Origin of the sequence: Pseudoalteromonas sp. SG43-6, assembly GCF_014164365.1 — a bacterium.
Lineage (GTDB): Bacteria > Pseudomonadota > Gammaproteobacteria > Enterobacterales > Alteromonadaceae > Pseudoalteromonas > Pseudoalteromonas rhizosphaerae.
The window spans coordinates 1-46,850 of record NZ_JACJEZ010000041.1 but is presented as its reverse complement, the minus strand read 5'-3'; the positions used below and the strand labels follow the sequence as shown (position 1 = coordinate 46,850).

Annotated in this window: 45 protein-coding genes and 1 tRNA gene; 33 read left to right on the top strand and 13 right to left on the bottom strand. The window is 41.1% G+C overall.

Annotated features, from left to right (window positions below; all coding sequences use genetic code 11):
* The first annotated feature begins 551 nt into the window (after window positions 1-551).
* The 8 genes from H5201_RS16445 (at window position 552) to H5201_RS16410 (ending at window position 10,022) form a co-directional block, all read left to right on the top strand.
* On the top strand, window positions 552-1,757 hold the full coding sequence (locus H5201_RS16445) for an aspartate aminotransferase family protein (protein ID WP_149980483.1): 1,206 nt from the start codon (window positions 552-554) through the stop codon (window positions 1,755-1,757).
* Window positions 1,758-1,845: 88 nt separating this feature from the next.
* Window positions 1,846-2,862 (top strand): arginine N-succinyltransferase, encoded by a 1,017-nt coding sequence (gene astA, locus H5201_RS16440; RefSeq protein ID WP_145238033.1) that lies wholly within the window; start codon window positions 1,846-1,848, stop codon window positions 2,860-2,862.
* Between the two features lie 15 nt (window positions 2,863-2,877).
* Window positions 2,878-4,347 (top strand): succinylglutamate-semialdehyde dehydrogenase, encoded by a 1,470-nt coding sequence (astD, locus tag H5201_RS16435; protein ID WP_145238036.1) that lies wholly within the window; start codon window positions 2,878-2,880, stop codon window positions 4,345-4,347.
* A gap of 140 nt (window positions 4,348-4,487) precedes the next feature.
* Window positions 4,488-4,835 carry a DUF3802 family protein gene (locus H5201_RS16430; RefSeq protein WP_149980484.1) on the top strand — a complete coding sequence of 116 codons (348 nt, stop codon included), beginning with the start codon at window positions 4,488-4,490 and terminating at the stop codon, window positions 4,833-4,835.
* Between the two features lie 81 nt (window positions 4,836-4,916).
* Window positions 4,917-5,330 carry an OsmC family protein gene (locus tag H5201_RS16425; RefSeq protein ID WP_145238042.1) on the top strand — a complete coding sequence of 138 codons (414 nt, stop codon included), beginning with the start codon at window positions 4,917-4,919 and terminating at the stop codon, window positions 5,328-5,330.
* 88 nt (window positions 5,331-5,418) lie between these two features.
* A complete protein-coding gene (gene speD / locus H5201_RS16420) occupies window positions 5,419-6,231 on the top strand; it encodes an adenosylmethionine decarboxylase (protein WP_145238045.1) in 813 nt (270 codons plus the stop codon).
* A gap of 220 nt (window positions 6,232-6,451) precedes the next feature.
* The gene (locus H5201_RS16415; protein WP_182718916.1) at window positions 6,452-7,942 is read left to right on the top strand and encodes an NAD(P)H-hydrate dehydratase; all 1,491 of its coding nucleotides are present in this window, start codon (window positions 6,452-6,454) and stop codon (window positions 7,940-7,942) included.
* 187 nt (window positions 7,943-8,129) lie between these two features.
* Window positions 8,130-10,022, top strand: a complete 1,893-nt coding sequence (locus H5201_RS16410; protein WP_259398528.1) for a methyl-accepting chemotaxis protein — start codon at window positions 8,130-8,132, stop codon at window positions 10,020-10,022.
* Window positions 10,023-10,067: 45 nt separating this feature from the next.
* On the opposite strand, the gene H5201_RS23255 is transcribed toward H5201_RS16410, so the two are convergent.
* The 7 genes from H5201_RS23255 to H5201_RS16380 form a co-directional block, all read right to left on the bottom strand.
* Window positions 10,068-10,202, bottom strand: a complete 135-nt coding sequence (locus H5201_RS23255) for a hypothetical protein (RefSeq protein ID WP_259398529.1) — start codon at window positions 10,200-10,202, stop codon at window positions 10,068-10,070.
* 282 nt (window positions 10,203-10,484) lie between these two features.
* Window positions 10,485-10,883 (bottom strand): VOC family protein, encoded by a 399-nt coding sequence (locus H5201_RS16405; protein WP_149980488.1) that lies wholly within the window; start codon window positions 10,881-10,883, stop codon window positions 10,485-10,487.
* 237 nt (window positions 10,884-11,120) lie between these two features.
* The gene (rnk, locus tag H5201_RS16400) at window positions 11,121-11,534 is read right to left on the bottom strand and encodes a nucleoside diphosphate kinase regulator (protein ID WP_182718918.1); all 414 of its coding nucleotides are present in this window, start codon (window positions 11,532-11,534) and stop codon (window positions 11,121-11,123) included.
* A 374-nt stretch (window positions 11,535-11,908) separates the two neighbouring features.
* The gene (locus tag H5201_RS16395) at window positions 11,909-12,199 is read right to left on the bottom strand and encodes a type II toxin-antitoxin system RelE/ParE family toxin (RefSeq protein ID WP_220497183.1); all 291 of its coding nucleotides are present in this window, start codon (window positions 12,197-12,199) and stop codon (window positions 11,909-11,911) included.
* Between the two features lie 242 nt (window positions 12,200-12,441).
* The gene (locus H5201_RS16390) at window positions 12,442-12,726 is read right to left on the bottom strand and encodes a type II toxin-antitoxin system ParD family antitoxin (RefSeq protein ID WP_259398530.1); all 285 of its coding nucleotides are present in this window, start codon (window positions 12,724-12,726) and stop codon (window positions 12,442-12,444) included.
* A gap of 478 nt (window positions 12,727-13,204) precedes the next feature.
* Window positions 13,205-14,530 carry a peptidase T gene (gene pepT / locus H5201_RS16385; RefSeq protein WP_182718920.1) on the bottom strand — a complete coding sequence of 442 codons (1,326 nt, stop codon included), beginning with the start codon at window positions 14,528-14,530 and terminating at the stop codon, window positions 13,205-13,207.
* Between the two features lie 37 nt (window positions 14,531-14,567).
* Window positions 14,568-15,590, bottom strand: coding sequence for an ornithine cyclodeaminase (locus H5201_RS16380; protein WP_182718921.1), 1,023 nt, complete (start codon window positions 15,588-15,590; stop codon window positions 14,568-14,570).
* A gap of 138 nt (window positions 15,591-15,728) precedes the next feature.
* On the opposite strand from H5201_RS16380, the gene H5201_RS23470 reads away from it, so the two are divergent.
* Together H5201_RS23470 and H5201_RS16370 are read left to right on the top strand one after the other, a co-directional pair.
* The gene (locus tag H5201_RS23470; RefSeq protein ID WP_182718922.1) at window positions 15,729-16,160 is read left to right on the top strand and encodes an Lrp/AsnC family transcriptional regulator; all 432 of its coding nucleotides are present in this window, start codon (window positions 15,729-15,731) and stop codon (window positions 16,158-16,160) included.
* A gap of 7 nt (window positions 16,161-16,167) precedes the next feature.
* The gene (locus H5201_RS16370) at window positions 16,168-16,479 is read left to right on the top strand and encodes a hypothetical protein (protein WP_182718923.1); all 312 of its coding nucleotides are present in this window, start codon (window positions 16,168-16,170) and stop codon (window positions 16,477-16,479) included.
* 603 nt (window positions 16,480-17,082) lie between these two features.
* Here the strand turns inward: H5201_RS16370 and groL are convergent.
* The 3 genes from groL to H5201_RS16355 form a co-directional block, all read right to left on the bottom strand.
* Complete coding sequence (gene groL, locus H5201_RS16365) at window positions 17,083-18,729, bottom strand: chaperonin GroEL (RefSeq protein WP_145238063.1); 1,647 nt, start codon at window positions 18,727-18,729, stop codon at window positions 17,083-17,085.
* 46 nt (window positions 18,730-18,775) lie between these two features.
* Window positions 18,776-19,063 (bottom strand): co-chaperone GroES, encoded by a 288-nt coding sequence (locus H5201_RS16360; RefSeq protein ID WP_054204533.1) that lies wholly within the window; start codon window positions 19,061-19,063, stop codon window positions 18,776-18,778.
* 153 nt (window positions 19,064-19,216) lie between these two features.
* Window positions 19,217-19,693, bottom strand: coding sequence for an FxsA family protein (locus H5201_RS16355; protein ID WP_182785082.1), 477 nt, complete (start codon window positions 19,691-19,693; stop codon window positions 19,217-19,219).
* 162 nt (window positions 19,694-19,855) lie between these two features.
* On the opposite strand from H5201_RS16355, the gene cutA reads away from it, so the two are divergent.
* From cutA to H5201_RS16280, 15 genes are all read left to right on the top strand, one after another.
* On the top strand, window positions 19,856-20,176 hold the full coding sequence (gene cutA / locus H5201_RS16350; RefSeq protein ID WP_064668227.1) for a divalent-cation tolerance protein CutA: 321 nt from the start codon (window positions 19,856-19,858) through the stop codon (window positions 20,174-20,176).
* Window positions 20,176-22,005: a protein-disulfide reductase DsbD gene (locus H5201_RS16345; protein ID WP_182785081.1), complete on the top strand. Its 1,830-nt coding sequence runs from the start codon at window positions 20,176-20,178 to the stop codon at window positions 22,003-22,005. Before cutA ends, H5201_RS16345 begins: the two co-directional genes overlap by 1 nt.
* 227 nt (window positions 22,006-22,232) lie before the next feature.
* Window positions 22,233-22,685, top strand: coding sequence for a type II 3-dehydroquinate dehydratase (aroQ, locus tag H5201_RS16340; protein ID WP_145238079.1), 453 nt, complete (start codon window positions 22,233-22,235; stop codon window positions 22,683-22,685).
* Window positions 22,686-22,718: 33 nt separating this feature from the next.
* Window positions 22,719-23,180 (top strand): acetyl-CoA carboxylase biotin carboxyl carrier protein, encoded by a 462-nt coding sequence (gene accB / locus H5201_RS16335; RefSeq protein ID WP_182718926.1) that lies wholly within the window; start codon window positions 22,719-22,721, stop codon window positions 23,178-23,180.
* A 26-nt stretch (window positions 23,181-23,206) separates the two neighbouring features.
* Complete coding sequence (gene accC / locus H5201_RS16330) at window positions 23,207-24,547, top strand: acetyl-CoA carboxylase biotin carboxylase subunit (RefSeq protein ID WP_145238085.1); 1,341 nt, start codon at window positions 23,207-23,209, stop codon at window positions 24,545-24,547.
* Window positions 24,548-24,675: 128 nt separating this feature from the next.
* Window positions 24,676-25,149, top strand: coding sequence for a tRNA (adenosine(37)-N6)-threonylcarbamoyltransferase complex ATPase subunit type 1 TsaE (gene tsaE / locus H5201_RS16325; RefSeq protein WP_145238089.1), 474 nt, complete (start codon window positions 24,676-24,678; stop codon window positions 25,147-25,149).
* Window positions 25,150-25,178: 29 nt separating this feature from the next.
* Complete coding sequence (locus H5201_RS16320; protein ID WP_182785080.1) at window positions 25,179-26,522, top strand: N-acetylmuramoyl-L-alanine amidase; 1,344 nt, start codon at window positions 25,179-25,181, stop codon at window positions 26,520-26,522.
* Between the two features lie 16 nt (window positions 26,523-26,538).
* The gene (gene mutL / locus H5201_RS16315; RefSeq protein ID WP_182732165.1) at window positions 26,539-28,386 is read left to right on the top strand and encodes a DNA mismatch repair endonuclease MutL; all 1,848 of its coding nucleotides are present in this window, start codon (window positions 26,539-26,541) and stop codon (window positions 28,384-28,386) included.
* Window positions 28,387-28,396: 10 nt separating this feature from the next.
* Complete coding sequence (gene miaA, locus H5201_RS16310; protein ID WP_149980497.1) at window positions 28,397-29,314, top strand: tRNA (adenosine(37)-N6)-dimethylallyltransferase MiaA; 918 nt, start codon at window positions 28,397-28,399, stop codon at window positions 29,312-29,314.
* Window positions 29,315-29,393: 79 nt separating this feature from the next.
* Window positions 29,394-29,657 (top strand): RNA chaperone Hfq, encoded by a 264-nt coding sequence (hfq, locus tag H5201_RS16305; protein WP_064668197.1) that lies wholly within the window; start codon window positions 29,394-29,396, stop codon window positions 29,655-29,657.
* Window positions 29,658-29,673: 16 nt separating this feature from the next.
* Window positions 29,674-30,957, top strand: coding sequence for a ribosome rescue GTPase HflX (gene hflX, locus H5201_RS16300; protein ID WP_149980498.1), 1,284 nt, complete (start codon window positions 29,674-29,676; stop codon window positions 30,955-30,957).
* A 106-nt stretch (window positions 30,958-31,063) separates the two neighbouring features.
* Complete coding sequence (hflK, locus tag H5201_RS16295; protein ID WP_182740566.1) at window positions 31,064-32,230, top strand: FtsH protease activity modulator HflK; 1,167 nt, start codon at window positions 31,064-31,066, stop codon at window positions 32,228-32,230.
* 5 nt (window positions 32,231-32,235) lie between these two features.
* The gene (gene hflC, locus H5201_RS16290) at window positions 32,236-33,114 is read left to right on the top strand and encodes a protease modulator HflC (protein ID WP_149980500.1); all 879 of its coding nucleotides are present in this window, start codon (window positions 32,236-32,238) and stop codon (window positions 33,112-33,114) included.
* A 217-nt stretch (window positions 33,115-33,331) separates the two neighbouring features.
* Window positions 33,332-34,645, top strand: coding sequence for an adenylosuccinate synthase (locus H5201_RS16285; RefSeq protein ID WP_182718929.1), 1,314 nt, complete (start codon window positions 33,332-33,334; stop codon window positions 34,643-34,645).
* Between the two features lie 148 nt (window positions 34,646-34,793).
* Complete coding sequence (locus H5201_RS16280; protein WP_149980501.1) at window positions 34,794-35,417, top strand: tetratricopeptide repeat protein; 624 nt, start codon at window positions 34,794-34,796, stop codon at window positions 35,415-35,417.
* Window positions 35,418-35,499: 82 nt separating this feature from the next.
* On the opposite strand, the gene H5201_RS16275 is transcribed toward H5201_RS16280, so the two are convergent.
* Window positions 35,500-37,362 carry a sodium:proton antiporter gene (locus H5201_RS16275; RefSeq protein WP_145238113.1) on the bottom strand — a complete coding sequence of 621 codons (1,863 nt, stop codon included), beginning with the start codon at window positions 37,360-37,362 and terminating at the stop codon, window positions 35,500-35,502.
* 920 nt (window positions 37,363-38,282) lie between these two features.
* Here H5201_RS16275 and proB point away from each other — a divergent pair.
* On the top strand, window positions 38,283-39,389 hold the full coding sequence (proB, locus tag H5201_RS16270) for a glutamate 5-kinase (protein WP_145238116.1): 1,107 nt from the start codon (window positions 38,283-38,285) through the stop codon (window positions 39,387-39,389).
* A complete protein-coding gene (locus H5201_RS16265) occupies window positions 39,386-40,633 on the top strand; it encodes a glutamate-5-semialdehyde dehydrogenase (protein WP_145238119.1) in 1,248 nt (415 codons plus the stop codon). Before proB ends, H5201_RS16265 begins: the two co-directional genes overlap by 4 nt.
* Before the next feature lie 193 nt (window positions 40,634-40,826).
* On the opposite strand, the gene H5201_RS16260 is transcribed toward H5201_RS16265, so the two are convergent.
* A tRNA-Ala gene (locus H5201_RS16260) sits at window positions 40,827-40,902 on the bottom strand.
* Between the two features lie 175 nt (window positions 40,903-41,077).
* Between H5201_RS16260 and H5201_RS16255 the strand changes: the two genes are divergently transcribed.
* Together H5201_RS16255 and H5201_RS16250 are read left to right on the top strand one after the other, a co-directional pair.
* The gene (locus tag H5201_RS16255) at window positions 41,078-41,467 is read left to right on the top strand and encodes a hypothetical protein (protein ID WP_145238122.1); all 390 of its coding nucleotides are present in this window, start codon (window positions 41,078-41,080) and stop codon (window positions 41,465-41,467) included.
* The gene (locus H5201_RS16250) at window positions 41,468-41,968 is read left to right on the top strand and encodes a prolyl-tRNA synthetase associated domain-containing protein (protein WP_145238125.1); all 501 of its coding nucleotides are present in this window, start codon (window positions 41,468-41,470) and stop codon (window positions 41,966-41,968) included.
* On the opposite strand, the gene H5201_RS16245 is transcribed toward H5201_RS16250, so the two are convergent.
* Window positions 41,935-43,077 carry an MFS transporter gene (locus H5201_RS16245; RefSeq protein WP_182785079.1) on the bottom strand — a complete coding sequence of 381 codons (1,143 nt, stop codon included), beginning with the start codon at window positions 43,075-43,077 and terminating at the stop codon, window positions 41,935-41,937. The genes H5201_RS16250 and H5201_RS16245 overlap by 34 nt on opposite strands.
* A 485-nt stretch (window positions 43,078-43,562) precedes the next feature.
* Between H5201_RS16245 and H5201_RS16240 the strand changes: the two genes are divergently transcribed.
* The 4 genes from H5201_RS16240 (at window position 43,563) to H5201_RS16225 (ending at window position 46,700) form a co-directional block, all read left to right on the top strand.
* Window positions 43,563-44,102 carry a DUF2058 domain-containing protein gene (locus H5201_RS16240; protein WP_149980503.1) on the top strand — a complete coding sequence of 180 codons (540 nt, stop codon included), beginning with the start codon at window positions 43,563-43,565 and terminating at the stop codon, window positions 44,100-44,102.
* 142 nt (window positions 44,103-44,244) lie between these two features.
* Window positions 44,245-44,568 (top strand): c-type cytochrome, encoded by a 324-nt coding sequence (locus H5201_RS16235; protein ID WP_145238134.1) that lies wholly within the window; start codon window positions 44,245-44,247, stop codon window positions 44,566-44,568.
* 160 nt (window positions 44,569-44,728) lie between these two features.
* The gene (locus H5201_RS16230; RefSeq protein WP_145238137.1) at window positions 44,729-45,496 is read left to right on the top strand and encodes a class II aldolase/adducin family protein; all 768 of its coding nucleotides are present in this window, start codon (window positions 44,729-44,731) and stop codon (window positions 45,494-45,496) included.
* A 28-nt stretch (window positions 45,497-45,524) separates the two neighbouring features.
* Window positions 45,525-46,700, top strand: coding sequence for a mandelate racemase/muconate lactonizing enzyme family protein (locus H5201_RS16225; RefSeq protein WP_064668182.1), 1,176 nt, complete (start codon window positions 45,525-45,527; stop codon window positions 46,698-46,700).
* Window positions 46,701-46,850 lie beyond the last annotated feature (150 nt).

The window sequence follows — 46,850 nt, the reverse complement described above, 5'->3', positions numbered from 1 at the left end:
GGGGCGATTAACTCTTTGTTACTTACATGGATGTAAGTAAGGGGCGTGAGCAGGACGCGGAAGCTTTGCTCAATTTTTACTTAGCCCACTAGGTTACAAATCTCGCGCCGTGATTAAATCGCCCCTAATTTGAACAAATTTTAATCCTGAAAGGTCAACACGCCCTTATTTCATAAATTTTTTGTTAATTTTTTTACGACTATTCATTCATCATTAATATCTACTCTTACCCATATTTTATCTTGCAAAGCTCTGCCTGGTGGGGGGTGGGGCAGCGATATAGAATAAACAACCCCATAATTCGTTATTCAGATAGTTATTCACTATCTCTGAAATTATATCTCAAAGCCTTTAATAACAAGGGCTACATGAAAGTTTTATAAGAGACAATAACGAAAAACTCTGAAATAATGATTATCTGAAAATTGAACCAGAGAGTATTTTTTGGCGATGTGAGCTATGCTGATTTACGCCAAAGGAGATGGTACAACAGTCTATCATCAAGCCTATTTTTTAAACTTTCTGTAGGATCACAATTAAGAGGATATAAAATGACAGTCAATCGCGAATTATTTGATCAAGTAATGGTTCCTAACTACGCACCTTCAAGCGTTATTCCTGTTCGTGGCGAAGGCTCACGTGTATGGGATCAGCAAGGTCGTGAATATATCGATTTTGCCGGTGGTATCGCTGTTAACTGTCTAGGTCATTGTCATCCAGCATTGGTTAAAGCATTAAAAGAGCAAGGCGAAAAAATCTGGCACCTATCAAATGTAATGACTAATGAGCCAGCACTTCGTTTAGCTAAAAAATTGGTAGATGCTACATTTGCTGAAAAAGTATATTTCGCCAACTCAGGCGCAGAAGCAAATGAAGGCGCACTAAAATTAGCGCGTCGTGTTGCGCTTGAAAATTTTGGTGAGCAAAAATCGCAAATCATCGCTTTCAATAAAGGTTTCCATGGCCGTACATTCTTTACTGTAACCGTGGGCGGTCAAGCTGCTTACTCTGATGGTTTTGGTCCTAAGCCGGGAGATATCGTACATTGTGACTATAACGATTTAGCCGCATTTGAAGCACTAATCTCTGATAACACATGTGCGGTAATGATGGAGCCATTACAAGGTGAAGGCGGCATTATCTCTGCTACTGACGAGTTTGCTCAAGGTGTACGCCAGTTATGTACTAAACATAACGCATTACTTATTTTTGATGAAGTACAAACTGGTGTCGGTCGTACTGGCGATCTTTATGCATACCAAGGGTTAAATGTAGTACCTGATATTTTAACTACTGCAAAAGCACTTGGCGGCGGTTTTCCAATTGGTGCAATGATCACCACGACAGAGATTGCTAAGCACCTTAAAGTCGGTACTCATGGTTCTACTTATGGCGGCAATCCGTTGGCATGTGCTGTTGGTGAAGCAGCCTTTGATACTGTGAATACACCAGAAGTATTAGCTGGCGTAAAAGCAAAGTCAGCATTGTTTAATGAATTACTAACTGCAATTAACGATAAGTACAACGTTTTCTCGGAAATTCGTGGTCAAGGTTTATTAATTGGTGCTGTGGTTAATGAGCAGTTTAAAGGTCGTGCTAAAGAGTTTTTAGTAGCAGGAACCGCTGAGGGTGTGATGTCGTTAGTCGCGGGTGCCGATGTGGTGCGTTTTACTCCATCTTTAGTGATCCCTGAAGCGGATATCCGTGAAGGGATGGCGCGCTTTGAAAAAGCCGTAGCCAACGTTGTGAACGGTTAATCAACACCTCTAATCATAATAAGGGCAAGTAGCAAGCTTGCCCTAATATTCTTAATTTACCGTTATTTATAAGGGAGCAAGCGGACTCATGATGATCCTTCGCCCAATCCAGCAATGTGATTACCCAGCTTTATTGAAAATTGCCCACGAATCAGGACATGGTTTTACCTCTTTACCTAATAACGAAGAGTTATTACAAAAGAAGATAGCTCATTCAATAAGCTCATTCGCAAAAAGTGCATCTCATCCGGGTGATGAAGGTTACTTGTTTGTTCTTGAAGATAGCGAAACAGGTGAAGTAGTCGGTACCTCAGCAATTGAAGCTGCGGTTGGTTTAGATGATGCGTTTTATCACTATCATTTAAGTAAAGCTATTCATTCATCTCGTACATTGAATGTTTATAAAGCGGTTGATATTTTAACCTTGTGTAATGATTACACTGGAGCAACTGAGCTTTGTACGCTGTTTTTAAAAGATGGTTACCGTAAAAATAATAACGGTAAGCTGCTTTCAAAAGCACGTTTTATGTTTATCAAGCAGCACCAAGAACGCTTTGCTGAAACCGTAATTGCAGAAATGCGCGGTGTTTCTAACGAACACGGCAGTAGTCCATTTTGGCAATGGTTAGAAGAACACTTTTTCTCGATGGATTTTCCAACAGCTGATTACTTAACCGGTATTGGCCAAAAAGTGTTTATTGCTGAACTAATGCCAAAGTACCCAATTTACGTCAACTTATTAAGTAAAGAGGCGCAAGCCGTGATCGGCAAGGTGCACAATAATACGCGCCCTGCGATTGAACTACTGAAAAAAGAAGGCTTCACCTTTAATGGCTACGTTGACATTTTTGATGCTGGCCCAACGGTAGAAGCAAAAGTAGATAATATTGCAACTATTCGTAATGCCAAAAACTTTACCGTAAAAATCGGTGAAAACAGCGGCGAGACGGCTATCATGCTAGCGAATGACAAACTCAATGATTTTAGAGCAACCGTTGCACAACTAAACCTTGATGAAACAAGCTCTGAGTTGACTTTGCCACAGGCAATGGCCGATGCACTGCACTTACAAGCTGGCGATATAGTTACCGCAACACGTATATAATTTAGGAGAAAGTACATGACTCATCCTGCACAATTTATTAATGGTCAATGGTCGCAAGGCCTAGGCGATGCATTTAATTCAGTAAACCCAGCCAATAACGAAATTATTTGGCAAGCAAACTCAGCCACCAGTGAGCAAGTAGACACTGCTGTTAACTCTGCGCGTGCAGCATTTTATAGCTGGGCTGATAAATCATTTGCAGAACGTTTAGCGATTGTAAAAACTTTTGCCGAAACCCTAAAAGAGCACAGCGAAGAGCTTGCTGTTGTAATAGCCCAAGAAACGGGTAAGCCGTTATGGGAAACTCGCACTGAAGCGGGTGCTATGGTCGGTAAAATAGCTATCTCTGAAAAAGCATTTTTAGAGCGCACTGGCGACGTAGAAAACCCAATGCCGCAAGGTCGTGCAATGATCCGCCATAAACCACATGGTGTAGTGGCGGTATTTGGCCCTTATAACTTCCCTGGTCATTTACCTAATGGCCATATTGTGCCTGCACTTTTGGCGGGCAATACCGTGGTGTTTAAACCATCGGAGCTAACTCCAGCTGTTGCTGAGCTAACGCTTAAGTTATGGGAAAAAGCAGGTTTACCAGCAGGGGTTATTAACCTAGTACAAGGCGAAGTAGCCACAGGTAAGGCTCTTGCTGCTCACAAAGGTATTGATGGCTTATTCTTTACCGGTTCATCACGCACAGGCCATATTCTGCATGAGCAGTTTGCCGGTCAACCAGGTAAAATCTTAGCATTAGAAATGGGTGGTAACAATCCACTGATTATTACTGATGTTGCTGATACTAAAGCCGTTATTCACGATATTATTCAATCAGCATTTATCTCAAGTGGCCAACGATGTACCTGTGCACGCAAGCTGTTTTTACCAGCAGGTGAGCAAGGCGATGCTATTTTAGCCGGTTTAATTACCGCGACTAAAGCCATCAAAGTGGGCAACTACGATGATGTAGAGCAACCGTTTATGGGCTCGATGATCTCATCAGCTGCGGCCGCTGGTATGGTAAAAGCACAGCAACAACTCGTTGAGCTTGGTGCTGAAGTATTGGTTGAGCTTAAGCATACTGAAAATACAGGTTTTGTAACGCCTGGTATTATTGAGTGTACAGATGTTGCTAACTTCCCAGATGAAGAGCACTTTGGTCCACTATTAAAAGTATTCCGCTTTACAGATTTTGATAGTGCGATTGATAAAGCCAACGATACCAGCTTTGGTTTGTCTGCGGGTTTACTCAGTGATAATGCGGCAGATTACGACCATTTTTTACGTCGTATCCGTGCTGGTATTGTTAACTGGAACCGCCCAATCACCGGTGCCTCAAGTGCAGCTCCTTTTGGTGGTATTGGTGCATCAGGTAATCATCGTGCAAGTGCTTACTATGCAGCTGATTATTGCGCATACCCAGTTGCCTCTGTTGAACTTGAAAAAGTAGCAATGCCAGCAACATTAAGCCCTGGCTTAAAAATCGATTAATCGATTTTGGTCAAATAGTAATAAATAACTAAAAAAGCAGCCAAGGCTGCTTTTTTTGTATTGGTTAATGCTCAAAGGTAGCAATTAAAAGCGCTTTCTGCTTAAATCAATACAGTCGTTTTAATTAGGTGTGGATAATTATGGTTTTAGATAGGCAAGGATATGATGACCTCATCATGTATCTTACTCAAAATTTAGCATTATTTGAGAAGTCCGGCGAAATAAAACCAGGCGCTCCTACTATTATGGAGCTAATAGAAGATGATATTGCTGAAAATGTTATGTTGTTATGCCAGCAACACACAGAGCTTTCTACTGAACAACGTAGTCAAATCGTGCGTGAAGTAGATGGCATTGTATACGACTTACAAGAAGTCCTCAGCAGCGTCACCAGTAATCAAGTGACAATAGAGCAACATGCATTTATCGATGAATTTGCCGCATTGGTAAAAAACCTCTTTGATAGCGCAGTTGTCGAAAGTGCCTGATCATTCCAATTATCGTTTTTAATTTGCAACTGCGTGTGACTTCCTTACAATCAAGGAAATAACTTCTTTGAGAGTAATAAAATGCAAGCGAATGTGAAATGGGTTGAAGGCGATACTTTTTTAGGGCGTTCTAATTCTGGTCACAATGTTGTGTTTGATGCTGGTAGCGATAGCGCCGCACCAAGCCCAATGGAAATGGTATTAATGTCAGTTGGCTGCTGTTCATCGGTTGATGTAGTCAGTATTCTAAAAAAAGCTAAACAACAGTTTTCAGATGTGCAAGTGCAATTGAGTGCTGAACGCGCAGAGTCCGCTCCGCGAGTATTCACTAAGATTAACTTACACTTTGTTGTGACTGGCGACAACGTTTCAGAAAAGCACCTTGCGCGTGCCGTTCAACTATCTGCAGAGAAGTATTGTTCAGTAGCATTAATGCTTGATAAAACAGTAGAAATTACCCACACACACGAAGTTATACAAGAACAGGGAAAATAACGCTTTTTCCTGAGGTGAAATTCGTATAAAATCCGCGAACTTTTCATTCTGCTCTGGCAGATTTCACTTGTTTATAGGTTGGTTTATCATGAACAAACCCTTCGATAAAATTAAACTTCATGGCTTTAATAACTTAACCAAAAGTTTAAGCTTTAGTATTTACGATATTTGCTATGCAAAGACTGAGCAACAACGTAAAGAATATATTGAATATATCGACGAACAGTACAGTGCTGATCGACTAACCGATATTTTAGGTGAAGTAGTAGACATTATCGGTGCGAATATTTTAAATGTTTCGCGTCAAGATTACGACCCTCAAGGTGCTAGTGTAACAATTCTGATCTCAGAAGAGCCAATTGAGCAGCAGCAAACTTATGAAGTTGATGAAGCACCAGGACCATTACCTGAAACAGTTGTTGCTCATTTAGATAAAAGCCACATCTGCGTTCATACCTATCCTGAAGCTCACCCTGATGATGGTATTTGTACTTTCCGTGCCGATATCGAAGTATCAACCTGTGGCATTATTTCGCCATTAAAAGCGTTAAACTTCCTAATTCATAGCTTAGAGTCAGATGTTGTAACAATTGACTACCGAGTGCGTGGTTTTACCCGTGACGTAGATGGTGTTAAGCACTATATCGATCACGCGATCAACTCAATTCAAAACTACATGACCGAAGATACCAAAGAAGCGTACCAAATGATGGACGTGAATGTGTATCAAGAAAACTTGTTCCACACTAAGATGATGCTAAAAGAAACAGACCTAAATACTTATTTATTTGGTGTTACTACGAGTGATTTATCTGAAGACGAAGAAGAAGCAATTCGTTCTAAATTAACACGTGAAATGCAAGAAATCTTTTACGGCCGTAACCTGCCGGAAGCAGAATAAACTCACTTAATTAGTAAGTTTTAAAAAACGGCGCGCAATGTAAATTGCGCGCCGTTTTTTATTAAAGTTGCTAAATGCAGCAACAAAAGCAAACGAAAAGACCATCCTTCCTAAGTATACCTCCTAAATTAGCCTGAAAATGTTGGTGACGACATTCCTTGACGCTAGCAGCTGTGGCTAATAGTCTAAGTAAACAGCCCGTCTTCTATTATGGATCAATATGCAGAATCAAGGCCTAGCACAGCAACTATTTTTGGCAAAGCAGGTGAGGGAGCACGAAGCAAAAGCAGCGACCTTGGCAGGCGTTAGCATGTTCACTTTGATGGAGCGCGCAGGGCATGCGGTATTCTCGCAGTGTATCGAGCATTTTCCGAATGCTCAGCGCTACTTTATTCTGGTCGGTTATGGTAATAATGCGGGCGATGGCTATATTGTGGCAAGCCTTGCCAAGCAAGCCGGTAAAGAAGTCATTGTACTTGCAGCCGATACCAGTAGACATCTCACCGGGGATGCGCTTACAGCTCAGCAACGTTGGCAAGCATTGGGGGGCGAAGTTGAAAGTTACACGCAAGGTCGCCTCAATAATGCCGATATTATTATTGATGGTTTGTTAGGTACCGGAATTAATAGTCAAGTTCGTCGGCCATTTTTAACGATGATTGAAGATGCCAACGCGCAACCTAGCGCAATAGTGGCAATTGATTTACCTTCAGGCATAGACGCCGACACCGGGCAGCCACTTGGCATCGCTATTCAGGCTACTATTACCGTTACTTTTGTGGGGATTAAACAAGGCTTAGTAACCGGTGCCGGGCGAAGTGCTGCAGGAAAAATCATTTTTAATGATTTAGGGATCGCAGAATCATTTACCAAGTTAGTGGATGCTAGCGCAACACTTATCAATATCACTAGTTTCAAACCACTTGCTGCACGAAGTCGCAATAGCCATAAAGGGAACCACGGCAAGCTGTTATGCGTCGGTGGGAATCAAGGTACTAGCGGGGCCATTCGTTTATCAAGTGAAGCAGCACTTCGTACAGGTGCTGCAATGGTGCGTGTTTATACTCATCAAAGCAGTGTACAAGTCGTTAGTAGTGGTCGCCCTGAATTAATGGTCAGTTGCGACAGTTTATCCGCAGCCCTTGCATGGGCAAATTGTGTCATTATTGGTCCAGGTCTTGGTCAGGATAGTTGGGCGCAAATCGCATTTGAGCAGGTTATACAATATTGCTTAGCAAATAATTTACCATTAGTTATTGATGCTGATGGCTTAAATTTGTTGGCTAAGCATGCTTTAGAGTATCGCCTTAAAAATTGCATAATAACCCCGCATGCTGGTGAAGCCTCACGGCTAATGAAAGTTTCAATTGCTGAGATTGAAGCAAATCGCTTTCAATCTGCTACGGATTTAGCTAAACGTTATACCAGTACCAGTGTGCTGAAAGGCGCGGGTAGCCTGATCGCCAACGGGCAGCAAACTTGGTTGTGCGAAAATGGTAATCCAGCGCTTGCCGTTGGTGGCAGTGGTGATGTGCTTACCGGCATCATAGGTGCGTTACTTGCTCAAGGTTTCGCTGTTGATCAAGCCGCATGTTACGGTGTGACATTGCACGCTAAAGCAGCCGATATTTTGGCAGAACGCGAAGGGGAGCGCGGCATGTTGCCAAGTGATTTATTTGCTATTGTCAGGCAGCTCATTAATGGTAAATAGCGGTTAAATATACTTTTTGGTCACTATTTTTAGGAACTCGTTTTGCTAAATACAGCACAGTCCCTATACTCTAATTTGCGCGGCTATTATTTACTACTGAGGTAAAAAGAAGATGTTGATACAAAAAAAAATGTACCTAGGGAGTTTTCTGCTGCTGTTGTTTGCTTTAATTATTCTGTCAGGAATAATGCAGCTAGTTGTTACGCCAATCATTAAAAATGACGCTATATCCAGCGCAAAATTACAAGCAAAGGTGATCGGCGAATCGTTAGCAAAAGATTTAGCTAAAAGTGCCACCTTAACGCAAAGCTTAGCCGTGGTAGCCGAGACTTTGCCATTGCAGCAAGCGGCCTTTATTGAAAATATTGCTCCTTTGATTGCAAGTGGCAAAGGTATTGCGGGTGGTGGTATTTGGCCTGAGCCGAATAAAATGCTGCCTTCAGCAGCAAAGGCATCTCTTTTCTGGGCGAAAACAGGTAATGGCCAATATAAACTTTTAGATGATTATAACCAGCCCGACAGCAGCGCGTATCAACAAGAAACCTGGTATAAAAATGCCATTAACGCTAATCGGGGTGAGTGCGTTTGGTCCGAAGCTTATGTAGACACGGTATCGAATGTACCGATGGTTACCTGTTCCGTGAAAATAATCCGTGATAACCAATTTTGGGGGGTTGCCACTTTAGACGTTGAACTGGCATCTATCGAAAGCTCATTGATCGCAGAGAACAATGCTACGGGCACCTATAACTTTATTTTAGATAGCGCCGAGCAACTGGTATCGATTCCATCGATACGCAATACTAATTTAGCAATGATGAGCCTTACTCAGGTTGCCAGTAAAGACAGTAGCTTAAAGCCGTTGGTCAGCGCCTTGCAAAACAGTAATACAACTGTTGCTGAATTTGCCAGTGGTGTGGTTAATAATGACCAATCTATTTTAGTAACTTACTCATTGGCAGAGCAAAATTGGCGCTCCGGGGTTATTATTCCTGCCGCAATTGCCAAGAAAACCGTTAACACCCTCACTTATTATTTATACAGTTCATTTATCGCCCTTATTCTCGCTTTTGTATCAGTATTACTGATTTTTGGTAATCGCCTGGTGCAGCAAATTAACACCACCACAGAGCAAGTTAGAATGTTGGTGCAAGGTCGCACGAATTCAAAACTGGCGGTGCGCGGAAGTGATGAAATGAGCCACTTATGCGAAGCGATTAATGATTATGGCGATCATCTGATTAAGATTTTAGAACAGATCCAAGCAGAAGCCGCTGCGGTTAAAAACAACGCTGAAGCGATGGATACCTTAAGTAATAACAGCCAAATTCGTACCCAAGAGTTGATGGAAGAAAACAACATGTTGGCTGAGGCAATTCATGAAATGTCGATAGCAGCCTCATCAGCCTCACAAGATGTTTTGAGCGTTGCAGATATTACTACGCAATCAGCTGATTTAGTGAATTCTGGTTTTGATGTTATTGAGAAGAATGCCGAATCAATCCAGTTATTATTTGATAAATTAACGGAATCATCAGATGCCATTTCACGGATTGCACAAGACTCAAAACAAGTGGGCTCGGTGCTTGATGTGATCATGAATATTTCAGAACAAACTAATCTACTTGCGCTTAATGCTGCCATTGAAGCCGCTCGAGCAGGTGAATCAGGACGTGGTTTCGCGGTAGTGGCTGATGAAGTTAGAACCTTGGCACATCGTACTCAGCAATCGGCTGGCGAGATTGAAACCATGATCAGCCAATTGCAAGAAGCCGCTAGTAGAGGGGTTAACGTTATTGGGCAATGCCGTGAATACTCTGAAGTAGTGAACGAGCGCTCAGCAACAACACGTGCACAGTATGAAAGTATTGTTACCGCGTTTAATGATATTAAAGAGCGTTCATCAAGCATTGCTGTAGCGACTGAAGAGCAATCACAAGTAACCGAAAATGTGAAAAACTTGGCAGAGCGAATTCGTGAGATCTCTGTGCAAAATGCCAGTGATGCTGAAGAATTTCGTAGCGTCAGCAAAGATTCAAATAGCCAAGCACAGCGTTTATATCAAATTAGTCAGCAATAATGTGATTCATTGATAGTGTTTTTCAAGCATCGTTAGCTGAGAATCTCAGCGCGATGCTTCACCTTCGTCCTCTTCTGGTGGATCGCCGGAGTCTTCTTTGCGTTTACGTTGCTCTTGTTTGGCTTTTTGTACATTCTCAAATTGCGGGGGGTGGAATAGGGAATAACGAAATAAGCGCAAAGAACGACAAAAATAAAAAAGCCCCTCGTGACATGGTTTTACCCCACACAACTATTTTTACCATTGACCACAATATCACCAGTAACAATAACGTCACTACACCAAGGTGAACTAATAATGTTTCAATGCTAACTTTGTTTAATAAATCCATTTGTTTTTAATATGGTTACTAATAGTTAGTTAATGAGGGTTAATTGAACAATATCAAGTCAACCAGAGGTTCCGTATTAAGCGCTAGTAGGTTGTGATTTATCGCGATAAGTGACCTCTCACAGACTGCTTTTAATTTAATTGTAGTAAGTCCCATTTATTACCATACAAATCTTCAAATACCACAACGGTGCCGTATTCTTCTACGCGGGGCTGTTCATTAAAGTTAACGCCATTTTTTTGCATTAATTCATAATCTCGCCAAAAGTCATTGGTATGTAAAAATAAAAACACTCGGCCCCCAGTTTGGTTGCCCACAGCCTCTAACTGCTGTTGAGTACTTGCTTGTGCGAGTAATAAATTAGTGCCATTAGAGTTAGGTGGTGATACTAATACCCAGCGTTTGCCATTACCCTGATCAGTATCTTCGATTAAATCAAACCCCAGTTTTTGAGTGTAAAATGCAATCGCATCATCATAATTCCCTACAACTAATGCCATGCTACCTATATGCTGTTTTATGTTTGTCATTGTCCTAACCTTGAAATAATGCAGTGCTTAAAGATGCTTTTTAGCATATAAGAAAATATAACCCGAGGACAAAAGACTGGTACGTTAAGTGCGGTGCTAGATTTATCCGTAGGTCTGACTTCAGTCAGAAAGCTTTTCCCGATAAATCTGAACTTACGTGTGGCTGGCGCTAGGTTTTAAACTTATTATCTTTAAAAACAAAACCCAGCTTTCACTGGGTTTTTAATAACATAAATATTATCGATGTAACTCACCGGCTCGTTCTGGCTGATAAGTGATTGCTTTTATTTTTACTTTTATGAGACCGCCACTTGGTTTTGGCCATTCAATTTCATCACCTTGCGATAGACCAAGTAAGGCGCTACCAACAGGGGCTAAAATTGATATTTTATCAGCACTTGCATCAGCATTTTTTGGATACACTAAGGTCTTAGTGAATTCTTCTTTAGTTGATTCAACAATAAAGTTTACCGTTGAGTTCATAGTAACCACTGTCGAAGGCACATCTTTTGGCTCAACGATTGTTGCGCGGCCAAGTTCGGCTTCAAGTTCTTTTTCGCCAGCAAAGCTTCCTGCTGGTAATGATTCCATTAAATCATACAATCTATCAGCATCGAGTGACGAGATGATCAGTTCAGGCTTTTTATTCATCTTACTATCCTTAATTATGGCTTATAAATAAAATTAACTCTGAGTATGGTTTTGGCATACAGTTAAAAAGCACTGCAATACGCTGGAGTCATTTTATTTGCAAGTTATATCCGCTATTTTATCTTTGCCCATAATGCTAAAAACCCAGCCGAAGCTGGTTTTTTAATTGAGCTAGATGGTTAGGAGATGAATTACATCATGCCGCCCATCGGATAAATATCTACTTGTTTTTATTGAAATAGTTACATGGGTATTGGTAGTGATACCCCACTTTATACCCCTGACATCTCATATATGTAAAAACGAATTAAAAATCAATTAACTATATGAGATTACATGACTTCAGCGATAAGAATAATTTTACCAAAATATGCTTAGAAATGTTTTGATGGATCCATACGTTGATGAAGAATACGAGCAACATCAATACCGTTATCACTGGCTTGATAGAACACGATATGCTTGTCTACAGGAAAGCTTTTGGCACCATTGTAAACTTCATTTCTTTCTCTACCGAAATCAGGGTATTGTGCAAGTTTTATTAAGGCAGCATCTATGCTTTGAGAATAAACTTTTGCCTGTGTACTTCCCCAAGACTCAATAGTTGTTGAAATTATTTTGAATAAATCCTCTTCGGCTAAAGGAGATAACCTATAGTTCGACATTGGTATTCTTACTTGTAGACTTACTATCTAACCTGAACTCTGGATAAGCTATATACGTCAATGCCACGATTTTTGCTCGTATCAGCGTTAAGTTTGCTACTAATAGCCAGCTATTAGGTACACAAACTTGCCTTGATTCATTCAAAACTTATGACATTGATAACGATAATATGTCAGTAATCGCAAGAATTGTTTTTATATATTTGAAAATTAAAGGATTATATGTTTTATTCGCATATCCGTTATCCAGAGTTCAGGTTATCTACTGCAAGGGAGGCTTGTTCAAAGATATCCATTATGCTGTGGTTTGATGATTCACCAGCAGCCAATTGTTCAAAACCTTTAGCTACTTCTTCTCGTAATATTTCGAGTTGCTTGTTTTTAGCAACATCTTTTTCAAATAACATTCTTAATCCATCACGGATCACTTCACTTGCTGAGGTATATAAACCATCAGATACCTTCTCAGTAATTCTTCGCTCGAATTCTTTACCTAAAGTAATATTCATTATCAACACTCTAATCATTCTATCTTCACATTATGCGCATGATACGCACACAGTTCAAGTTTAGTGATAAAAAAATTAATAAAAAAAAGCCCGAACATTGCTATTCGGGCTTTCGTTTAAGTGGTTAGAACTTTATCGTAATAGAATTTTAATTCTCTTACATCATGCCGCCCATATACAGTTTATCTATCTGTTTTTATTAAATTAGTTACACTGAAAAACAAGTACACACCACTTTATACCCCCGCCAACTCACGACTAAAATTAAGGTTAAAATTGCTGTTAAAAATCAACACATCAGTAGTTATTTGTTAACTGCGTTAGTTTTTAGGCTTTGATGCCTCGCCTTTTAAGTGCCTAGTTTCCAGAGGATTTGGTGCTGGTTTCTTTTCAGACATTTGAAATCCCTACATTTTTCTCTGACGTTGATCGTTTTCTTTCACGCGCCTTGATGTAATAGTTATAGTTACTCTTACTGATGCTGAGTTTAGGTCGCTTATTGAGTGAGAGTTTTTGCTTGTTGAACAAATACTTGACTTAATTGAAACAGAGTTTCAGCAGTGCTTTCTAATCCTTTACGGCTATTAAACTCTAATTTGCTATGAAAATTATGGCCGCCGGTGAAAATATCTGGACAGGGTAATCCCATAAATGACAAACTTGACCCGTCAGTACCCCAACGCGCTGCGGTTTTTTGTGCTGTCACGCCAGCGCGCTTTGCCGCAAGTATGGCGTTATCAATTAAATATGGGTGTTGTTTAATAACCTCATACATATTTTGGTAATTGTCAGTGATCTTCACTTTTATCTGTGTATCAGGAAATTCAATTTTTGTTTGTGCTACTAAATCATGGATTAGAGCCGATTTTTTATCTAACTCAGTGAGGCTAAAATCGCGTAATAAGATTTCTAAAGTTGCCTTTGGGACCCTGAGTTCAGCTTTATCTAAGTGAATGAATCCAGTGCTCCCTTCGGTTTGTTCAGCGTGCTGCGTTTTGGGTAAACGAGTAATAAAACTACTTGCGGCATATCCTGCGTTGATCATGCTTCCTTTTGCTTTCCCTGTATGAGCATTTTGGCCTAAAAACTCAATTTGTACCTCTCTGGCGTTCCATGTTTCATTAGTGATATTACCAATGGCACCACCATCGACCGTATAGGCTACGCTTGCACCAAAGTTGGCGACATCAAACTTTGCAATTCCCATGCTGGTTTCTTCATCTGGCGTGAAGGCAATTGCAATATCACCATGTTTTATATCAGGATTTTTCTGTAAGCGTGCGACTAAAGTCATGATTGCAGCAATGCCTGATTTATCATCGGAGCCCAACAATGTTGTGCCATCAGCAGTAATAATATCGTCACCGATTAAAGTATTGAGTACAGGATTGGCAGCCACGGTAATGATTTGGCTCGGATCTGCAGGTAAAATTAAATCCTCTCCTTGATAATTTCGATGCACAATGGGTGTTACATTTTTGCCTGAAATGCCGGGCGAAGTATCTAAATGGGCGATCAAACCAAAGGGCTGAACGTCTATGTTGTTTGGTGTATTAGCGGGTAATATTGCATAAACAAAACCAAATTCATTCAAGCGGACATTTTTTACCCCCAGTTGTGTGAGCTCTTGGGATAATTGGGAGGCAAAAACTAACTGATTGGTTGAAGTTGGCACTGTTGTGCTGGTATCGTCAGATTCGGTATCTATTTTTACATAACGAATGAAACGATCCATCACTGTTTCGTTATCTATTTGCGCGGCAAAAAGGTGAGTTGCATGTAGTGCTAAAATAAGTAGTGCTAACGCGTTTAATTTCATCATAAATCTCTATATTAAGCGAAAATTCGCTCGTTGTAAGTTAATGCTCTTGGGTTGTTAATGCAAATAAATCTTTCGGATCCGCTAATGTGGGTACGAGTTCTATGTATTGACCTAGCTGCTGTTTCTTCGCTAAATCATAAAGGTAGCGAAGCATTGAAAAATCTTCGAGGGCAAAGCCAACCGAATCAAAAATAGTTATTTGCGCAGCGCTTTCGCGCCCAGATGCTTTTCCTGTAATCACTTGCCATAATGGATGAACCGGATGATCGGCGGGGAGTTGTTGAATATCGCCTTCAACGCGCGTTTGTGGTTCGTGCTCTACAAATATTTTACCCGCATAAAGTACATCGGCGCTGATTTCGGTTTTACCTGGGCAGTCACCACCTACACCATTGATGTGTATACCAGCTTGGATCATGTCGAGGGTTAGAATTGTTGCAAGGTGTTTGTCAGCAGTGACGGTTGTTATAATATCAACATCTTGGGTACATTCTTGGCTGCTGTTACACCGAGTGACAGTTAAGTTCGGATACTGTTTTAAGTGTTGCTCCACTTTGTTCATTGCCATGTCATCAATATCGAAAATTCGCACTTCGTCTATGCCCATCAAACAATGAAAAGCGATAGCTTGAAATTCACTTTGCGCACCACAACCTATCATCGCCATTTTACGGGACTGAGGATTGGCGAGTGCTTTTGCGGCCATTACTGATGTTACCGCTGTGCGCACTGCCGTCGCTAAGGTTAATTCGCTCAGTAGGATTGGGTAACCTGTTGCAACATCAGATAACGCACCAAACGCCATCACGGTTGAATGACCAGTGAGTGGGTTATTAGGATGACCGTTGACGTATTTAAAGCCAAATTGATGATTATTGGCAATAGGCATCAGCTCTATCACGCCAACATCGCTGTGCGCTGCGGTACGTGCTGATTTATCAAATTGGGGCCATTGTTTAAAGTCTGCTTGCATATAGCCAAGCAAATTTTGCATAAAGTGAGATAAACCTACTTGGTTGATTAATTTTGCTAAGGTGTTCACATCTAAAAATAAAGTCATGTATTTCTCGTTTCTCTTGCTATCAATATCACTAATTTAGCACTTGGTTTAGCCAATTAATAGCCAATAAGCTGTACAATTAGAATGCATTAATGTACATATTGTTAGGTTTTATTTTCTTTTTGTAAGGTTAGTGATGTGGACAGTAAGTTAGATGATAAAGATAAACGGTTGATTTCCTTACTTAGGCACAACGCACGTACCTCGGTTGTTACCTTGGCAAAAGAATTGAATGTATCTCGGGCTACTGTCCAAAACCGGCTCGATAGGCTCGAACAAGTGGGGGTGATTTTAGGTTATACCATTAAGTTAAAACCTGAGGTTGAGTTAGAACCAATTCGCTTGTTAATGAATATTTCGTTAGAAGCAAAAGATGAAGCTAAAGTGATTAAAAAACTGCATGCTTATCCGCAAGTGGTGGTGATACACCATACTAGTGGCCATTGGGATCTTATTGCTGAAATCCGCACTGATACTTTGCCATCATTGAACCGGTTGCTGGGTGAAATACGATTAATTCAGGGTATTATTAAAACAGAAACCAATTTATTGCTCGACAGCACTTTGTAAGTGCAGGGTGAAAAATGCTAGTGACTCATTTGAAGTCCTTGAAATGTATATCGATGACCAAAATAACCCCATACTCACGGCAACATATCAGCTTGATAAAAAGATGGGCAATTCAACTGTCAGAGAATTCACAGAACGATATAAGGAAAGGCTAAATGTCTTAGATGACAAAATGACCAATGAACTACTTGGTGTATGGATTGGAGTAGCAGATTTTCGAGGTACAAAGCAGCTAGTAGTGTTCGATTACAAATTAGGTGAACAGTCTGAATTTGTATTAATGATTAATGAAAGCTCTCTGATTAATAAACACATTTAAACCAGTTACCTATTGACGTCAATTGGTCGTGTTGAATTAACTGTGAGATAGATTCACGTTTGTTTTTCGTCATTTCAAACTTTACCGGTTGCCCGGTCTTTTGTTGAACTACCATAGCTCTGGATTGCACACTTAGTCCATGAGCAATGTCAAGTAGCCTCAGATAAACTAGGTCACAACCTCTTAACTTGCTGTCAATAGCTAGGTTAAATAGCGCTACGTCTCTAACATTACTCGCTAGCTGTAGGCGAATACGAATAGCCCAGATTTACTGAAGTTTAAATGGGATCTTTTGACCAACAAGCTTATTTTTATTCCAAGATTCCTTTTTCCTATAAATTGTAGTTTGATACATAGTGTCACCTCTTTCATATTGAGTTGATGTGGATGGATGTCCACACTATTTAAAGATGGGCTATGTAACGTGTTAAAGAGGCTTAAAGCAGACATTAGGTTTGGATGAAAGATAGCTTTTGCTTAGCCCACAATTAAGGCATATTAAAAGTATTAGATATTAATAAGGAGTAATAAAAAAGCCCGAATATTGCTATTCGGGCTTTCGTTTAAATGGTTAGAGCTACATTAATAGAGTTAAAACTCTATTTACATCATCCCGCCCATACCACCCATGCCGCCCATGCCTCCCATATCAGCGCCGCCAGCTTCATCCTTTGGGATTTCAGCTACCATTGCTTCAGTGGTGATCATAAGGCCAGCAATCGAGCCTGCAAATTGTAGTGCAGAGCGCGTTACTTTTGTTGGATCTAGGATACCCATTTCAATCATGTCGTTGTATTCGCCAGTTGCTGCGTTGTAACCGAAGTTACCCGTGCCGCCTTTAACTGCGTTAATAACAACAGACGCTTCGTCACCTGCGTTGGTAACGATTTGACGAAGTGGTGCTTCCATAGCACGTAGTGCTACTTTGATACCGTGGCTTTGATCTTCGTTGTCACCAACTAAATCAACAAGTTTGCTTGCTGCACGTACTAGTGCAACACCACCACCAGGCACTACGCCTTCTTCAACCGCAGCGCGAGTTGCATGAAGTGCATCTTCAACGCGGTCTTTTTTCTCTTTCATTTCGATTTCAGTAGCAGCACCTACTTTGATTACCGCAACACCGCCGGCAAGTTTAGCCATGCGCTCTTGTAGTTTCTCTTTATCGTAGTCTGATGTTGCTTCTTCGATTTGTGCTTTGATTTGCGCAACGCGACCGTTGATGCCAGCTTCTTCGCCTGCACCATCGATGATAGTTGTATCATCTTTAGTGATAACTACGCGCTTTGCAGTACCTAAATCTTCAACTGTTGCTTTTTCAAGTTCCAGGCCGATTTCTTCAGAGATAACCGTACCACCAGTTAATACTGCGATATCTTGTAGCATTGCTTTACGACGGTCGCCAAAACCAGGTGCTTTAACTGCTGATACTTTAACGATACCGCGCATGTTGTTAACAACTAGAGTAGCTAGTGCTTCGCCTTCAAGGTCTTCAGCAATGATAAGTAATGGTTTGCTTGCTTTAGCAACGGCTTCTAATGTAGGTAGCAACTCACGAATATTAGAGATTTTTTTATCTACAAGTAGAATAAATGGGTTATCTAATTCAACAGCGCCTTTTTCTGCGTTGTTGATGAAGTATGGAGATAAGTAACCACGGTCAAACTGCATGCCTTCAACAACATCTAGTTCGTTTTCAAGTGATTGACCTTCTTCAACAGTGATTACACCTGAATTACGGCCTACTTTTTCCATTGCTTCTGCAATGATGTCGCCAATTTCTTTATCAGAGTTAGCTGAAATAGTACCCACTTGAGCGATTGCTTTTGCATCGGCACATGGTACTGAAAGTTCTTTTAGCTCAGCAACAGCTGCGATGATTGCTTTATCAATACCGCGCTTAAGGTCCATTGGGTTCATGCCCGCAGCAACCGCTTTTAAGCCTTCGTTTACAATTGACTGTGCTAATACTGTTGCAGTAGTTGTACCGTCACCGGCTGCATCGTTTGCTTTAGATGCAACTTCTTTAACCATTTGTGCGCCCATGTTTTCAAACTTGTCTTCAAGTTCGATCTCTTTTGCCACTGATACACCATCTTTAGTGATCACTGGAGAGCCAAATGATTTGTCTAGAATTACGTTACGGCCTTTAGGACCTAAAGTTACGCGAACTGCGTTTGCTAAGATGTTTACGCCAGCTAGCATTTTAGCGCGTGCGTCACCTGCAAAAAGTACTTCTTTTGCTGCCATGATTAGTTTCCTTTAAATTCTTGAATGTGTTAAACGAAAAGTAGCTTTAGCCTACAATGCCTAAAATATTGTCTTCACGCATGATCAGGTACTCTTGACCTTCGATCTTTTCAGCTTTTTCAACATATGAGCCGAATAACACAGTGTCACCGACTTTAACTTCTAATGCTCTTACGTCACCGTTATCTAGAGTACGGCCATTACCAACAGCGACAACTTTACCGCGAGTTGATTTCTCAGCCGCAGAACCAGTTAATACAATACCGCCAGCAGATTTGGTTTCTTCTTCTAGGCGCTCAACGATCACGCGATCATGTAAAGGACGAATGTTCATTTTATTTAGTTCTCCTAACAGTTTCTGAACAGGACAGAAAAAAGCTTTATATGTACCAGTTTGCATTAAACCCTGTGGTTCAAGGCAATTGATTTAGTTGTACTCAGTAATGGGGGTATTGCTTCAAAACCCAAGTGATAAAAATTAAAATTTTTAATCTTTTCTCTCGTACTCACCATCAATAGTGGTCGGCTCACTCATTTTGCGAGGTTCTGGCTCTGCATGAGTGTGCTGATTAAATGATGTTGGGCCTTGTTGCATGCCTGCACTCATACGTACTGTGGCTTGACTAGCAAGGCCTGCAGCTAGTTTATTGCGAATAGCTGGGGTTAATAATAAAAAGCCAAATACATCAGTCATGATGCCTGGTGTTAGTAATAAAACACCTGCGATAATTACGCATAACCCGGTAAATAACTCTTTGGCTGGCATTTGTCCTTGCGCCATTTGGCTTTGCACATTTTGCAGTGCGCCCATGCCTTGCGTTCTAACTAATTTTGCACCGAATATTGCGGTGATGATCACTAAGGCAATGGTGGCAAAGCCGCCAATTACATCAGCTACTTGAATTAATAAAGCGATTTCAATAATCGGCACGAGAATAAATAACAAAAATAAAAATCTAAACATAAGGCTCTCTAAATAGTGCTCACGTAACATCGTGATGAAATATAAATATGGGTTACACGGTCTTTTTTCAAGGCTGGTGGTAAAGCTACACTAGCTAACTACACTTTGCCTTAGCTATCAGCTACTATGGCGTTGGGCAGAGCAATCAACCAAAGGTTCAATATGACGACTCATTTTCGACTTATTTTTACCACTTGCGCGGATGTAAGTGAGGCACGCTCGATGGCTGAGCAATTAGTTAAACTTAAACTCGCAGCGTGTGTGAACATTCTTCCTAATGTGGAATCTGTTTATATGTGGCAAGGAGAGGTTGCTCACGCAACCGAGTGTAAATTATTGATTAAAACGAAGTCAGAAAAAATGAATGAGGTAATTCAGACTATTAAGCGATTACATAGTTATGAGATCCCTGAAATTCAGGTTGTTGATGTAGCCACTGGCAATTTAGCCTATTTTAATTGGATGGATGAGGTACTTAATTAATGCGTTGTTTTCTTTTATTGCTTTGTGCGCTTTCGCTGTTTCCAGCCCAAGCTGCGAATAAAGATTTATTGAGTAATTTACTACAGCCCGCAGAACAAACATTTTTACCGGTTGAACAAGCATTTTCATTTGATTTTGATCAGCAAGGCAGCACTCTTTTTATTGGTTGGGATATTGCGCCAGGTTATTACCTATATAAAAAGAAGCTAGAAATTATTGGTAAAGGTGCTGATATTGAAGTGCCTGATCTTGGTAAAGGCGTGATCATTGAAGATGAGTTCTTTGGCAAAACAGCAGTGTTTTTTGATTCACTGAGCGTGATCAGCAAGCTAAGTAATATAGCTGAGGGTGGCGTAATTAAAGTACGTTATCAAGGCTGTGCTGAAGCAGGACTATGTTACCCGCCAGAGATCATCACCATTCCATTGAGTATGATTGCCGGTGAAACCCCTGCAACTGATAATGCAACAGCAGGCAATGCATTAGCTGCGCTTAGCGCTGAATCAGCGGCTGCTACAGAAGATGTTGTAACGCAAGAAGATGACTTAGAAAAAGAATTAAACTTTACTGAAAAACTGGCCTCGCAAGGTTTGTTAGCGAACTTAGCGATTTTCTTTTTGGTCGGTATTGGCTTGGCATTTACGCCATGTGTATTTCCGATGTTTCCTATTTTGTCGAGCCTAATTGCAGGACAAAAAAATCTTTCCACTAAAAAAGCTTTTGCGCTTTCTTTTGTTTATGTGCAGGGTATGGCCGTTACGTATGCGGCGCTGGGCCTTGTGGTTGCATCACTTGGTGGTCAAGTGCAAGGTTATTTGCAGCACCCATATGTATTGATTAGTTTCAGTTTATTATTCGTTTTACTCGCTATGTCGATGTTTGGTTGGTACGAAATAAAGCTCCCTAGCGGCATGATGAATAAGCTCACACAAGTAAGTAATAATCAAAAAGGCGGCAACTACATTGGCGTGTTTTTAATGGGGGTTTTATCGGGTTTAATTGCTTCACCTTGTACCACCGCACCGTTATCAGCTGCGCTATTGTTTGTTGCGCAAAGCGGCGATTATTTAGTTGGCGGCTTAACTTTGTATGTGCTGAGTTTAGGGATGGGTATTCCGCTGCTGTTATTAGGCACCTCTGGCGGTAAATTATTGCCAAAAGCAGGCGGCTGGATGGAACAAGTTAAAACCCTGTTTGGTTTTATCATGCTGGTAGTGCCATTGATCTTGCTTGAACGTATTGTCGATGCAGACATCATATTACTTATGGCGGGCTTATTAGCATTAGCAACGGCCTTGTATTTACATCATTGGCAGAGCGCTCAAACACAAGGTAAGTTAAAAACTGCATTGTGGTTTGTTGCAACGTTATTAGTTGTTAGCGGTGTGAGCTTAACTAAAAACTATATATGGCCAACAGCGCAAGTTGTTAGTGCCGCAAATGGCGAGCAACAAGAACGCGGCTTTAAATTAGTTGCTGACTTAGCTGAGCTCAAACAAGCAATAAATGATGCAAACAGTGATGGTCGTTTAGTGATGGTCGATTTATATGCAGATTGGTGTGTTGCGTGTAAAGAGTTCGAGAAATACACTTTTCCTGACGCTAAAGTACAAGGTGAGTTTGCAAACTTTGAGTTGTTAAAAATTGATTTGACCGAAAGTGATGATAAAACAATTGCTGTAATGGAAGAGTTTTCGGTATTTGGTTTACCCAGTATTTTGTTTTTTGATACACAAGGTGAAGAGCTTGCAGCACAGCGTGTGACGGGCTTTTTAAATGCCAAGGACTTTGCTGAGCATTTAGCAAAAGTGAGAAATAGCGCTAAATAAACATTTTTCGCACCGCTATTTTAAACGCCACTTTATATGAGTGGCGTTTTTGTTTTTGTGGTGGCTACTAGTGATTAGACCAGTATTTTGCTGCTATTTACATCGAACTGGCTATAATAGGTGGTTAACGTGAGAAATACTTGCTATTTTAGTTTTTCCCCTCTACATTTTGCGGGGATTTCTAATCAAAATGGCTTAACTCATTATTTATAGGATTATCGCGTATTATGGCTGCAAAATTTAAACTTTTAGTTATAAATGGCCCTAACTTAAACATGCTGGGTAAGCGTGAACCAGAAAAATACGGTTTACAAACACTGAGTGAGATTATGAGCGAACTAACTGAGTTTGCGCATGGTCTAGATGTTGAGCTAACGCATTTTCAAAGTAATAGTGAGCAAGCTTTAATTGAGCACATACATAGTGCATGGCAGGTCATTGATTACATTATTATCAACCCAGCGGCATTTACGCATACAAGCGTGGCTTTACGTGATGCGTTACTGGCTGTTGATATCCCGTTTTTTGAAGTGCACTTAACTAATGTGCACACGCGGGAAGCGTTTCGTCATCATTCATATTTTTCTGATGTGGCGCAGGGCGTGATATGTGGATTAGGCGCAATGGGTTATCGCGCAGCACTTGAAGCTGCTGTCAATCGGTTGCAAAACTCGAATTAATTTTAAACTAACAAACTAACAGGCGGGTCGTTCATGGATATTCGCAAGATCAAAAAACTAATTGAACTAGTAGAAGAATCAGGTATTGCTGAATTAGAAATCACCGAAGGTGAAGAATCAGTACGTATCAATCGTAATAATATGAGTGCAGGTCCTGCTTACGCTCCACATTATGCACCACAGTACGCTCCAGCACCGGCTCCAGCCCCTACAGCTGCACCTGCTGCAAACGTAGAAGCGGCAGCACCTGCCGGTCCTACTGGCCATCAAGTATTATCGCCAATGGTAGGTTCTTTCTATAAAGCAGCTTCTCCTGAAGCGCCTTCATATGTAGAAGTGGGTTCACAAGTTAAAGTAGGTGATACGCTTTGCATCATCGAAGCGATGAAAATGATGAACCAAATTGAGTCAGATAAAGCGGGCACAGTGAAAGCGATTTTAGTTGAAAATGGCGAGCCAGTAGAATTTGATCAACCTTTATTCATCATTGAATAATAGCGCAACCTAAAAGGCCAACTCTAATGTTAGATAAAGTAGTCATTGCAAACCGAGGTGAAATTGCACTTCGTATATTGCGCGCCTGCAAAGAGCTTGGGATCAAAACGGTTGCTGTGCATTCAACGGCGGATCGCGATCTTAAGCATGTATTGCTTGCAGATGAAACAATATGTATTGGTAGACCTTCTGCCACTGAAAGTTACTTAGACATTCCGCGCATTATTGCGGCAGCTGAAGTAACCGATGCAGTTGCTATCCACCCGGGTTATGGTTTCCTTGCAGAAAACGCTGATTTTGCTGATCAAGTTGAACAAAGTGGTTTTGTGTTTATTGGTCCGCGCGGCGACACGATTCGTCTAATGGGCGATAAAGTATCTGCAATCGAAGCAATGCGTAAAGCTGGCGTACCATGTGTACCAGGTTCAGATGGTCCGGTATCGGATGATAAAGACCGCAACATGCAAATCGCTAAACGTATCGGTTACCCAGTGATCATCAAAGCCGCTGGTGGCGGTGGTGGTCGTGGTATGCGGGTTGTTCGCAGTGAAGCTGAGTTAATTGACTCAATCGCTTTAACGCAACAAGAAGCAAAACAGTTCTTTGGTAATAGCATGGTTTACATGGAAAAATTCCTTGAAAACCCACGTCATATCGAAGTTCAAGTATTGGCTGACGGGCAAGGTAATGCTGTTCACTTAGGTGAACGTGATTGTTCTATGCAACGTCGTCATCAAAAAGTAGTCGAAGAAGCGCCAGCACCAGGTATTACTGCTGAAGTGCGTAAGTTTATCGGTGAGCGTTGTACGCGTGCATGTATCGAAATCGGTTATCGTGGTGCGGGTACATTTGAGTTCTTATACGAAAATGGTGAGTTCTATTTCATTGAAATGAACACTCGTATTCAGGTTGAGCATCCAGTGACAGAAATGGTTACCGGTGTTGATTTGATCAAAGAGCAGTTAAAAATTGCAGCGGGCCAACCACTATCATTCACGCAAGACGATGTCGTTATCCGTGGTCATGCAATTGAGTGTCGTATTAATGCTGAAGACCCTGAAACGTTTATCCCGTCACCGGGAAAAATTACGCGTTTCCACCCAGCAGGTGGTTTAGGTATTCGTTGGGACAGCCATATTTATGCTGACTACACAGTGCCACCACACTATGATTCAATGATCGGTAAATTAATTACTTACGGTGAAAACCGTAATGTAGCAATTGCCCGTGCACGTAATGCATTGAATGAGCTTGTGATTGACGGTATTAAAACTAATACGTCATTACATAAGCGCATCTTAGCGGATGAAAATTTCCAAAATGGTGGTACTAATATCCACTATCTTGAGAAAAAATTAGGTCTATAATCCTAATTACAAAAAAAACCGGCAACTTTGCCGGTTTTTTTGTGTCTATAAGTGTCGATTCTCGCCTTAGTAAAATAATCTGGTATGATTAACAAGTTATCGTTTTTAATACTATCCATGAGGTTAGAATGACGCACTGTGTTGGTTTTCAACTCGCTGATGAAGCTGCAACGGTTAAAATGGGCAATCAACTTGCTATGCTAATGGAGCAAGGGGCAGTTATTTACTTACACGGTGATTTGGGAGCAGGCAAAACCACCTTAACACGTGGTGTGATCCAAGGCTTTGGTCATCAAGGCAAAGTTAAGAGTCCAACTTATACGCTGGTGGAGCCTTATGAGTTGGCAACGGCCAATGTTTATCATTTTGATTTATATCGTTTAGGCGACCCAGAAGAATTAGAATACATGGGTATTCGAGATTATTTTTCGCCAACAGCTATTTGTGTGGTGGAATGGCCTGAAAAAGGCGGCGAGTTTATCCCAACACCAGACTTAGATATTACTTTACGTTATGTCGGCGATGCACGAGCAATTGAGATCCAAAGTATTAGCCCGCGTGGTCACAGTATCGTGGATAAACTCAAAAACCATAGTGAATAACAACAAATAACAAGGGTGTGAAGATACCGATGAGTCGAGTTGTCATAAAGTGGATGGGTGCTTTTTTGCTGTTAGCAATCAGTGCTAATCTCTATGCACAAAATACTATCAATAGTGTACGGGTGTGGCCATCGCCAGATAGTACGCGGGTAGTATTCGACTTAACGGATAAGCCCGACTTCAGTTATTTTATGCTAAAAAATCCACTGCGCTTAGTGGTCGATTTAGAAAATACAGATAAAATAAAAGACCTACCAACTATTCCCAGTAAGCATCAAATCGTCAGTAAACTACGTTACTCGAAAGCGAAAAGCAGCCAGGGGGTACGATTTGTTTTTGAGCTTACAGGGGCCGTTAAACCGGTGATTTTTGCATTGGCGCCAACGGGACCTTATAAAAATCGTTTAGTGGTCGACTTATATGACAAAAATCAAGCAGAGCCAGTAGCTGCAACGAGTAATACTGGGGTTAAAAAGCGTGAGCTTAATCAACAACGCGATATTATTATTGCTATTGATGCAGGCCATGGCGGCGAAGACCCTGGGTCAATTGGTCCTTCTGGTACTTATGAAAAAGATATCACACTACAAATCGCCAAACGCTTAGAGCGGATGATTGATGCCGAGCGCGGGATGATTTCGCGAATGGTGCGAAGTGGAGATTACTTTGTCAAACTTAATACCCGCACTAGCCGTGCAAGGCAGAAAAAGGCTGACTTTTTAGTTTCAATTCATGCGGATGCATTTACTAGCCCGCAACCAAATGGCGCCTCTGTTTGGGTGTTATCACTTCGTCGTGCTAATTCAGAAATTGGTAAATGGATAGAAGATAAAGAAAAACATTCAGAGTTACTCGGTGGTGCTGCTGGAGTGATTAAAGACACGGCCAGTGAAAAGTACTTGGCGCAGGCGCTGTTGGATATGTCGATGGATCATTCGATGAAAACCGGTTTCAGCGTTGCGGAAGGCATGGTTCAAGAGCTTAAAAAGGTCGCTAAGTTACATAAAAAAGAGCCGCAAGCGGCTAGCCTAGCGGTATTAAAGTCACCAGATATTCCATCTATTTTGGTCGAAACTGGGTTTATTTCAAACCCACGCGAAGAAAAACTATTAAAAAGTGCTAATCATCAAGAGCGCTTAGCGAAAGCAATATTTACTTCTATCAAAAGTTATTATCTGAAAAATCCTCCGGATGATTCGCTGTTTGCGTCGTTAAAATCGCAATATCCCACTAAACATAAAGTTCGCCCTGGTGAGTCGTTAAGTTTGTTAGCTAGTCGCTATGGGGTATCGGTGGGTAAGCTTAAGCAAGTCAATCAATTAAAATCTAATACCTTGTTTATTGGTCAAGAGTTAGACATTCCGCAAAGTTAAAATCGTTAGGATCAGTATGAGCATTGAAATATTACCCGCGCGATTAGCTAACCAAATTGCTGCGGGCGAAGTGGTTGAGAGACCCGCATCTGTAGTCAAAGAACTCGTTGAAAATAGCCTAGATGCAGGCGCAACACGTATTCAAATTGATATTGAACGCGGCGGTCATAAGCTTATTCGCATTCGTGATAACGGCTCAGGCATTGATAAAGACGAGCTCACGTTGGCGCTTTCTCGCCATGCTACTAGTAAATTAAAGTCCCTTGATGATTTAGAAAATATTTGTTCTTTGGGCTTTCGCGGCGAAGCATTGGCGTCTATTAGTTCGGTATCGCGTTTGACACTTAGCTCAAAAACCAAACAGCAAGAGGCGGCTTGGCAAGCATTTGCACAGGGGCGAGATATGGCGGTGCAGATTAAACCCACTGCTCACCCTGACGGGACCACCATTGAAGTTAAAGACTTATTTTTTAATACGCCCGCTAGACGTAAATTTCTACGCACCGAAAAAACCGAATTTACTCACATTGATGAGTTAATAAAGCGTATTGCCCTGAGCCGTTTTGATGTGTCAATTACCCTCACCCATAACGATAAAGTAGTGCGTCAATATCGTGCTAAAACCGACCCTGCACAGGCTATTGCTCGGGTCGCTCAGGTTGCAGGTAAAGCCTTTGCTGAGCAGGGGTTATATATTGAGTCAGGCGATACAGGCTTGCAGCTACATGGTTGGGTGCTACCAGTTGGCTCGAGTAATACTACGCAATATACCTATGTAAATAATCGTATGATGCGCGATAAGCTTATTTCTCATGCCATTCGCCAAGCGTTCGAAGAAGTCGCAGGCCAAGAAGAGCTACCGGGCTTTGTTATTTATATCGACATTGATCCGCGTCAAGTGGATGTAAACGTGCATCCTGCGAAACACGAAGTGCGTTTTCATCAAGGTCGCTTAGTGCATGATTTTATTCTGCAGGCAATTAAACAAGTCGTGGTGCCGCTTCAAGATGAGTTTGCTGGTGTTACTCAGCATGTTGATTCGCAACACAGCGATGCTAAAGCAGCGCATACAGCAACACCCGCTCACTCCAGCAATACAGCAGGCAGTTTGTTTGATTATCCTAAGTCGCACTTACAACCAGCGGAGCAAGCTCGCTACGGTGCTAATTTAGCACCTAGTGGTGGTGGATATACAGGTTCAAGCGAGCGAAGTAAGCAAGCGAGCCGGACAAATCATCAAGATGTGAGTGCGTTTTATCAAGGGGTCAATGAGCAACACGCCAGCCATTTTGATCAACCTATTGGCGTTACTCAAGAAGTAGCACCATTGTTACAGACGCAAAGTGCGCAGCCGTTGCTGGTACAAAGTGATGGCGGTTGTGTATTTAGCCTGCAACAGCAATTATATTGCTCACACTTTAAATATTTATTAGTCAATGATTGGCTTGAGCTTATTGCTGAGCAAGGCAGCTTAGAAGGAAAAGCCTTACTATTGCCTGTGCGAGTTAATATCAGTAAAGAAGACAGCCAAAGCTTAACACAGCAACAATCATGGTTTACCTTGCTGGGCTTTGAGTTATTGATTGAAAAGCAATTTGTGATGGTTAAAAAGTTGCCACAGAGTTTGTATCTGCTTGATGTGAGCCAAGCCGTAGATGCGCTATTAAAAGCCACTAAGGCTGAGCTTAATAGTGTGGAGCAATGGCTAAACTGGCAGCTTAGCCAAGTGCCCGAGCGCTTTTTTGCCAGCCAAGCTTTTGCCTTGGCGGTTACGCGAATGCAAAATAATCCGCAAACAATCCAGCGTTTATCTGCAAAAGCAGTTAAAATAGATTTAAGTTATTTTTTAGCACAGTTAGATTAAGGTTATCGAGTTGAGTAATTTACCGGTCATTTTTTTAATGGGCCCAACCGCTGCAGGCAAAACTGCATTAGCAATCGCCTTATGCCAACATTTAAAAACTGAAATAATCAGCGTCGATTCAGCCTTAGTGTATAAAGATATGAACATAGGTACGGCAAAACCAGATCAACATGAGTTAGCGCTTGCGCCACACCATTTAATTGATCTAATCGACCCTAGCGAAAGTTACTCAGTAGCTGATTTTCGTCGTGATGCAATTGAAAAGATTGACCAATTTCACCAACAAGGTAAAGTGCCTGTATTAGTTGGTGGTACAATGATGTACTTTAAAGCATTAATTGATGGATTATCGCCATTACCTGAAGCATGCCCGGTAGTACGAGCAGAGCTTGAGCAACAAGCCAAGCAACATGGCTGGCCGGCACTTTATAAAGAGCTTGAGATAATTGATCCGCAAGCGGCACAAAAAATGAGCGAGAATGACTCGCAACGTATTAACCGCGCCCTTGAAGTTTACCGATTAACGGGTAAAACAATGACTGAATTACAAAAAAGTAAGCAGCCGAGTTTACCGTATACTTTTCATCAATTTGCTATTGCGCCTGATGATCGCGCCGATTTACACCAGCGAATTGAACAAAGGTTTAAAATAATGCTTGAGCAGGGGTTTGAAAATGAAGTTTCATCCCTATATCAACGTAAGGATTTACACCCTAACTTACCTTCCATTCGTTGCGTGGGTTATAGACAAATGTGGGATTACATTGCTGGCGAGATTGATTACGATGAAATGGTCTTTCGCGGTATTGCAGCAACACGACAGCTTGCTAAGCGTCAATTGACGTGGCTAAGAGGTTGGCCCGATGTAACGTGGTTAACAACGGGTGATGAAGAAAACTTGCAACGTGTTGTAAGTTCGCTAAGCTAGTAGTAGTTGAAATTTTTTAGCTTTGTTAAATGAGTTCAGCCACTTAATTATAATAACACCTAGAACGAAGGAAAATAACATGGCAAAAGGCCAATCGTTACAAGACCCATTTTTGAATGCGCTACGTCGTGAGCGTATTCCAGTATCAATCTTTTTGGTTAATGGCATCAAACTACAAGGTAAGATCCAGTCATTTGATCAATTTGTTATTTTACTAGAAAACACCGTGAATCAAATGGTGTATAAACATGCGATTTCTACCGTAGTTCCTGCTCGTGCTGTTAACTTCCAAGGTATTCAAGGAAGCGAAGACGGTGAAGAGCCTGAAGCTGGAAATTTTTAAATTAGGAGCATAATGTTTGTTTGACCGTTATGAAGCCGGCGAACAGGCAGTCTTAGTTCATATCGACTTTCCAAAAGAAGGGGATCGTGAAGATCTTCATGAATTGGAAATGTTGGTATCTTCTGCTGGTGTTAGCAGTTTGGCGGTTGTGCAAGGCAGCCGTCAAGCACCACATCCGAAACTATTCGTCGGTACCGGAAAGGCTGAAGAAATCGCTGAGATTGTCAAAATCCACAACGCAGATGTCGTCATTTTTAATCATCAACTCAGACCGTCACAGGAACGCAATTTAGAACGCGTTTGCCAATGTCGTGTGCTTGATAGAACGACGCTTATTCTTGATATTTTTGCGCAACGTGCACGTACCCATGAAGGTAAGTTGCAGGTTGAGCTAGCACAATTGCGTCATATGTCGACGCGTTTGATCCGAGGCTGGACGCATCTTGAACGCCAAAAAGGCGGGATCGGTTTGCGCGGGCCTGGTGAAACTCAGCTAGAAACAGATCGACGTTTATTGCGAGTTCGTATTCAAAGTATTCGCGCGCGTTTAGAGAAAGTGGCAGTGCAGCGTGAGCAAGGTAGACGTGCTCGTAACCGCAATGAAATTCCTACGGTGTCGTTGGTAGGGTATACCAATGCGGGTAAGTCGACGCTATTTAATCGCATTACTAACTCTAATGTGTATGCTGCTGACCAACTGTTCGCGACGCTTGATCCAACCTTACGCAAACTCGAAATAGAAGATGTTGGTTCGATAATTTTAGCCGATACCGTTGGCTTTATTCGTCATTTACCCCATGACTTAGTTGCCGCATTTAAAGCGACGCTAACCGAAACTCGTGAAGCTGATTTACAACTTCATGTGGTCGATGTTGCGGATCATCGTCGTAAAGAGAATATTGAACAGGTACAATCGGTTCTTAAAGAAATAGAAGCTGATGAAGTGCCGCAATTGTTGGTTTACAACAAAATTGATGCGCTTGAAGATATTGAACCACGTATTGACCGTGACGATGAAGGCATGCCTATTAGAGTATGGTTGTCGGCACACAGTGGCGCAGGGTGTGAACTATTGTCTGAAGCTATCAGCGAGCTGTTAGCAAAGAAAATGTTTGTTCATACGCTTAAATTAGCTCCGCAATATGGTCGTTTACGTGCTGCGTTGTTCAATTTAAATGCCGTGCATCAAGAAGACTTTGATGAACAGGGTCATTGGTTACTTGCTACTCGACTGCCTATGGTAGAATGGAATCGTTTAAGAAAAGAGTTTGGTCCTGAAATCGACGCTTTTATTTCGTAATTCGAAAAAACTACTGCACAATGTCATTTTTAGTATGAGAACTGCGGTATTTTTGTTAGATTTAACGTAATTACCTAAATTATTTAGATAACAATGGAGTATAGCTATGGCCTGGAATGAACCGGGTAATAATGGCAATGACAAAGATCCGTGGAACAAAAAAGGCGGACGTGATCAAGGCCCACCTGACTTAGACGAGGTGTTTCGTAAATTCAGCAGCAAGTTTGGTGGCTTATTTGGCGGTAATAAATCCGGCAATGGCGGCGGCGGACTTGGTGGAGCTGGTCTTTCATTTGTACTGATCATTGCTGCAATTGTATGGGCACTGAGCGGTATTTATACCGTGAAAGAAGCAGAGCGCGGCATCGTTTTACATTTTGGTCAATTTGACCGCATTGCAGATCCAGGTCTGCGTTGGAAAATGACGTTTATTGAAACGGTAATTCCGGTAGATATTGAAGCCGTTCGCTCATTATCGACGTCTGGTTTTATGCTCACTGAAGATGAAAACGTGGTAAGCGTTGAGTTTCAGGTGCAATACCGTGTTATTGATCCTTTCCTATACAAATTTAGTGTAACTAATGCTGATTCTAGCTTAGAAGAAGCGCTAGAGAGTGCACTGCGTTATGTTGTTGGTCATTCAAAAATGGACCAAGTATTAACGAATGGCCGTGAGGTTGTGCGTCAAAATACCTGGGATGAACTGAATAAAATCGTCGAACCGTATAACTTAGGTTTGATCGTAACTGACGTTAACTTTAAAGACTCACGCCCACCGGCTGAAGTTAAAGACGCGTTTGATGATGCCATTGCCGCACAAGAAGATGAACAACGTTTTATTCGTGAAGCTGAAGCATACGCGCGTGAAATTGAACCACGTGCTCGTGGTCAAGTTACTCGTATGACGCAAGAAGCTGAAGGTTACGGCGAGCGCATTATTTTAGAAGCACAAGGTGAAGTCGCGCGTTTTGAAAAGTTATTACCTGAATACCAGGCTGCTAAGCGTGTAACCCGTGAGCGTTTATATATTGATGCCATGGAAGAAGTGCTAGGCAACAGTTCAAAAGTCCTAGTTGATGTTAAGGGCGGCAATAATATGATGTATTTACCGCTTGATAAAATCATGGATAAGCAAGGGAACGCAACCCGTGTTGCATTACCTAGCTCAAGTGATATTAACGACTTACGCAATAAAGTTAATACATCGCGCAATAGCACTGTGAACTCAAGTTCAGACCGCTTTGGTGCTGATCGCTTTAACGACGGGAGATAAGCGCAATGAAAAACTTTAGTTTAGTTATATTATTAGCGGCCGTTGTGTTGTCTTTTTCGTCAGTGTTCGTAGTACCTGAAGGGCAAAAAGCAATTGTTATGCTATTCAGTAAAGTGCAAAAAGACAGTGATGATAAAGCAATTGTTTATGGCCCTGGCTTACAATTCAAAGTGCCTTTCTTTAGCCAAGTACGCCGTATTGATGCGCGTATTCAAACTTTAGATGGTACGCCAGATCGTTTTGTTACTAGCGAGAAAAAAGACTTAATCGTTGATTCTTACGTTAAATGGCGTGTTAGTGATTTTAGTGCTTTTTACTTACGTGCCCGTGGTGATAAGCAATACGCTGAAGCATTACTTAAGCAAAAAGTAAATAATGGTCTACGTACTAACTTTGGTTCACGTACTATCCGTGAGATTGTTTCCGGTGAGCGTAGCGAGTTAATGGAAGAAGCATTAGTTCAAGCTTCTGAAAGTGCTCAAGAGCTTGGTATTGAAGTACTTGATGTACGTGTTAAGCAAATCAATTTACCGTCAGAAGTGAGTAATTCGATTTACCAACGTATGCGTGCAGAGCGTACTGCTGTTGCTAAAGAGCATCGCTCTGAAGGTCAAGAAAAAGCCGAAACGATTCGCGCTGACATTGACCGTCGTGTCACAGTAATGCTGGCTGATGCTGAGCGTAATGCCCGTACCGTTCGCGGTGAAGGCGATGCAAAAGCTGCGGCTATTTATGCCAATGCGTACAATAAAGATGCTGAATTCTTTGGTTTTGTACGTTCATTAGAGGCCTATAAAAAGACCTTTAAAGATAAGCAAGACGTAATGGTATTATCACCAGACAGTGACTTCTTTAGATATATGAAAGGTGCTGCAGCGCAGTAATCTTTTTCTAAATCTAGCACAAATCCAAACCCTGTGTATGCAGGGTTTTTCTTTTAGTAAGATGAATTTTCATGAGTAACTTAATGTTATTCAACCAGTTAATTTTTATTGCAAAGGTCGTTGTACGACTGCGCAGAAAAAATAACCTAAACGGGGGTGATCTTTCCCCTCATTATCTGGTAAAATCTCGTCCTAATTTTTTCTAAGTGAATTTACAATGGGTAAAAACGTTGTTGTATTAGGCACCCAATGGGGTGACGAAGGTAAGGGTAAGGTAGTTGACCTCCTTACAGACAAAGCATCTTTAGTAGTTCGTTACCAAGGTGGCCATAACGCTGGTCATACACTGGTAATCGAAGGTGAAAAGACAGTTTTACACCTTATTCCATCGGGTGTATTACGTGACAATGTTAAGTGTGTGATTGGTAATGGTGTTGTTGTTTCACCAGAAGCGCTAATGAAAGAGATTGGCATGCTTGAAGAACGTGGCGTACCAGTACGTGAACGTTTATTGATCAGTGAAGCATGTCCGCTTATTTTGCCTTTCCACATCGCATTAGATGTAGCTCGTGAAAAAGCACGTGGTAATAAAGCGATTGGTACAACAGGTCGCGGCATAGGTCCTGCTTATGAAGATAAAGTAGCCCGTCGTGGTTTGCGTATCGGTGATTTATTCAACCCTGAATTATTCGCTGCGAAGCTTAAAGAAGTATTGGAATACCATAACTTCACTTTAGTAAATTATTACAAAGTAGATGCGGTAGATTTCCAACAGACGTTTGATGATGCAATGGCTGTTGCAGATATCCTTAAAGCAATGGTTGTTGATGTAACTGAGTTACTTGATCAAACGCGTTTAGCGGGCGACAACATCTTGTTTGAAGGCGCGCAAGGTACATTACTTGATATCGATCACGGTACTTATCCATATGTAACGTCTTCAAATACCACTGCCGGTGGCGTTGCTACAGGTGCTGGTTTTGGTCCGTTAAATCTTGATTATGTACTAGGTATTATCAAAGCTTACACCACGCGCGTTGGTTCTGGTCCTTTCCCTACTGAGCTTTACGACGGTTTAGAAAAACAAGACCCAGTTGGTAAGCACTTAGGTACCGTAGGTCATGAGTTTGGTGCAACGACTGGTCGCTTACGTCGTACTGGTTGGTTAGACGCTGTGGCTATGCGCCGTGCAGTACAAATTAACTCTATCTCAGGTTTTTGTTTAACTAAACTAGACGTGTTAGATGGTCTAGAAACACTAAAAATCTGTACTGGTTATCAGTTAGAAGATGGCACTATCACTAATGTGACGCCACTTGCTGCTGAAGGTTATGATAAAGTAACGCCAGTATATGAAGAGATGCCTGGTTGGACTGAAAATACAGTGGGTGCTACTACTGTTGAGCAGCTACCAAAAGCGGCACTTGATTACATCAAACGCATTGAAGAAATCACCGGTGTACCTGTTGATATTATTTCTACAGGTCCTGACCGTGTAGAAACTATAGTATTACGCAGTCCGTTTGCATAATTACTGATAGTACTAAAAAAGCTGCCTTGTGCAGCTTTTTTTGTGTCTGGGGATAGTGTTTATAATAAATAAGCTATTTATAAATTTCATTATGGAACGATCTTTGTATAAACTTTAGCAAGATGGTTTTTAATTTAAAGTGACCTAAATGCGTTTGTTAACTTGTTTATCATTAGTGCCGTTATCGTTTTTGCTGGCAAGCCACGCCAAGTCTGAAGAGACCATAGCTGCCGTGCCACTATATACAGAAACTGAGCTGCTTGCTTTGATCAATAGTAATACACATCTTGCGCGAGTAAAGGCAGATGACTGCCAGTTAGTACAAGATATCGAAGCACGAGCCAATAAAATGGCACTGCCTTCTTATCAATTTTTATATGGCGATATGCTGGCGTATGCGGTGTGTGTTGATCGTAATGTAGAGCTTGGTGTGTATTATATGCGTCAAGCAGCGCAGCAAGGCTTAGCGGCGGCATTAGAGCAACTCGGGCGATACTATGACACGGGCCGATTGGTGCAAAAGGATAAAGCGCTTGCTGTGACTTACCTACGTGAAGCTTCATCACAAGGTAATTTAAAAGCACAATTGCGGTTAGTTAATTTATTTAATCAAGGCTATGGCAGTCCACGTGATTACGAAGACGCATATCGTTGGTTATTTCATAGTATGGTTGCAGATAAAGCAACCCATAAAAAGATTGAACGCTCGCTAGCCCAATTGGCGCAAAAAATGCCCGATAGTGTAGTAGCGCGTGCACGATTGCCATTGTAGGTTTGAGTAGATTAGTTAGCGAGTTAGAAAACTAGCAAGTTGAAAGTAAAAGGGCTAGGTGCGATACCTAGCCTTTTTCGTTTTACTCTTTTATTTCTTTCGGTTCTTTGTTTTTACCATTATTAGGATCTTTCAATACCGACATTTTTGGTGGCAGCATCGCGACGACACGTTCACCTTCTTGCGGCGGTTTTTCCATATTAATAGTAAACGGACGCAGTTTGATAGGGCTATCATCATCACTGTCTTTGTCACCATTGAGGATGAATAACGGAATTGCATCGCTGTTCATTTCTTGGTATTTGCCCCAGTTAAACTCTTCAGAAATTCGCGTTACACTGACCTTGCCGCCTTTAGCAATTAAGCTACTTAAACGTGCATAAGAGCCGCTGTCACCAAACAAAATTTGCCGAGATAGAAACGTCGCGCTGTCTTTGTTTGCTTTGGCGTGAGAGGTCGAAGAACGCAATGAAAAGACGTTCTTTTCATTCAATAAATGTGAAAAATACTGCACGCCTAGCGCGTTATGATGGCGGTTTGGCGAAAGCGCCATTACGCTGCGTAGAGTTGTCAGGGGTAAGTAACGTTCAGCATGTTCTGATTGCGGGTTACCATAATAACAAGGCAGCCCATCCATACGTGCCATGCGGCAGTTTTCCCAAGCTGGATCTGATAAGTGTACTTGAATATTTTGCTCTTTTAGCCCACAAGCAATGGCACGAGCGACATGGTTTGCACCAATGATCAAAATAGTATTAGGTGAAGGCTGACGAACCCCTAATAGCTTCGCAATCGGGATCGCAGTTAAGCTTTGCAGAACTACTGTGATAATGATAACGGTAAAAATCAGTGGCACCATTTTCTCGGCGTCAGCAACACCAGCTTCCATCATACTAATAGCAAATACAGAGCCTACCGCTGCTGCGACAATACCGCGCGGAGCAATCCACGCGAGTACTAAGCGAGATTTAATTGGTAGCTCAGTGCCGAAAGTGGAGATCGCAATACACAATGGGCGAGCGATAAATAATACGATAGCCAAAAAGATAAACACATCGGCATCAAGCATCATTAAATCAGCTAATTCTAAACGCGCAGCAAGCAAAATGAATAAGGTTGAAATTAAGATCATAGACAGATCTTCTTTAAACTCTAAAACAGAATCAATTTCTAAATCGTCTTGGTTCGCTAACCAAATACCAAATACAGTAACCGCTAGTAGACCTGACTCATGGCTCAAATGATTTGAGACTGTAAAGCTAATAAGTACCAAAGCTAAGATGCCGAATTTATGTAATTCAAATGGTAGCCATTCGCGGCGGATCAGTAACGTTGTAAGCCAACCTGCGACCACGCCAATAGATAAACCGACTCCTAAGGTTTTAAACAAGGCGATTACGGTATGAATAAACACTTCACCTTGACCAACTAGCATTACCGCTTCAAATACTAAAACCGCAAATAAAGCACCAATTGGGTCAATAACAATGCCCTCCCAGCGTAGTATGCGGTCAATATCTTGGGTTGGTCGCATTGAGTTTAATAGCGGTGCAATAACTGTTGGGCCAGTCACAACCAATACTGCACCGAGCACCGCTGCTACACGCCAGTTGAGTTCTAAAATCCAATAGGCACTGAGGCTTATTACTATACAAGTTGTAATCATGCCAATAGAGCACAAGTTACGGACTACCTTGCCAATACCTTTGAGTTCTCGAAAGTGCAGAGTTAAAGAACCTTCAAATAAGATCACCGCAACACTGAGTGAGACCACAGGAAAGAGTAGATCACCAAGCAGTGCATCTGGATCAAGTAAACCCGTAGCAGGGCCAAGTAACAGGCCGGTAAGTAACAAAAATAAAATAGCTGGGACACGAAAACCCCATGCTATCCATTGGGCGAGAACCGAACATAGAGCGATCCCTGCGATATAAATAGCTGACATAGATGAAGTATTCCTTATTTATTACAACAGTTAGGAGTAAACCTTTCGATACTTATAATACAGGGGTATACACGTGTATGTTAATTTTTCCTAATAGAATTTTAGCTGTTTACGAACTTATTTGTAGAAGAAATGATAATTTATTGGTTTTAAAATATTTGAAACAAATTAAACTCTATTTAACTGACTGAATCTTAATGACTTTAAAATTTATTAGCTGCAATAGTAAGCCGAGTGAATAAAATATAGTCTTGATCTTTAGGCTAAAAGTAGCGTAATATAGTTAGTGTTCAAACAATTAGTCATCTAATTAGTTACTTGTTAGGTCTAAGCGAATACATATAGTTATTTTTAAGTTGCTTTAAATTACAACAATTTAGATTGAGGTTACTATATTTATATGCTTAAAAATCAATTTGTTAATTGTTTTGAATGCAGTTTGTACAATTTTACTCATTTTTAGTAATTAGTTAATTTGAACATAAATTACATTTTATTGTGATTCATATTGTTTGAGTTGAACTGTTACTTACTCAATATTTGACACCCATCGTGGTGAGCAAATCTCGGTCCTTGAGTCATCACCCTATCTGTTGGTGTATCAGACTTTAGAGGCTCTATGTATGTTGTTAATAAAAAAGCTTCACACAGCTTTTTACAGCGATGCATAAACAACACTTTTTATTTACTTTATAACTGTTCAGTCTTAATGATTGAGCCAAAGTTATGCTATATCTAACGCACTTTGTTAATTAACTAAGTGAGCGTTTCCGGCTGAGTATTAAAAAGTGTTGGCTAAAGAAAGTGAGTAAAAGCAAGTGCAAATTGTTAACTCGTAACCTAGGTAAACACTAGGTGGTTTGTTTTCAGATTTATCCAAACTAGGGTAAGTCACAGTTAAAATGGAAAGTTGAACATTTATGCAAAAGTTAAATTGGCGACGTATCGTATTAAAAGTAGGTAGCGCATTGATTGCACCTGATCAAGATGGTTGTCGCTCACGCTATTTATTAACCATCGCTCAGTTTATTGTTCGTTGTCGTAGTCAAGGAATTGAAGTTATTTTAGTTTCGTCAGGCTCAGTTGCCGCTGGCGCGCATTTATTTCCGAAGACACAAGAGCGCACTGTGGCAATGAAAAAGGCCATGGCAGCAGCAGGGCAAACCGAAATGATGGCTATGTGGGACCGCTTTTTTGATTTCCCATCGGCGCAGATTTTATTAACTCATGGTGACTTACGTGACCGTGAGCGTTATGAGAGTATTAGAGAAACTGTTTTCACTTTGTTGGATCATGGTGTGCTGCCAATCATGAATGAAAATGATACGGTGACAACTGATGATTTAAAAGTCGGTGATAATGATAACTTATCGGCAATGGTCGCTGCAGCAGCAGATGCTGATGCATTGATGATTTTTTCAGATGTGGATGGGCTTTATGATAAAAACCCTAATTTGCACGACGATGCAATATTACTGCCTGAAATTAAATCAATTGATGAATCAATCTATGCTATGGCAGGATCTGCTACCAGTGCGGTTGGTACAGGTGGTATGAAAACTAAAATTGAAGCAGCTGAAAAAGCGACTTCACATGGTATTACTACTTATATAATTAATGGTTTTAAAGAGCAGACATTTACAAAACTGCTGGAAGGTGAGAACCCAGGTACTATTTTCTTACCGTACGAAAAACCGATGCAAGAAGCTGTTCACTGGATGACTCATACTGCAAGTGAGCAAGGTGAAGTCGTTGTCGCAGGTTCATACGATGAGTCTTTAGAAGGTGAAACTGGCTGTATCCGTGGCGATGAAATTGTCGCAGTGCATGGTGAGTTTGCAATTGGCGATACCATTTTGGTACGTAGCAGCGACGGCACTCGATTAGCCAAAGCAACTGCAAATTACAGTAGTTGTTTATTGAATTTTATAGCAGATAACGAACAAAGCGAATTTAGCGACAAGATGCAAGATTCGATTGGTCCCGTTATTTCAGAGAAAGATATCGCATTATTGGAGAAGTCATGAGTTTAATTACAGATATTTCACGTCAGGCAGCAAAAGCGGCACATCAGTTAGCCTTACTCGATACCGAGACCAAAAATCAGGTGCTACTGGATATGGCTGCAGCATTACGCCAACAAAAAGCATTTATTATTAAAGAGAACGAAAGTGATTTAGCCGCAGCCCGCGATAACAATCTAGCAGCCGCTATGATTGACCGTTTAACGCTCAATGACGAACGTATTGAAGCGATGGCTGAAGGCATTGAAGTGATTGTAAGCCTTGATGATCCGGTGGGTCAATTACGCGATATTACTGAACGTCCTAACGGGATTAAAATTCGTAAAATGCGCGTACCACTTGGTGTGGTATGTATGATTTATGAAGCGCGTCCAAATGTAACCGCTGATGCTGGAGCGTTATGCTTCAAATCAGGTAATGGGGTTATTTTACGTGGTGGTAAAGAGGCGCTTAAAAGCTCGCAAGCAATTGCGAGTGTCATGCATCAAGTATTAGAGCAGCATAATTTACCGGCAGCGTTAATCTCCGTTATTCCAGATCCAGACCGCGGATTATTAATGGAATTGATGCAGCAACGTGACAGCATTGACTTAATTATTCCACGCGGCGGCGAAGGGCTAATTAACTTTGTAACAGATAACAGTACAATTCCTGTGATCCAGCATTTTAAAGGTGTGTGTCATTTATACGTAGATAAAGACGCTGACTTAGAAGTGGCGATTAACTTGCTACTGAACGGTAAAACTCAGCGTACTGGCGTATGTAATGCATTAGAAGGCCTTGTCGTTCATCAGGATGTTGCCGATGAGTTTTTAAATTTATGTGCTGTTGTATTACGCCAAGAAGGTGTAAAAATAAATGCAGATAGCCAAGCCGCACAATATTTTGATGATGCAACAGTGCTTGCGCCAGAGGAATTTGGCGAAGAATATTTAGATTTAGAAATCGCGATTCGTGTAGTACCAGATTTTGCTGGTGCAATTGAGCATATTGCGCAATTTGGTTCAAACCATACGGAAGTTATTTGCACTAAAAACCAAGCCGCGGCTGAATTGTTCCAGCGCAGTGTTGATGCCTCAGTAGTGATGGTTAATACCTCATCACGCTTCTCTGATGGCTCACAGTTAGGTTTAGGTGCAGAGATTGGTATCGCAACGTCAAAACTACACGCTTACGGCCCAATGGGCTTAGAATCATTAACGACGGAGAAATACCTCGTCAATGGTGTAGGTCAAATTCGCGAATAATTGGTAGTCGAATAACCAAATTAAAATGCCGAGTTTATGCTCGGCATTTTTGATCGTAAATACCATGCAGCGCACAACTGATAGCTAAAAAATAACTAACATAAAATAAACAGTTTTTTGATTAAAATGAGAAAGATTTAAAAATTGAATTTGGCATGAGAGCCATAGTGATAAAAATTGAAGAGTAGGAAAGTGGTGGAGCTAAGCAGGATCGAACTGCTGACCTCCTGCGTGCAAGGCAGGCGCTCTCCCAGCTGAGCTATAGCCCCACATTCCTAAAGTTACGAATTTCGTAACCTACTTGAGGTTCCGTTTCAAGCGGGACGAACTTTAATGAGATTTCTAAATTTGGTCAAGTATTATTTATATATTTTTTGAATTTTTACGCAAACAATGAATTTTTGGTAGACTAACGGTCACTGGATAACAGGAATGATACTAATAATGAAAAAATACGCGTTGATGTTACTCGTTTTACTCTGTGGTTGTGCTAGCCAAAGTGATGAGCCGCCTTTTGAAATTAATAATAAACAGTTACACACTAAATTAGATGAGCAAGGTAATAAGATTTTTGCTTATGTGGTATCGGTTAAAGCCAATAGTCGCGCAAATTTAAACTTAGATCGACCACTGACACGCCAGCAATTTAAAAACTTTGCAGAGCAAGAATATTTTGAAGAATCAAATAGCTTAAAATTAGAATTAGAAGATCAAGCCGTGCACTTATTAAAACAAGAGCTGCATGACAAAAAATATTGTCGCAACGATAAATATGAGATAAATGAAGTATTGTGGCGAGATTTAAGTGTACGCTTGATGGGGCGTTGTTTATAAATGTTAGCGGATAAAAGTAAATTAGCGGCGCTGTTAGCGCATTTAAATATCAATTATGACGTTATCGAACACCCTGCATTACATAGTAGTCTTGCTGCAGATGAATTAATGGTGGAACGGCCCGGAACGCGATTAAAAAACTTATTTTTGCGTGATAACGAAGGTAAAAAGCATTTTTTGGTGATCACCGCACATGACAAGCAGTTAGACTTAAAATCACTGGCTAAATATCAAGGCTTGTCACGCTTAGGGTTTGCCTCCGATGAGCGCTTAGCACGCTTTTTAAAAGTCGCACCTGGATGTGTATCTATGCTTGCTTTGATGAATGATAAGCAAAATGATGTCACTTTATGGCTTGACCAAGACATATGGTTTGGTGATCTATTTCATTGTCATCCATTTGAGAACACCCAAACATGGTTATTAAAAAAAGCCGATTTAGACGCTTTTTTTGCCACCACAGGGCATCAACCTAAAGTGGTTTTTTTACCCGCTAGATAAGCCGAACTTACTAAAATTAATCCGCATATACAGACTAATAATAACGAGGCCATAAATGCGATATGGCCAAGTTGTTGATATACCAAGCCAGGTACAAAAGAGCCTAAAGCCCCGCCACTATAATAAAACGACACATAAGTACCATTAGTGACACTCGGTGGTGCACTGCTTATTTTATTAACCAGCGGCGCTGCGGTTGAATGAATAATAAACATCGCGCCGCAAAAACCAGTGAATGCCAGTAAAAAAATCACTAATTGTGAGCTCATCAAAAATACTAGTGTAGTGCTGTAAAAAGCAAATATAGCAGACAATAAATGCCACGGTGAAATACTCTTTTTTAATAACCAAGGAGTCGCAATAGAGGCGAGGGCGCCAATCAAGTAACCGCTATAAACTAAGCCAATATCACGGGTATTAGTAATTAAAAAAGTGTCTTGTAAAATGAACGGTAAATAATTTAATAACGCAGCAAAGCAAAAAAACATACAAAACACCGCACCATATAATTTTAATACCGCAGCATTCGCGAGCTGTTTTAAATAATTTAATGGGGAAAGAGTGCTGTTAACAATGGCTGTTTGATTACGTGGAATACTCAGTGCAAAGCTAATTAAACCTGCGGCAATAACAAAATAGAAGCTTTGCCAAGTCCATAAATCAGCAAAAATAGCCGCTAACACTCGGCCAAAGTAACCCCCAGCAATTGTACTGCCAATATAGAAGGTCATATTCTTTTGCAAACTATCAGCTTGATAAGTGCTTCCTATGTAAGTGGTCATTGCGGTGAGTGCGGCAGGCAAGGTTAAACCTTGTAAAAATCGTAGTAACAGTAATAACTCAAAACTGGGGGCATAGGCAAAAGCAACACAGGTAACAGCTAGTACTAGCATCGCGTAGCGAAGAATTGTTAAAGGGTTACGTTTAGCTAGTAATAAGCCGTATACCAAAGGAGCAATCGCCAAAGGGAGCATAGTTGCCGTCATCAAGCTACCTGCGGTTGCAGGACTAACTGAAAATTGCTCTGCAAATAAGCTTAATAATGGCTGCGGTGCATAGAGCACGAAAAAGATAAACAGCGAGCAAACTAATAAATGACCGAAACGCATTTTATTGGCCCTACTACAAAAACCACAGCTTAACCTGATTGATATTAAATTCAACCTCAACGCGTTCTTTAAGTGGTTACTTTTATTCTAGAAATAAGTATTTATTGCGCTAAATCAGGTTTTCAATCACAACACTTTGCTAGATTAATGGTCACAGCACTATGATTTGTTTTAATTGGTGATTATACCCAAGCCACCTCAAGATGCAGAATTCAGCGTTTCACAGGGGCTTAATATCAAGGCGTTACTTTGCAAGAATGGCAGTCCCTTTTAAGAAGTAACAACGCTGAGAGTAAGTTCCTGTGAAACGCCCAACGGGTTGGTTTAAAAGCGATTTATACTACGTTATTGATTTTAGCAATAGACCCACTATTACTTGCAATCAATGCCTTGCCTAAATCGCTTTTAATTCCAACTGAAACTCGCATCTTGGGGTGGTTTGGGTATAAAATAAAGCTAATATCAGTTTTTAATGGAACAAAGCTATGGGTTCATTACAAGACCAATTGCTACAAGCAGGATTAACCACATCACATAAAGCTAAAGTTGCTAAAAGTGAAAAGCGTAAGCAACAAAAAAAACCAAAAAAAGGGGCGACCAGTAACCCTAGTGATCTGCAAAAGCATATTCAGCAAACAAAGTTAGAACAGCAGAAAAAAGCAGAAGAATTAAATCAAGCTCGCCAAGGTGAGTTAAAGCAACGTGAGCAAGTTGCCCGCGTAAAGCAGATATTAGAACATCATAATCAAGATTCGATTCGTGGTGAGCGGACTTTCAATTTTACTTACGAAAATAAAGTCAAAGAGCTCGACGTAAATGAACAAACGCAAAAAGCCTTGTCAGGTGGCCGACTGGCAATTTGTGTATTGGAAGGGCAGTTTTTTGTACTTGAAGATGAGCCAGCCCGTAAAGTGGCAGAAGTTGATGAAAAGTACATCGTGTTTCATGTAGAGCCTGAAGACAAAGGCAAAGATGCTGATGACCCATACGCTGATTTTGAAGTACCAGATGATTTAGTATGGTAGCCTAAGAGATGACTTGAACAGCGTGTTTGGTGATCTACTTGGTGTATAAATTACGTACATATGTGATGTACAAAGATCCGTTATTATGGTCTACAATTAAGCTAATAATTTTTATAAACCGTCAAAAAGAAGAGAAAATACAATGAGCAAGATAACAAAATTACTCTTAGGTGCAAGCCTCTCAATGGTTGCTAGTATGTCATTTAACAGCATGGCTGCCGATGGTGCTGCGCTTTATACAGCAAAAATGTGCCAAACATGTCATGGTCCTGAAGGTAAGGCACCGATCATGGCAATGTATCCTAAACTAAATGGTCAGAATAAAGACTACTTAGTGGCACAAATGAAAGACATTAAATCAGGTGCGCGCAACAATGGCATGACTGCAGCGATGAAAGCGATGGTTGCGACTGTTACTGAAGAAGAAATGGTTGCTATTGCCGATTACTTAGCAAACGTAAAATAATTTTTGCTGAGTGTGAGTTATCACTGGGCTCACAGAAAACAGCCACACCAATTTGGTGTGGCTGTTTTGTTTTAAATATTGATCATCCACGCACACTACTTTAGACTTCTATCCATCTATATCGTGTTTTGCTTTTAACGCGTTTAAATAAGGCCCCATAATGTTTGATTTACCACAACTTGATTTAAAAAATAAAGTCTCTGCACAAGAATGGCAGTTACGAGTTGATTTAGCCGCCTGTTATCGGTTGGTTGAGCATTTTCGTTGGGGTGATTTGATTTACACACATTTATCGGCGCGTTTGCCGGGGACTGACCATTATTTAGTGAATGCGTTTGGCCTCACATTTGATGAAGTAACAGCTTCTAACCTAGTCAAAGTGGACTTGGCCGGAAATATTTTGGATGACACGCCATTTGCAATCAACCCTGCTGGTTTTACGATTCACAGCGCGATTCACGAAGTGCGTGATGACGCTCATTGTGTTATTCACTTACATACTAAAGAAACGATTGCCGTTGCCACGCAGCAAAATGGTCTGCTGCCACTTAGTCAGTATTCAATGTTTTCACTGCCGTCATTGTCTTATCACGGCTATGAAGGCTTAGCAGTTAATAGCGATGAGAAAAAACGTTTACAAGATGATCTCGCTAATACTAATCATATGTTGTTAGTAAACCATGGTGGTTTAACTGTGGGGCCAACGGTGGGTGATGCATTTATGCGTTTTTATGATTTACAGCGTGCTTGTGAAATACAGCTGGCTTTACAAGCCAGTGGCCAAGCTGTTACACCAGTACCTCAAGCCATAATCGATAATATTTATAATCAAGCGAATGTAGTGCACAGCGGTAGTACCGGTGGGCAATTAGCTTGGCCTGCGATGTTACGTAAGGCCCATCGTCTTGACCCTAGTTTTGCAAAATAACCTAAGCCTTGGTTAATAAGGAATTGTCATGAAAGTTAATCGCGTTGAAGTTTTTGATATCCACTGTCCAGACAGACCTGCTTGGACTCCTGTATTTGTCCGTATTCATACTGACGAAGGTATTAGCGGGGTTGGCGAAGCTGGCCTTGCTTATGATTTAGGACACAGTGCTGCCGCTGCTATGATCAAAGAAATGGCTGATGCTTTCTTAATTGGTCATGACCCATTTCAAACCGAAAAGTTATGGTCGCGTATGCTGCGTGAAAGCTTTTGGGGTTTAGGTGGGGGCCCAGTAGTCTATGCAGCAATGAGCGCGATAGACACCGCTTTATGGGACATTAAGGGCAAAGCATTAGGTTTACCTGTGTATCAGTTGTTAGGCGGTAAAGTTAACGACAAGCTGCGTACTTATGCTTCGCAATTACAGTTTGACTGGGACACTGAGTTTAAAGCTCTGGTACATCCACAAGAATACGCAGAAGCGGCGTTAAAAGCAGTGGCTGAAGGCTACGATGCCGTTAAAGTTGATCCGATCCAATATGATAAAGACGGCAATACTTATTACGACCGCACTAACATTATTTCACGTGCTGAAATGAAGCTATATCGCGCCCGTATGCAGGCAATTCGTGAAGCTGTTGGTGATGAAGTGGATATCATTTTTGAATGCCACAGTTTACCGGGTGTTACCTCTGCTATTCAAATCGGTGAAATCGCTAAAGAATTTGACTGTATGTTTTATGAAGAACCAGTTAACTACTTAAATCATTCGTTACATGCCAAAGTGGCAGATAAAGTATCAGTGCCAATTGCCGGTGGCGAGCGTTTATATAATCGTTGGGGTGTGCGCCCTTACTTAGAAGATCAAAGTATTAATGTATTACAGCCAGATATCGGTTTATGTGGTGGTTTTACTGAAACTAAAAAAGTGTGTGATTACGCTGATATTTTTGATGTGCGTATTCAGGCTCACGTCTGTGGCGGCCCCGTTGCAACCGCAGCATCATTACATTTAGAAACGGCTATTCCAAATTTCTTAATTCATGAGCATCACACTTATGCAATTAAAAAGTGGAACCGTGAGTTATGCTTGCAAGATCCACAGCCTAAAAATGGTTTCTTTGAAGTGTCTGAAGAGCCGGGTATTGGTATTGAACTTAACGACGAAATCGTGATGCGCTCTCAGCGTGTTGAGATCAAATAAAATCATAGGCTACGAGCTATGAATAGCGAGCTAATTTCAGCTCGCTATTCATTAAGTTTATCTACTTTGGCTTTTGCAAATTTAAAACTATTTCTTACTAATTCAAAACGTTAAAATTTTCCTAGCACCTAGCACCTAGCACCTAGCACC

Bases quoted from the DNA above. Each gene is read 5' to 3' on its own strand.
- pepT (WP_182718920.1), bottom strand. From the start codon at position 14,530: ATGATGAAATTAAACGCGTTAGCACTACTTATTTTAGCACTACATGCA.
- H5201_RS16410 (WP_259398528.1), top strand. From the start codon at position 8,130: ATGCAGCTAGTTGTTACGCCAATCATTAAAAATGACGCTATATCCAGC.
- rnk (WP_182718918.1), bottom strand. From the start codon at position 11,534: ATGAATAAAAAGCCTGAACTGATCATCTCGTCACTCGATGCTGATAGA.
- H5201_RS16355 (WP_182785082.1), bottom strand. From the start codon at position 19,693: ATGTTTAGATTTTTATTTTTGTTATTTATTCTCGTGCCGATTATTGAA.
- H5201_RS16430 (WP_149980484.1), top strand. From the start codon at position 4,488: ATGGTTTTAGATAGGCAAGGATATGATGACCTCATCATGTATCTTACT.
- H5201_RS16265 (WP_145238119.1), top strand. From the start codon at position 39,386: ATGAGTTTAATTACAGATATTTCACGTCAGGCAGCAAAAGCGGCACAT.
- groL (WP_145238063.1), bottom strand. From the start codon at position 18,729: ATGGCAGCAAAAGAAGTACTTTTTGCAGGTGACGCACGCGCTAAAATG.
- H5201_RS16275 (WP_145238113.1), bottom strand. From the start codon at position 37,362: ATGTCAGCTATTTATATCGCAGGGATCGCTCTATGTTCGGTTCTCGCC.
- H5201_RS16380 (WP_182718921.1), bottom strand. From the start codon at position 15,590: ATGACTTTATTTTTAGATGTGAACACCTTAGCAAAATTAATCAACCAA.
- H5201_RS16225 (WP_064668182.1), top strand. From the start codon at position 45,525: ATGAAAGTTAATCGCGTTGAAGTTTTTGATATCCACTGTCCAGACAGA.
- hflC (WP_149980500.1), top strand. From the start codon at position 32,236: ATGAAAAACTTTAGTTTAGTTATATTATTAGCGGCCGTTGTGTTGTCT.
- H5201_RS16320 (WP_182785080.1), top strand. From the start codon at position 25,179: ATGAGTCGAGTTGTCATAAAGTGGATGGGTGCTTTTTTGCTGTTAGCA.
- hfq (WP_064668197.1), top strand. From the start codon at position 29,394: ATGGCAAAAGGCCAATCGTTACAAGACCCATTTTTGAATGCGCTACGT.
- hflK (WP_182740566.1), top strand. From the start codon at position 31,064: ATGGCCTGGAATGAACCGGGTAATAATGGCAATGACAAAGATCCGTGG.
- H5201_RS16390 (WP_259398530.1), bottom strand. From the start codon at position 12,726: ATGATTAGAGTGTTGATAATGAATATTACTTTAGGTAAAGAATTCGAG.
- mutL (WP_182732165.1), top strand. From the start codon at position 26,539: ATGAGCATTGAAATATTACCCGCGCGATTAGCTAACCAAATTGCTGCG.
- cutA (WP_064668227.1), top strand. From the start codon at position 19,856: ATGACGACTCATTTTCGACTTATTTTTACCACTTGCGCGGATGTAAGT.
- H5201_RS16360 (WP_054204533.1), bottom strand. From the start codon at position 19,063: ATGAACATTCGTCCTTTACATGATCGCGTGATCGTTGAGCGCCTAGAA.
- tsaE (WP_145238089.1), top strand. From the start codon at position 24,676: ATGACGCACTGTGTTGGTTTTCAACTCGCTGATGAAGCTGCAACGGTT.
- H5201_RS16425 (WP_145238042.1), top strand. From the start codon at position 4,917: ATGCAAGCGAATGTGAAATGGGTTGAAGGCGATACTTTTTTAGGGCGT.
- H5201_RS16395 (WP_220497183.1), bottom strand. From the start codon at position 12,199: ATGTCGAACTATAGGTTATCTCCTTTAGCCGAAGAGGATTTATTCAAA.
- H5201_RS16230 (WP_145238137.1), top strand. From the start codon at position 44,729: ATGTTTGATTTACCACAACTTGATTTAAAAAATAAAGTCTCTGCACAA.
- proB (WP_145238116.1), top strand. From the start codon at position 38,283: ATGCAAAAGTTAAATTGGCGACGTATCGTATTAAAAGTAGGTAGCGCA.
- H5201_RS16250 (WP_145238125.1), top strand. From the start codon at position 41,468: ATGTTAGCGGATAAAAGTAAATTAGCGGCGCTGTTAGCGCATTTAAAT.
- speD (WP_145238045.1), top strand. From the start codon at position 5,419: ATGAACAAACCCTTCGATAAAATTAAACTTCATGGCTTTAATAACTTA.
- H5201_RS16345 (WP_182785081.1), top strand. From the start codon at position 20,176: ATGCGTTGTTTTCTTTTATTGCTTTGTGCGCTTTCGCTGTTTCCAGCC.
- H5201_RS16405 (WP_149980488.1), bottom strand. From the start codon at position 10,883: ATGACAAACATAAAACAGCATATAGGTAGCATGGCATTAGTTGTAGGG.
- H5201_RS16240 (WP_149980503.1), top strand. From the start codon at position 43,563: ATGGGTTCATTACAAGACCAATTGCTACAAGCAGGATTAACCACATCA.
- H5201_RS16245 (WP_182785079.1), bottom strand. From the start codon at position 43,077: ATGCGTTTCGGTCATTTATTAGTTTGCTCGCTGTTTATCTTTTTCGTG.
- H5201_RS16280 (WP_149980501.1), top strand. From the start codon at position 34,794: ATGCGTTTGTTAACTTGTTTATCATTAGTGCCGTTATCGTTTTTGCTG.
- astD (WP_145238036.1), top strand. From the start codon at position 2,878: ATGACTCATCCTGCACAATTTATTAATGGTCAATGGTCGCAAGGCCTA.
- aroQ (WP_145238079.1), top strand. From the start codon at position 22,233: ATGGCTGCAAAATTTAAACTTTTAGTTATAAATGGCCCTAACTTAAAC.
- H5201_RS16415 (WP_182718916.1), top strand. From the start codon at position 6,452: ATGCAGAATCAAGGCCTAGCACAGCAACTATTTTTGGCAAAGCAGGTG.
- H5201_RS16285 (WP_182718929.1), top strand. From the start codon at position 33,332: ATGGGTAAAAACGTTGTTGTATTAGGCACCCAATGGGGTGACGAAGGT.
- H5201_RS16445 (WP_149980483.1), top strand. From the start codon at position 552: ATGACAGTCAATCGCGAATTATTTGATCAAGTAATGGTTCCTAACTAC.
- H5201_RS16255 (WP_145238122.1), top strand. From the start codon at position 41,078: ATGAAAAAATACGCGTTGATGTTACTCGTTTTACTCTGTGGTTGTGCT.
- accB (WP_182718926.1), top strand. From the start codon at position 22,719: ATGGATATTCGCAAGATCAAAAAACTAATTGAACTAGTAGAAGAATCA.
- accC (WP_145238085.1), top strand. From the start codon at position 23,207: ATGTTAGATAAAGTAGTCATTGCAAACCGAGGTGAAATTGCACTTCGT.
- H5201_RS16235 (WP_145238134.1), top strand. From the start codon at position 44,245: ATGAGCAAGATAACAAAATTACTCTTAGGTGCAAGCCTCTCAATGGTT.
- astA (WP_145238033.1), top strand. From the start codon at position 1,846: ATGATGATCCTTCGCCCAATCCAGCAATGTGATTACCCAGCTTTATTG.